This is a genomic window from Paraburkholderia sp. EG286B, from assembly GCF_040965655.1.
In the GTDB taxonomy this organism is placed as follows: domain Bacteria; phylum Pseudomonadota; class Gammaproteobacteria; order Burkholderiales; family Burkholderiaceae; genus Paraburkholderia.
The window spans coordinates 286,816-342,658 of sequence record NZ_JBFRCF010000009.1 but is presented as its reverse complement, the minus strand read 5'-3'; the positions used below and the strand labels follow the sequence as shown (position 1 = coordinate 342,658).

Genomic DNA, 55,843 nt, shown 5'->3' with positions numbered 1-55,843 from the left:
TGGTAGTGATGGGTGTCGCCATGACGCACCTTGCCTCTAAAGACCCAGTAGCTGAGCATCGTGTACGCGAGGATGATCGGCAGAATGAACGCTGCGCCCGCGAGCGTGAACATCTGGCTCTCGCGCGGCGCCGCCGCTTCCCACAGCGTGAGGCCCTGCGGAATCGCGTACGGCCACAGGCTCACGAGCAGGCCCGCGTAGCCGAGCAGCACGAGTCCGATGGCCGCGATGAAGGGCGTCTTGTGATGGCGTGCATGCACGGCCCAGCGCATCCACGCGGCGCAGGCGAGCACGAGCAGCGGCACCGGCGCGAGACGCCAGAAGAGGCCCGAACGGAACCAGCGTTCGGCGATGGCCGGGTCCTGCAGCGGCGTCCACAGGCTCACGAGCGCGATGAAGCCGAGCAGCATGACCGTGAGCGGCCAGACGAGCTTGCGCAGGCGGCGCTGCAGGTCGCCCTCGGTCTTCGCGACGAGCCAGCAGCAGCCGAGCAGCGCATAGGTCGCGACGAGCCCGAAACCCGAGAGCAGGCTGAAGGGCGTGAGCCAGCCGAAGGCGTCGCCAGCGAACTGGCCGCCGTCCATCGGAATGCCTTGCAGGAACGCGCCGAGCGCGATGCCCTGGAAAAACGCGGCGCCGGTCGAGCCGCCGATGAACGCGAGGTCCCACAAATGCTTCGTGCGATTGGACTTGGCGCGAATCTCGAACGACACGCCGCGGAAGATCAGGCACGCGAGCATGAACACGAGCGGCAGGTAGAGCGCGGAAAGCACGGTCGAGTACACCACGGGGAATACGGCGAAGAGCCCCGCGCCGCCGAGCACGAGCCAGGTCTCGTTGCCGTCCCACACGGGGGCGACCGTGTTCATCATGAGATCGCGCTCATCCTCGTCGGGAAAGAGCGGAAACACGATGCCGATGCCGAGATCGAAGCCGTCCAGCACCACGTAGAGAAGAACGCCGAGCGCGATGATCGCGGCCCAGATGACGGTGACATCCATTTGCTTGCTAGCCTCGTAACGATGAATGCGGGGAGCCTCAGGCGTCGATCAGCTGATCGGCGGCGGACATGGGGCGGCGCGCGGTCTGGCTCGCAGCGAGCGCAGGGTGCGCCACGCGCGGCTCACGTGGTTCATGCGGCGCATGTGGCCTCGAGTCGGGCAGCGCGGGACCTTTGCGCAGAAGCTTGAGCAGGTAGTAAATGCCCGTGCCGAACACGAGGAAGTACACCGCCACGAACGCCATCAGCGAAATGCCCACCTGTTGCGCCGTGAGCGGCGACACCGCCTGTGCCGTGCGCATCACGCCATAGACCACCCAGGGCTGACGGCCGGCTTCCGTCGTCACCCAGCCCGCGAGCAGCGTGATGAAGCCCGTCGGTCCCATGGCGAGCACGAAGCGCTGGAAACCGCGCGATTCGTAGAGCGTGCCGCGGCGGCGCAGCACCCAGCCGGTCACGCCGAGCACGATCATCAGGATGCCTAAGCCGACCATGACGCGGAAGCTCCAGAACAGCAGCGGCGAATTGGGTCGCTCGTCTGCGGGGAAGGACCTGAGTCCCTTGATCTCGCCGTCCCAGCTATGCGTGAGGATCAGGCTGCCCAGGTGCGGAATGGAAACGGCGTAGCGCGTCGTCTCGGCCTGCATGTCGGGAATGCCGAACAGATTGAGTGCGGTGCCGCCTTGTTCGGTGTCCCAGATGCCTTCGATCGCGGCGATCTTGGCGGGCTGATATTCGCGCGTGTTCAGGCCGTGTGCGTCGCCGACGAAGGCCTGCACCGGCGCGAGCACGAGCAGCAGGCCGAGCGCCATCGAGAACATCTTCTTGATGGCGGGGTCGCGCCGCCCCTTGAGCAGATGCCATGCGCCGCTCGCGGCCACCACGAGCGCGGCCACGATGAACGCGGCGATCGCCATGTGCGCGAGACGGTACGGGAAGGACGGATTGAAGATGATCTTGAACCAGTCCACCGGCACGACGTGGCCATCGACGATCTTGAAGCCTTGCGGCGTCTGCATCCAGCTATTCGAGGCGAGGATCCAGAACGTGGAGATGAGCGTGCCGATGGCGACCATCAGCGTCGCGCCGAAGTGGGCGCGCGGGCTCACGCGGTTCCAGCCGAACAGCATGATGCCGAGGAAGCCCGCTTCGAGAAAGAACGCGGTCATGACTTCGTACATCAGCAGCGGTCCGGTGATGGGACCCGCGAACGACGAGAAGCCGGACCAGTTGGTGCCGAACTCGTAGCTCATGACGACGCCGGACACGACGCCCATGCCGAAGGCCACGGCGAAGACCTTCGACCAGAACAGGCAGAGGTCCTTGTAGAACGGTTGACGCGTTTTGAGCCAGCAGGCTTCGAGCACGGCGATGAAGCTCGCGAGGCCGATGGAGAGCGCCGGAAAGACGATGTGAAACGAGACGGTGAAGGCGAACTGCAGCCGGGCCAGGTCGAAGGCGGATAGTGACGTGTGCATGTACGTGCCTGTTGCTTGCTTACCGGGAAAAGCGCGGAAGAAACGTCGCACGGAGAGGCAGTGGGGGCGCTGCGCTTCTCGTGCAATGGACGTAAGCGTAGGGGAACGGCGAAGGTTTTGCTGCGCTGCGACGTGCGCCAGCGTGTCGCAGTCGTCAATATCAATGAGACGAAAACATGCGCTAACGCATTGATACAGATCAATTTAGATTAAACACTCGTTGCGCAGTAGGGATGTGCGAAGAGCGTCTCGCTGCGTCAATACACCGCGCTGCCGCATGGGGTGCGGCAATGTGTCTCCGCGTGCGGGGTCAGGAATCGTGCGGGGGAGAATTCAGGCGCGCCTGGCGGCGCGAGCGGGTGTGCGACGCCAGGCGGAAAAGATCAGGAATGCGATGAAAATGGCAGCTTTAGCGCGGATCGCTCCACAGCTTGCCGGCCGTCGCCCAGTTCTCCGGCTTCACGTCGTGAAAGATGATGTCGACGGATTGCGGCTCGACGCCGAGCACCTTGCACGTGGTCTCGGTCAGGGCGGCGGCGAGCTGGCGTTTTTGTTCGACGCTGCGGCCTTCGAACATTTCGATGTGGAATGTCGGCATGCGGGTCTCCTTGAAAAGTGAGCGAAACGATGGATTGGGCGCGATCAGTCTCGGTATGACGAATCGATGCGATCGAGCTTGCGCAGCAGCGCGGGCCATTCGAGCACGCCTTCGATCGCGCCGCCGTCGCGCAACTGCTCGGCCGTGCGTTCGGCCACCCCGGGCGGCGGCACGACGAGCGGTACGCCGCCGGCCTGAGCCTGCAGCTGGATTTCGCAGGCCTTGATGAGCGTCGCCATCAGCACGTAGGCTTCGGCTACCGTGCGGCCGGTGGTGAGCGTGCCGTGATTGCGCAGCAGCATGGCCGGGTGCGCGCCGAGATTGGCCGTGAGGCGCGTGCCTTCGGCGGGCGTGAAGGCGAGGCCTTCGTAGTCGTGCCAGGCGAGCTGGCCGTAAAAGCGCAGCGCGTGCTGCGAGGCGGGCAGGAGGCCGTCGCGCTGGATCGACACGGCAATGCCCGCCGTATTGTGCAGATGCATCACGCACACGGCGTCGGGCCGCGCGAGATGCACGGCCGCGTGCAGCGCGAAGCCGGTGGCGTTCACGGGATGCTCGCTTGCGCCGACGATGCGGCCTTCGGTGTCGATCTTCACGAGGTTCGAGGCGCGCACCTCGTCGAAGGCGAGGCCGAACGGATTGATGAGGAAGCGGCCCGCCTCGCCCGGTACGGCGGCGGAGATGTGCGTGTAGATGAGGTCGTCCCAGCCGTTGAGTGCGATGAGGCGGTAAGCGGCGGCGAGATCGACGCGCAGTTGCTGCTCGGCGGGGGAGCGCGCCGCGGTCTCGGCGCAGGTGCTCGTCGGGCGATGGGCGAAAGACATGGCGATTCCTTCAGCGGACGATGGACTCTTCAGGCGGCGTGGACGACGCAGGGCGCAGGCGTCGCGCCGCCGCGTGCACGCTCCAGCTTGCCAGCACGAACGGCGCGGTCAGCGCGGGCAGTCCACAGCGCACGGCGGCCAGATGCAGGGCCGCGGCGAGCATGGTCGCACAGATCGCGGCGCGTGTGCCGAGCGCGCAGACCGCGAGCGCGGCGAGCGCGCCGTTGAAGCCCGCGAGGCCCGCGCCGAGGGCGGCCGGGCTCGCGCCGCACGCGAGTTCGAGCGCGCTCGCGAGCGCCGCGCCGCCGAGCGCATAGGCCGCTGCGCGCCGCGACGACCAGGCGAGGCCCGCGAGCACGCACAGTCCCGCCGCTGCGCCCGAGGCAAAAGTGGTTTGCGCGAGGCCGCTCAACACGCCGGCGGAGGCGTGTGCGGCGGCCGCTAGCGGCGCGCCGTGCAGGGCCGGCGGGGCTGCGGCGATTGCGCTGGCGACGGGGGCGCTGCCGGGGTGCAGCGGCAGCCAGATCCAGGTCGCGATGAGGCAGGGCACGGAATACAAGCCGAGCCGGGCGCGCGCGAGGCGGCGGTCCAGCGGCCCGGCGAGCCACCCGCTCGCGCCGCCCGCGATGAGCGCAAGCGCGGCCGCCGTGCCCGCATCGCCGACGAAGGTGAACGCCGCGAGCGCGGCGAGCGCGCCGTTGTAGCCTGCAACGCCGTCTCGGATCGCCGCTTCTGCATGGCCTGCCACGACCGCGCAGACATTGGCCGCCGCGGCGCCGAGCAGGGCGGCGAAAGCGAGCCGCCAGTCGGTGAGCGCGAGCGCCGCGAGCAGGCACGCGCCCGTTCCCGCGTGCGGCTGCAGCACGATCTGGCCGAGGCTGCGCAAAAGCGCGCCGGCGGCGGCGGTGTCGGTGGACCGCGCAGTGGCGCCGGCAGCGGCGGAAAATCGGGCGGACATGGCGAAGACGTGGCGTGCGGGTGCGGGCGGCGAGGCCCCGGTGCGAGGCGCACGGCCGGCCAGATTGCGAGCATAGGCGATGCAGACCGCCTCGCGCATGCGCGTGCGTTGATAGTCGCTATTCGTCGCCGCGTTACGATATGCGCAAGGCGGTTATCGAGGTCATCCAGAGACAGGTCTGCACGGGACCAGAGTAAGTGCTAAAGCACTAACTCTGGTCGACAGCGTTACATGGGAGGCGAACGATGCGTGAAGTGCGTTGGGCATCCGAGACGGGCGAGGGTATCGAGCATCTGGCGTTCGATGCGCATTGCGGCCCGAAATTCGGCGAAACAGGCGACACGATCCGCGCGGAAAGCGTGGTCATCGGCGAGCGCTACGGCAAGTCCTATGGCCTGTGCTACGCCATCGAGTGCGATGCGCGCTGGCGCGTGCGCTGGGCGGCGTTTCGCGTGATGGGTGGCGGCTCGCTCGTGCTCCAGAGCGACGGCAAGGGCCACTGGACCGACGGCGAGGGGCGCGCACTGGAGGCGCTCGACGGCTGCATCGACATCGACATCGCCGCGACGCCGTACACGAACACGCTGCCGATCCGGCGTCTGGGCCTCGCGCGCGGCGAGCGGCAGCCGATCCGCGTGGTGTACATCGCCGCGCCCGAGCTGGATCCCAAGCCCGTCGAGCAGGCCTACGTGTGCATCGAGCGCGATCGCGAGTATCGCTACGAGGGCATCTTTCGCGACTTCACGGCGAACCTGCGCGTGGACGAAGACGGGCTCGTGATCGACTATCCCACGCTGTTCCGGCGCCTGCCGCCGCCGGACTGATGGCACGCGGCGACAAGGCGCTTACGCCGCGCCGCCCGCGCTCTTGCCGAACAGCAGCTGCTCGACCAGCGTGTTGTCGATGGTTTCGTTGTTGAGCGTGCGTGCGAGCAGCTCGCCCGCGAGCAGTTGCGGCGAAAACACCATGTCCGGCTGCAGCAGGCGCAGCCGCCGCAGGTTGCGGCTGTCGTTGACGAGCGCCACGGTGCGCACCTTCGGCGCGATTTCCTTGATCGCGAGAATCACGAAGGCGTTCTCGGCGTCGTCCGAGCGCAGCGCGAGCGCGGCGAGCGCGGTTTCGGCGCCCGCATTGCGCAGCGTCGCGGTGTCGCTCGCATCGCCGATGATGAGATCGGCCTCCGGTGGATAGTTGTGCGGAATATTCGGCGCGACGATCACGGTCGCCGCGTAGCCGCGCTTGAGGAGCCCCGCGTACACGCTATGCGCGAGCGGCGACGCGCCGACGATCAGATAGTGGTTCTTGCGGGTCACGTTGGAAATGCCTCCCTTCACGATGCGTTTCAAATGGCCGCCGATCACGGGCCCGATCACGGCGCTGATCGACGTCGCGAACACGGTGATGCCGAGCACGATGATCGAGGCCGTGAACAGCCGCGCAGTGTCCGAGCGCGGCACGATATCGCCGTAGCCGACCGTGGACATCGACACGATCGAGAAGTAGAACGCCGTGACGAGGTTGCGGATAGGCGGGTCGAAGTCGTCGCCGAGATACAGCGAGCCGAACACCGCGTAGACGACCAACGAGCCAATGCTCAGGAATGCGAACAACGATCCCGCGGCGACGCTCGCGCGATCGAAGTGGCGCCAGTAGTAGATCAGCGCGCAGGCGAGGGCGAGCGAGAAGCCGGCGAGCGCGTGACTGCGATAGTCGCCCCACAGGCAGATGCTGGCCGCGCCGGTGAGCAGCACCAGAGAAAGCACCCACGCCACGCGGGCGCGCAGCGCGATGCCGAACGACATCATCGTGAGGCCGGTCGCAACGAGCGCCTGAGGCAGCGCGAGCACGCCGAACGCATTGATGAGCGTGATCCAGTCGTCGAACCAGTTGCCGCCCGCGTGTTCGAGCGCCTTCTGTGCGACCGGGCGCACCAGCAGCAGGCCGTCGAGCACCAGCAGCACGGCCAGGTAGCCGTGCGGCACGAGCCCTCGGGCGTAGCCGCGCAGGCGGCGCGCGTACGCGCTCATTGCTGCGCGTGTTGCGTCGGTTGCGTCGGTTGTGTCGGTTGTGTCGGTTGTGTCGGTTGTGTCGGTTGCTCAGGTTCCGCCGGTTGCGTCTGCACGATGTGCAACTCGCGCGTGCGCAGGGGCAGCGAGCAGTGCGCGTCATTGAGCGTCTGGCGCACCTTGCGCGACAGCTCCCAGCGCATCTCCCAGAATGTGTCGATATTCGACCACACGCGCACGTTGAGCACGGCGGTGCTGTCGTCGAAACGCGTCACCATCACTTGCGGCGCGGGCGAGGCCAGCACGCGCGGGTCGGCGGCGGCGAGCGTGCGCAAGGCGTCGATCGCGCGGTTCACGTCGTCGCGCACCGACACTTCCACTTCGAGATCGAGCCGGCGCGTGGGATTGCGGCTGTAGTTGCGGATCGAATTGCTCCACAGCGCGCTGTTCGGCACGTATTCGCAGATGCCGTCCGGTTTCGTGAGGCGCGTGGTGAAGAGGTTCACTTCCTCGACGGTGCCCGCGACGCTGGCGCCGGCGCTGCCGTCGATATAGTCGCCCACCTTGAACGGCCGCAGCAGCAACAGCATGATGCCGGCCGCGATGTTCTGCAGCGTGCCTTGCAGCGCGAGACCGATGGCGAGACCGGCGGCGCCGAGCACCGCGACGATGCTGGCGGTCTGGATGCCGATTTGCGAGAGCGCGCCGATCACGGCGACGAGGCGCACGCCCCACACGGCGGTGTCGCGCACGATGGGGCGCAGCGTGGGATCGATGCCGCTGCCCCGCCGCTTGATCCAGTTGCCCACGCGCCGGGAGAGCCACCAGCCGAACCAGAGGATCGCGAAGGCCGCGCACAGGCGCAGCGCGAGCGCGGAGAGCGCGTCCCACAGGAAGCCCCAGTTGGACGGGTGCAGGTGTTCGAGGAGGGGTTGCATGGTGAATCAGTCCTTGTCTGCGGAGCCCTGAGTCCGGCTCCGTTGCGAAAGGACGTATTGTACGAGCGGCGTTTCGCTTGCGGCGCGCGTGTGGCGTGCCGCCATGCAGTTGAGGCTCGCGCGTCAGCCCTTGGGCGGCGTATCCGCGCCCGGCCCGAGCGTGCGCTGCATGAGCGCGGTGTCGCGCCACTCGCCGTGCTTGAAGCCCACGCCGCGCAGCGTCCCGGTCAGCGTGAAGCCCAGGCGCTCGTGCAGTTTGAGCGAGCCGCCGCGCGGGTCGGCGACCACGGCGATCATCTGCCGCCACGGGCCGGCCTCGCAGCGCTCGATCAGCGCGTCGAGCAGCGTGTGGCCGAGTCCGCGGCCGCGAAACGCCTCGTCGATATAGATCGAGTCTTCGACCGTGAAGCGGTACGCCGGACGCGGCCGGTAGGGCGTGGCGTAGCAGTAGCCCGCCACCTGGCCGTCGATCTCGGCGACGAGCCAGGGCAGGCCGTGTTCGCGCACGGCGGCGTGGCGGCGCAGGAGTTCTTCGCGCGAGGGCGGCGTCTCCTCGAACGACGCCGTGCCGTGCAGCACGTGGTGCGCGTAGATCGCGGCGATGGCGGGAAAGTCGTCGGCGGTGGCGTCGCGCACGTGCGCGTCGGAGTGTGGGTTCATCGGTTGGAGCGAGCGCGAAGGCAAAGGAGAAGGAGGTTTGCGTTCCTCACTATGCCTTGCGCGGGCGCGCTTTTGAAGCGCGCCAAAAAAGCCCGTCTAGACGCGCTGCGTGCCCGCGCGATTCGCGACAGCGGAAGCGCCGCCCGCGCGCCCGAAGCGCCGTGCGCCGGCCACGCACGCGATCACCAGGGCGGTGACGGCGATCATCGCGGGCGGCACGGATTCGTGCAGCAGCAGTGCCGCGAGCACGAAGCCGAAGAACGGCTGCAGCAACTGCAACTGCCCGACGCCCGCAATGCCGCCGAGCGCGAGCCCGCGATACCAGAACACAAAGCCGATCAGCATGCTGAAGAGCGACACATAGGCGAACCCCCACCACGAGGCCGCGCCCACCGCGGCGAACGAGGCGGGCCGCAGCCACCACGCGAGCGGCGCCATCACGGGCAGCGAGATCACGAGCGCCCAGCAGATCACCTGCCAGCCGCCCAGGCGCCGCGACAGCCGCGCGCCTTCCGCATAGCCGAGCCCGCACACGACGATCGCGCCGAGCATGAGCGCGTCGCCGAGCGGCGAGGCGTCGATGCCGTGGCGCAGCGCGAACGCCACCACGGCGGCGCTGCCCACCGCGGAAAAGAGCCAGAAGGCCGGCTGCGGACGCTCGCCCGCACGCAGCACGCCGAACACGGCCGTGGCGAGCGGCAGCAGGCCGACGAACACGATGGCGTGCGCCGAACTCACGTGCTGGAGCGCGAGCGCCGTGAGGAGCGGGAAGCCCACCACCACGCCGAGTGCCACGATGACGAGCGGCCAGACCTCGGCGCGCGCGGGTCGCGCCGCGCGCAGCCCAAGCAGCAGCAGCACGCTGAGCCCGCCCGCAATGCTCGCCCGCGCGACGGTGAGGAACACGGGGTCGAGGCCGAGCACGGCGAGCCGCGTGGCGGGCAGCGAGCCGCTGAAGATGAGCACGCCTGCGAGGCCGCAGAGCCAGCCGTCGGTGGTGGGGTCGAGCGTTTTGCGCATGGGCTTGTGGGCAAGAGGAAACAGCGGTGATCGATCCGCCGATGATGCGCGCCGCGCCGCGCGAAGGTAAGCTACAGATCAGTACAATTTGTTCAAACTGTATTGAACACGGAGCAGTACAGATGAAAGACAGAGCGAGGACGCAAGCCTTGCCCATGACGCGCGTCGAGCAGGTGATGCAGGCGCTGCGCGAGCGCATCGCCGCGCGGGCCCTGGACGCGGGCGCGCGCGTGCCGTCCATCCGGGCGATGAGCGGGCAGCTTGGCGTCTCGAATTCGACGGTGGTGGAGGCCTACGAGCGCCTCGTCGCCGAAGGCGTGCTCGTCGCGCGGCGCGGCGCCGGATTCTTCGTGGCCGGGCACGCGCCGCCGCTCGCGCTCGCCGCGCTCGGGCCGCAGCTCGACCGCGAGATCGATCCGCTCTGGCTCACGCGCCAGTCGCTGCAGACCGAGGCCGACGCGCTGCGGCCCGGCTGCGGCTGGCTGCCCGCCTCGTGGCTGCCGCAGGACGCCGTGCGGCGCGCGCTGCGCGCCCTCGCACGCGACCCGCGCGCGCCGCTCACCGATTACGCGTCGCCGCTCGGCCTGCCGGCGCTGCGCCAGCAGCTGGCGTGGCGGCTCGGCCAGCACGGCGTGGAGGCCGCGCCCGGGCAGATCGTGCTGACCGACGGCGGCACCCAGGCGCTCGACCTGCTGTGCCGCTTCCTGCTGGAGCCGGGCGATACCGTGCTCGTGGACGACCCGTGCTACTTCAATTTCCAGGCGCTGCTGCGCGCGCACCGGGTGCGCGTGGTCGGCGTGCCGTACACGCCGACGGGCCCGGATCTCGCCGCGTTCGAGCGCGCGCTGGCCGAATCGCGTCCGCGCCTCTATGTGACGAACTCGGCGGTCCACAACCCCACGGGCGCGACGCTCGCGCCCGCCGTCGCGCATCGCCTGCTCAAGCTCGCGGAGGAACACGACCTCCTGATCGTCGAGGACGACATCTTTGCCGACTTCGAGATCGAGCCCGCGCCTCGCCTCGCGGCCTTCGACGGGCTCGCGCGTGTCGTGACGATCGGCAGCTTTTCGAAGACGATGTCGGCGGCGGCGCGCTGCGGTTTCATCGCGGCACGCGCCGACTGGATCGAGCCGCTCGTGGATCTCAAGCTCGCGGTTTCGTTCGGCAATGGGGAGATGGTGGCGGAACTCGTGCACCGCCTGCTCGTGGACGGCACCTATCGGCGGCATCTGGACGGCTTGCGTGCGAAGCTCGCCGACGCCATGGGCGAGACGCTGCAGCGGCTCGCGGCGCTGGGCCTGACCGCATGGACGCGGCCGCAGGCGGGACTATTCGTATGGGCGCAGTTGCCGGATGGACTCGACGCCGCGCAGATCGCGCGCGAGGCGCTGGTGGAAGGCGTGGTGCTCGCGCCGGGCAACGTGTTCAGCGTGTCGCGCAGCGCGGGCGATTTTCTGCGCTTCAATGTTTCGCAGTGCAATCGTCCGAAGGTCTACGAAACATTGCAGCGTGCGATGGAGCGGGTGGCGCAGCCCGCATGAAGGGGCCGCGCCCATGCATCACGGTTCGTGACGCAGATAGCCTTCCTTCGACGGATCGCGCATACGCCACGAGACGATCAGCGAAATCGCGCACAGCGCGGTCACGTACCAGTAGAACGTGGACTCGCTGCCGGCCGCCTTGAACCACAGCGCGACGTATTCGGCCGAGCCGCCGAACAGCGCGTTGGCCACCGCGTACGAGAGGCCCACACCCATCGCGCGCACTTCGGGCGGGAACATCTCGGCCTTGATGAGGCCGCTGATCGACGTGTAGAAGCTGACGATCGCGAGCGCCACCGTGATCAGCGCGAACGCGGCCACCGGGCTCGACACGTCCTTGAGCGCATGCATGAGCGGCACCGTGCCGATCACCGCGAACGTGCCGAACAGGATCATCGACGTGCGCCGGCCGATCTTGTCGGACAGCGCGCCGAACACCGGCTGCATCAGCATGTAGACGAACAGCGCGCAGGTCATCACGTTGCTGGCGGTTTTCGCGTGCATGCCGGCCGTGTTCACGAGGTACTTCTGCATGTAGGTCGTGAACGTGTAGAAGATCAGCGAGCCGCCTGCCGTGAAGCCCACCACTGTGAGGAACGCGCCCTTGTGCTGCCACACGCCGCGAATCGTGCCCGCGTCGCGTTTGTGGCGCGACTCGCTCGTCGAGGTTTCGTCGAGCGATTTGCGCAGATAGAGCGAGATCAGCGCGGCGAATGCGCCGACCACGAACGGAATGCGCCAGCCCCAGGCCTTCAGTTCTTCGGTGGAAAGCGTCTGCTGCAGGATCACGAGCACGAGCAGCGCGCAGAGCTGGCCGCCGATCAGCGTGACGTACTGGAACGACGCGAAGAAGCCGCGCCGGCCCTTGAGTGCGACCTCGCTCATGTAGGTCGCGCTCGTGCCGTACTCGCCGCCCACCGAAAGTCCCTGGAAGAGCCGCGCGAGCAGCAGCAGGAACGGGGCGAACGCGCCGATCTGCGCGTAGGTGGGCAGCATGGCGATCACGAGCGAGCCGCCGCACATCATGAGCACCGAGATCATCATCGCGGTGCGGCGGCCGTGGCGGTCGGCGATGCGGCCGAACAGCCAGCCGCCGATGGGGCGCATGAGGAAGCCTGCGGCGAACACGCCGGCGGTGTTGAGCAGCTGCGTGGTGGTGTTGCCGCTCGGGAAGAACGCGGGCGCGAAATACAGCGCGCAGAACGAGTAGATATAGAAGTCGAACCACTCGACGAGATTGCCCGACGAGGCGCCGACGATGGCGAATACGCGTCGCCTCGTGTCTTGCGCGGATAGCGTGGTTGGGTCGGTCTGGACGTCCATGGGCGGGTCTTCTCCTGGTTTGTGTATTTTGGTGGCGAGCGGCCGTCATGCGGCCGTCGCAAGAGTTGAAACGCGCGCCGCCGGGTCCCGGCGCGCGATGCCCGCGATTTTAGCTAACTGTAATTAAATGTGTGGAAAATGTAATGACTGCGAGAACGGGCCCTAATAGGTCCACGTAATGCCGGTTCGCGAGGCACAAAAAAGCCAGCGGGGAGCCGCTGGCTGGAGGGGGAAAGCGGGGGAAAGTCGCTCAATGCTGCTTGCGCAGCGGCACGTCGCGCAGCAGCCACGACAGCGCGAACGAGAACACCACCACGACCGCAGCCGAGAGATAAACCGTGTGCAGCGCGCCGGCGAACGCGTCGAGGTACTGCGCATGCAGCGTGGGCGGCAGATGGTGGATCACGTCGGGCGTGAGCGGCTGCGGCAGTTCCACATCGGCCGTGAGCACCTTTTCGAGCCGCGCGTGCAGCCCATGGGAGAACACGGCGCCGAACGCGGCCACCCCGACCGAGCCGCCAATCGAGCGGAACAGTGTCGCACCCGATGTGGCCACGCCCATGTGGCGAAATTCCACGGCGTTCTGCACGGCGAGGATCAGCACCTGCATCACCATGCCGAGGCCGCAGCCGAGCAGGCCCATGTAGAGATACATGAGGTGAATCGGCGTATCGATCTGCAGGCGCGCGAGCAGCATCATCGCCACGGCCACGAGCGCCGTGCCCACGATCGGGAATATGCGGTACTTGCCGATCTTGCTGATGATGCGGCCCGTGATGATCGACATCACGAGCACGCCGCCCATCATCGGCAGCATCTGCATGCCGGCCTGCGAAGGCGTCGAGCCCTTCACCACCTGCAGATACAGCGGCAGGAAGGTGACCGAGCCGAACAGCGAGACGCCCACGATGAAGCCGATCAGGCTTGCGAGCACGAAGGTGCGCTCGCGAAACAGTTCGAGCGGCATGATGGGTTCGGCGGCGTGCTTTTCCTCGTGGATGAAGCCTGCCACGGCGACGATGCCGAGCAGCAGCGTGAGCCAGAGCGTGGGCGACGTCCACGGCAGCAGCGAGCCGCCCTCGCTCGTGAAGAGGATCAGGCAGGTGAGGGCGGCGGCGAGCCAGCCCGCGCCCATGTAGTCGATCACGTGCTTCACGTGCGCGGCGCGTGGCTTGAACACCGCGCCGATCACCACGAGCGCGATCGCGCCGAGCGGCAGGTTGATGTAGAAAATCCAGCGCCACGACAGATGCTCGACGAGAAAGCCGCCGAGCAGCGGCCCGATCACCGTGGCGATACCGAACACGCCGCCGAACATGCCCTGATACTTGCCGCGCTGCGCCGGCGGGATCACGTCGCCGATGGCGGCCATCGTCACGACCATCAGGCCGCCGCCGCCGATGCCCTGCAGGGCGCGCAGCACGATGAGCTGTTCCATGTTCTGCGCCACGCCGCAAAGCGCCGAACCGATCAGGAAGATCACGATGGCCGCCTGCAGCACGATCTTGCGCCCGAACAGGTCGCCGAACTTGCCGTAGAGCGGCACGACGATCGTCGAGGTGAGCAGGTAGGCCGTGACGACCCATGAGAGCCGGTCGAGCCCGCCCAGCTCGCCGACGATGGTGGGCAGCGCCGTCGAGACGATGGTCTGGTCGAGCGCGGCCAGCAGCATGACGAGCAGGAGCGCCGGAAACAGCAGCCGGATCGGCGGATGGCCGCCCCGCGGATGGCCGCCGGCATCGGCAGACGCCGGGCCCGACGCCAGCACCGCTGCATTCGCGTGAGCGCCGACCCCCGCCGTAGCGGGCACAGGGTGTTTCATGCTGGGTTTCATCGTGTGCGTCTGTCTTGAAATTAATTAATTCGGAGGTTAATATTAGGACAATTATTCCAGTTGGTCAAAATTCATTTCGTTACCCGATAAAACGCCTATGAAAGTGCCAGAACCCATCCTCGACAGCGCAGGCGGCACGCCAGGCCGGCCCGCCGCGCGCCGTCCCGGCCGGCCGAGCGGCGGCGTGGCCGGGGCGGAGCAGCGCGCGCGTCTGATCGACGCGGCGCTTGCGTTGTTCGCGCGCCAGGGCATCCTCGACACGTCGCTTGCCGCCATCGCCCGCGAGGCGGGCGTGACGCCCGCGATGGTCCACTACTACTTCAAGACGCGCGATCAACTGATCGATGTGCTGATCGACGAGCGCTTCGTGCCGCTGCGCGAGTCGCTCGGCGACATCTTCGCGGAGCATCCCGACGATCCCGTGGCGGCGCTCACCGCGCTGGTGCAGCGCTTCGTGGCGTTGGGGCAGCGCAATCCGTGGTTTCCGCCGCTGTGGGTGCGCGACGTCATCAGCGAGGGGGGCGTGCTGCGCCAGCGCATGCTCGAGCGCCTCGGCCGCGACCACCAGGAAAAGGCCCACACGGCCATTGCGCGCTGGCAGCGCGAGGGCCGGCTCAACGCGGCGCTGGAGCCTGCGTTGCTGTTCCAGTCGCTGATGGGCCTCACGCTGCTGCCACTCGCCACCAGCCAGATGTGGCGCGGCGACGCGCAGCGGCCACACGTGGGCGTCGAGGCGATCGCGCGCCATGCGGTCGCGCTCATCACCGAGGGCGTGGGGCCTGGGCGCATCGACGCACACGCCGATACGGGCATTGATACGGATTAGTCGCCAGCGCGCGCCGTGGTACGCTCCGTGGCCTTTGCGGCATGGCCCGTGCGCAGTGCCGCGCGAATGTTCCCGGTCGAGGTCCGGTCTGCCTTATTCTTCCGCTTCTTCCCGCACTTCTGCGCACCAAGCCCCCGCCATCGTCTGGTTTCGCGACGATCTCCGGCTCGCCGACCAGCCCGCGCTCGCGCAGGCCGCGGCGAGCGGCGTGCCGCTGATCTGTATCTGGATCCACGATCTGCACGCGTCGGGCGAGCGCCCGGAGGGCGGGGCGGCGCGCTGGTGGCGCCATGAATCGCTGCGCGCGCTCGAAGCGGCGCTGGCTGCGCGCGGCGGCCGCCTGCTGCTGTTGCAGGGCGACGAAGCGGCGACACTGGACGCCCTCGTCACCGAAACCGGCGCGCAAGCCGTGTACTGGAACCGCCGCTACGGCGCGGCGCAACGCGAGGTCGATCGCGCCCTCAAAGCCTCGCTGCGCGAGCGCGGCGTCAGTGCGGAGAGCTTCAGCGCTCAGCTCCTCAATGAGCCATGGACGGTGCTCAATCAGTCCGGCGAGCCGTTCCAGGTTTTCAGCGCCTACTGGCGCGCCTGCCTGCGCATGGGCGACCCGCCGCCGCCGGCAGGCGAGCCCGAACGGATGATTTTTCAATCGCTGCCAGCACGTCTTACCCAGCGTGCATCGACGCTCGACGCGCTCGGCCTGGCTCCTCGCGCGCCCGACTGGTCGGGCGGTGTGCGCGCAGCCTGGACAGCGGGCGAGGAAGCCGCGCTGGAGCGTCTGCGCGCGTTCCTCGCCACCGACCTCGACGCCTACGCCGGCGAGCGCGACGAGCCCGGCGACGCGGCCACGAGCCGCCTCTCCCCGTATCTCGCCGTCGGCGCGATTTCGCCGCGCCAGGTCTGGGCGGCGCTCAGGGCGGCGCAGCACGCGCACGGACGCGGCTCGGCGCGCCGCGCCGCGAGTGCCGAAAAATTCGCGAGCGAACTGGGCTGGCGGGAGTTCTGTCATTACCAGCGCTTTCACTACGCCGATCTGGCGACGCGCAACCTGCGTCCCGCTTTCGACGCCATGCCGTGGCGCAAGGACGCCGCCGGCCTGAAAGCGTGGCAGCGTGGGCTGACCGGCTATCCGCTCGTCGATGCCGGTATGCGCGAGCTTTGGCACACGGGCTGGATGCACAACCGCGTGCGCATGGTCGTGGCGTCGTTCCTGAGCAAGCATCTGCTGATCGACTGGCGCGCGGGCGAATCCTGGTTCTGGGACACGCTCGTCGACGCCGACCCGGCCAGCAATCCGGCCAACTGGCAGTGGGTGGCGGGCTCGGGCGTGGATGCCGCGCCGTATTTCCGCATCTTCAATCCGGTGCTGCAGGGCCAGAAGTTCGACCCGCGCGGCGCCTATGTGCGGCACTGGGTGCCGGAGCTGGCGGGCCTGCCCGATGCGCTCGTGCACCAGCCGTGGAAGGCCGGCGCGCAGCAACTCGAAGCGGCGGGCGTGCGCCTCGGCAAAACTTATCCGGAACCTGTCGTCGAGCATGAACTGGCACGCCAGCGTGCACTCGAAGCCTATGCACAAACCGGCAGGGCCAAGGGCCTCGGCGCTTCGCGACAGGGGCCAAAGCAGGACGTAAAAAAGGGCGGCAAAGCATGAGCGCCGCCGTCATCGGGCTGTCTTGTGATGCGGCTATCGTGCGCGGCGCGGATGGGCGCACGCGCGGCACGCAGGAACCGGACGGCATCAAGATTGCTCTATCAGGACGGCCCGCGTTGCCGTGCGCCCGGCGTGATTCCGGGCTCGTAGCCTTGCGGCACTCGGCCTGACAGACAGAAAGGCATGTAAGCAAACACAATGAACGCAGTACACAAGCTCGACCGGACGACCATCGTCCTGGTCGAAGACGATCCGCACAGCCGGGCGTCACTGACTTCGCTGCTTGAGGCGGAGGGTGCGCATGTGGTGGCGGTCGAAGACGCCGAAACCGGCGTCGAAGCGGCCCTGAGCCTGCACCCCGACGCCGTGGTCTGCGATCTCGACCTGCCGGCCATGGACGGCTTCTACCTGATCCAGCGCCTGCGCGACTACGAAATCCGCGGCGATCACGCACCGACCGTCGCGGTCGCGCTCACGGGCCATACAGACGAAAGCTGGCGTTTGCGCAGCATCGGCGAGGGCTTCCAGCACTTCATGACCAAGCCGGCCCGGCCGGACGAACTGGTGACGCTGCTGAGCGACGCGATCGACGCGCGCCAGTCGCTGTGACGCCGCGCGCGTAGCGCGGCGGCAAAGATGCGGGTGCGGATGGACTGAAGCGCCGCGACATGCGGCGCGGCTGAGCTGTTGCCCGCGCTCAAGGGCGGGCAAGATCGGTTAGCTAACGGACGAGGACTGCGCGGCGGCTTCGGGCGCCGCATCGGCGCCCGGCTGTGCGGCCTTGTCGGCCGAATTGGCCTGACTCTCCTGGCATTGCGCGCACAGACCCTTGAGCTCGATGCCGTCGCCGGCGAGCCGGTAGCCCGCGGCCTCGATCTGCGCAACCAACGCCTGGCGCAGCTTGGGCTCGTGCAGCTCGGTGACGTTGCCGCACTGCTGGCACACCACGAGAATGCCGTGCTGACACTGCGTGAGGTCGTGGCACACGGCGAACGCGTTGATCGATTCGATGCGGTGGATGAGCCCCGCCGACAACAGGAAGTCGAGCGCCCGGTAGACCGTGGGCGGCGCCGAACCCGGATGGATCTGGCGCATTTCGTCGAGCAGCGAATACGCCTTGGTTGCGCGTCCCGAGGCGAGCAGCAGCTCCAGCACCTTGCGGCGGATCGGCGTGAGCTTTTCGCCGCGCTCGCGGCAATAGGCTTCGGCCATCGCGAGCGCGGACTCGACCGAAGCGCCCTCTACACCGTCGTGCGAGTGGGCGTGGCCGTGATCGTGCGCGTGGTCGTGCGCCTCGGTGTCGCTGTGCAAGGCCAAGGCGTCCGGGGACGGTTTTGCTGTCTTCATGCTTGCGATTATACGGGGCGCGCCGCCGGCCCGCCCGCGCCGCCATTGAGCGACGGCTCAGGTGAGCGGCAGATCGATGTACTTGCGGAAGCCCTGGCGCTGAGCGATGCGCTGATACCAGCGCTCGACATTCGGCAGCGGCTCGCGCTCCACGCCTTCGAGTCCGAACCAGCGCCGCGCGTACGCGCCGAGCACGATGTCGGCGAGCGAGAAGCGCTCGTTTTCCATGAAGAAGCGGCCTTGCAGATGGTGGTCGAGCAGCCGCCAAAGCGGGGTCAGCTGATCGAAGTCGGCCGCGAGCTTCGCCGTGTCGCGCTTTTCGGGCGGCGTGCGCACGAGCGCGAGGAACACGGGGCGCTCGACGGGCGCGAGGGTGCCGATCGACCAGTCGAGCCAGCGCTCGATCGAGGCGCGCACCTTCGGGTCGGTCGGGTAGAGCAGGCTCGAAGGGCCGTATTCCATCGCCAGATAGCGCAGGATCGCGTTCGATTCCCACAGCACGAAGGTGCCGTCGGTGATCGTCGGGACCTTGCCGTTCGGATTCATGGCGAGATAGGATGGCTCGTTGAGATGGCCGAACGAGCCGCCCGCGTCGATGCGCTGGAACGGCAGCACGAGTTCATCGCAACACCACAGGACTTTCTGGACATTCACCGAATTGGCGCGTCCCCAGATCGTGATCATCTGGCGCGTACTCCTTGCAAGAGGAAAAAGGGTCAACCTGGCGCTGGCCGCCACGATACACGATTCTCGCGCGGTTTATTTGTGCAGCCAGGCATTTCGTAGAATAGGCGCTGCGCGGCGCCCGGAGTTCCGCCGCCGCGCCCGCTTCGTGCGGCAGCGCTCCCTCGCTTGCCTGCGCGGCCGCCACGAACCTCAACATCCGTCCGAGACCCGCCCATGGCCCGCATTGTCCCCGACGACTGGCAGCATCTCGAAGCCACCGGCGCCGCCGCGCGCGAGCGCGAAACGCTCGCCGCGCTCGCCCGCGGCTTGCCGAACGGCTACACCGTCTATCACGGCGTGCACTGGACGCGGCTCTCCGAGGGCTTTTCGGTGTTCGGCGAGGCCGATTTCGTGATCGTCAGCCCGGCCGGGCGCGTGATGCTCGTCGAGCAGAAAACGGGTTTTTTGCGCGAAACGCCGGGCGGCCTCGTCAAGGCGTACATGCAGACCGAGCGCAACGTGGCGATCGCGCTGGCGCGCACGGTCGAAGGGCTGCATCGGCGCTTTACGGCGTCGTTCGGCGCGGGCACCTACGTGCTCGAAGAGCTGTTCTACTGCCCCGACCACGTGGTGCGCGAGCCCGCCATCGCGGGCGTGAACCCGGCGCGCATCGTCGACGCCACGCGCAAGGCGCAGCTCGCCGCCATCGTGCTCGAAGCCATGCCCGCCGACGAGCCGCGCCTGCCGTGCGCCGCCAGGATCCATCACTTTCTCGCCGACGAACTTTCGCTCACGCCCGACACCAGCGCGCTGCTCGGCGCGGCCGGCACGCTCGTCACGCGGCTCGCGGGCGGCCTCGCCACGTGGGCGCGGCGGCTCGAATTTGCCCCGTTCCGGTTGCGCGTGATCGGCACGGCGGGCTCGGGCAAGACGCAACTGGCCGTGCAGGTCATGAAAGACGCGCTGGCGCGCGGCGCGCGCACGCTCTACGTGTGCTTCAACCGGCCGCTCGCGGATTACATCGCGCAGCTCGCGCCGCCCGGGGCGAAGGTGGCGACCTATCACCAGCTGTGCGACTGGGTCGCGCGCGACGGCGGCCACGTGCCCGACTTCGGGAGCCCCGGCGCGTTCGACGACCTCGTGCGGCGCTTCGGCGAGATGCCGGTTGCCGAGCGCTGGCAGTTCGACGTGCTGATCGTCGACGAAGGGCAGGATTTCCAGGAGGCGTGGGTCGGCGCGCTCGGGCGTCTGCTGCGGCGGGACGCGGCATGGTGGTGGCTCGAAGATCCGCTGCAGAACCTGTACGTGCGCGAGCCGCTCGCGCTGGCGGGCTGGACCGTGCTGCGCGAGACCACCAATTACCGCAGCCCGCGCGACATCCTCGCGTTCCTGCGCGACGTGGCCGGACCGACCGTGCCCGCCATCGCGCAGCTCGCGGCGGGGAGTCCGTTCGACGGCTCCGACGTGACGGTGGCGAGCTGGGACGAGCACGAAACCGGACCCGGCGCGGAGCCCGGGGTGGTTCTGGCCACGAAACGCGCGATTACGCAGGCGCTTTCGCTCGGCTTTCGCAAGCAGGACATCGTCGTGCTTTCCTGGCGCGGACGCGAGCATGCGCTGTTCGCGACGCCCGATCAGCTCGGCCCGCACCGGCTGCGCAGCTTCACGGGCCAATACGACCTGTTCGGCAATCCGCAGTACCGCGAGGGCGACCTGCTGCTCGAATCGATCTACCGCTTCAAGGGCCAGTCCGCGCCGTGCGTGATCCTGACCGAGGTGGACTTCGAGTCATTCGACGAGCGCGCTGCGCGCAAACTCTTCGTCGGCGCGACCCGCGCGGCCATGAAGCTCATCGTGGTGGCGTCGCCGCGCGCCGCGCGGTTCATCGAGGGCCGGCGCGGCGGCGCCTGAACGCCGGCTCGCTCAGCTCCAGGCCGAGGCGCCGATCAGCGTGCCCGTGCGCGCCTGGGCGTTCCACCAGATCACGCGTAGGAGCGGCGCGGTCTGGGCAATCAGGATGGCCTGCACCGGATCGCTCTCGATGAAGTGCGTGACGCCGCTGCGGATGGCCGCCGCGGCCTTGTGCGCCGCCACGGCCGCGGCCGTGTCGTCGTGTTCGTCCGGCGTGCGCATGATCAGTTCCAGGTGCCCGAAACCGTGGCGTTCGAGCCAGGCGAGCGTGCGCTCGCGGTCGATCTCCGGACGCCCCGTGATGATCGCGCGCGTGCGTTTCATGTCGATGCCGGGCAGACGCTCGAACGGCACCAGCTCATCGCGCTCGGCGAGCGCGGCGACGAGGTCTTCGTCGTAGCGCGCAATCGGGAGGTCGGGGAGCAGGACGCCGTCGAGATCGATGGCGTAGACCGCATACTCGTGGTCGTCGGCCATGCGCGTACCGTCGCCTTCGCCGTCGCGGATCCAGTCGGCGCGATAGCGGTCGGTGTAGGCCTGGCGCTCCCACGGGAACAGCGCGAAATAGCCGCTCGCGTCGATCGAATAATCGGGGCGCAAACGGCTGAGGTCGTCGTAGGCGCCGGTGAGCGTGCGCACGACGAGCCCGTGCTCGCTCAGGAACGCGATGCAGTCCACGAGCGTATGGCCGCGCCCCGCGATGTCCTCGCAGAGCAGCACTTTCGAGCCCGGTTCGGGCAGCGGCAGCGTGGAATCCCAGCGCACTTCACGCGTGATGCGGTCATAGCGCAGGAATGCGACAGCCGCCCCCGTTGCGTGCGAAACCATCAGCGCGAGCGGCGCGCCGCCGCGCAGGATGCCGACCACGAGGTCGAATTCCTCCGCGATCAGCGCCGGCTGAAGCGACTCGACCCAGTGATCGAGCTGTTCGTAGGTGAGCGGAACGACAGGTTTATCCATGGGTTGAATTGGGTGTCGAAGCGCGTGATCGGTAACTGCGCGGTAACTGCGCGGTAGCTGCGCGGCAACTGCGCGGCAACTGCGCAACGCGCGTTTCCGATAGCGGTGTACGAGAAAAAGACGGCTATTGTCAGCACAATGTTTGACGATATTATGCCTATGCTCACCAGCGCCTGCTGGCACGGCGGGTGGAGGTTGCAGGAAAACGAGGGTAAAGCAGCAGGAAAAAGCGGCGCATTACCGCAAAATGTAGCGTAGCGCCGCGCAAAGACACACGAAAACGACGCGAATCATCGCGCGAAAGGGCTCGGGCAAGATGTGGCATGGGATGGGATGGCCAGGCTGGCGGCGCTGGGCCGCCGTGGTGGCGCTCGCGAGTGCGGCGCCGTTTTTTGCACCTTCTGCGCAGGCGGCGGGTTCGACCGGTGCGCTCTCGCTCGACGTCGATGGCGAGGTGCGCGTGACCAACAACGCGTCCCACACGGCGTATCACTTCAGCGAGGCGGAACTGCTCGCGCTGCCCGCGCATTCGATCACGACGGCCACGACCTGGACGCCGCGCTCGACCTTCACGGGCCCGCTGCTTTCGGACGTGCTCAAGGCCGTGGGCGCCTACGGCAGCCAGATCGAGATCCATACGCTCGACGACTACACCTGCGTCGTGCCCGTGGCCGACGCCGCGCGCTACGGCGTGGTGGTCGCCTATGAGATGAACGGCCAGCGGCTCAAGGTGAGCAATTTCGGCCCGTTGTTCCTGATCTATCCACGCGACCAGCATCCGCTCGAGCTCGACGGCGCGGCAGGCGACTCGAAATTCGCGTGGCAGATCAAGTCGATGACGATCAAGCGGTGAGTAGCGGGTGATACAACGTCCCTTGCGACGCCTGCTGCAGGCGATCATCTGGATGGCGGCGCTCGCGCCGCCCGTGGTGGCGGTCGGCTATCTGCTCTATGCGAACCTGCTCAATCCGCAGGTCGTGCAGCGCATCACGGGCAATTACGACGGCCTGTACTGGGACGCCGCGCAGCTCCAGATCGCCTACGCGCGCTTCGAGAGCCAGTTGCTGATGTTCGCGGACGGCATCGACCGCGATCTCGACAAGGTGCGGCTGCGCTACGAGGTGCTGCAGTCGAAGCTCAACGTGATGAAGGGCTCGACGCTCTCGCTCGACTCGACGCCGGGCCTCAAGCGCCGCCAGGACGCCGATCTCGCCATTCTGGCCGCGACGATCTCGCCGTTCGAGGCCGAAATCGCCACGCTCGCGGACAACCCCGAACGCGCAGTGCCGATGCTCATGGCGCTCGACCTGCACTGGACCCAGGTGACCGACCTCGCGCTGAACCGGCGTTTCGCCGACGTGACCGAGCGCGAGGCGATCCGGCACGACTTCATCGCCAAGCGCCGCGAACTGTTCGCTTCGGGGCTCGTGCTGCTCGTGCTGTCGGCGGCGGCGGGCGTGCTGCTCGTGATGAACGGCTACCGGCGCACGCGCCTGCTGCACCAGCAGCGCGCGGCGCTCGAAGCCGAGCACCAGGCGAGCCGCGCCGCGCGCGAGGCGAGCATGGCGAAGGACGCCTTCCTCGGCATGATCAGCCACGAACTGCGCACGCCGCTGCACGCGATCGTCTCGTCGATCGAGCTGCTCGGCTTCAACTCGCATTCGGAAGCCGACCGCAAGGTGATCCAGCGCCTCGAAACCGCCGCGCGCCAGCTCGAAGCGCAGATGAAGGACCTCACCGACTACGCGCGTCTCGGCGCGGGCAAGCTCGAATTGCGCCAGGAAGAGTTCGAGCCGCGCGAACTGCTGCAGTCGATCGTCGACGAGAACGAGCAGGCGGCGCGCTCGCGCGGGCTCGTGTTCGAGCATGCGTGGGTGGGCCCGCAGCGGCGCGTGGTGGCCGACCCGCATCGGATTCGCCAGATCGCCGGCAACCTCGTCACGAACGCGATCCGCTACACGGAGCGCGGCAAGGTGCGACTCGAATTCTGGCTGCAGGCGCCCGCGCGGGTCCCGCGGCCATCGCAGGATGAGGAGGGCGCGCCGAAGGCCGCTGGCGGCGACACGCTCGTGATCGTCGTCGGCGACACGGGGCCCGGCGTGGCGCCGGACCAGATTCCGCTCATCTTCAAGGAGTTTACGCAGCTCGACACGTCGCGCTCGCGGCGCTATGAAGGCGCGGGGATGGGGCTCGCGATCGTGCGCGGCCTCGTCGAGCTGTTCGGCGGCACGATCGAGACGCAAAGCCGAGTGGGTAAAGGCACGACCTTCACCGTGCGCATTCCCGTTACGCCGGTCGAGCCGCCGGCGCCCGCGGCCGTGGCCGAAGCGGCGCAGCCCGCGCGGACAGCGCCGCAGGTGCTCGTCGTCGACGACAACCCGCTCGTGCGCGATTCGCTCTGCGAGATGGTCGCGCACATGGGCTATCGCGCGCTCGCGGCCGGCGACGCCGACAGTGCGCTCGCGCTGCTCGCGCACGTGGCATGCGACGTGGTGCTGCTCGACCTGCATATGCCGGGCCGCGACGGCTACGACTTCGTGGCGGGGCTCGAAACCGCGCAGGACGTGCTCGCGCAGCCGCGCGTGATCGCGGTGAGCGCCGACGTGGCGGGGCTGGCGGCGCTTCCGGACCACGCGGGCAAGACGCCGGGCGGCGAGGGCGCGCCGTTCTTCGACCGGCTCACGAAGCCGGTGCATTACGAGGTGCTGCGGGCGGCGTTGCAGCGCGCGCTGAGCGCGCCGCGCGCGGCCGCCTGAAAGGCTTGGGAGCGGGCGGAGCGGACGATGCGCGGCGTCAGCCGCGGTTGAGCCGCTTTGAAAGATCGGCGACGAGAATCGCCATGCGCGCCGGCTTTTCGTAGCAGGCCACGTTGTAGTGGCGCACGACCTGGCTGATCTCCGATTCGCTGGCCTTGCCGGTCAGCAGTTCGCCGGTGAGCACGAAGATGGGCGCGTCGGGGTTCTCGGAGGCGCGCACGCTGCGGATCGCCTCGGCGGCGGTCTGGCTGCCGAACAGCCAGTCGATCACCACGCCGTCGAACACGTTGTTTTCGAGCGCTTCGTTGAATGCCGCGAGGCCGTAGAGCGCGAGTGCCGTGTAGCCGCTGTGCTCGAGGTAGTCGCGCAGGTTGTCGGCGGAGGAGCGGTCGTCGTCGACGACGGCGATGAGCGGCTTGTCGGACTCGGCGCGGCGCGGGTAGATCTCGATCTTGTGGACTTCGCGCGCGTTCTGGTAGAGCGCGCCGTCCGGGCGCACCACGCGCCACTGGCCCTGCTTTTCGTAGGCGACGAAGTCGGGGCGGCTGCCCGCCTCGACCGGCGCGCCGATCCACGCGGTACAGGGCAGCTCGGCGGCGCTCACGCAGAGCATCGCTTCTTGAGCGCTGGCCCCGACCATGCCGGGGTCGAGCAACTGCGCGCCGAACAGCTGGCCCGCGGGTTCGCCGAACGCTTCGGCCACTTTCTTGATCTGCGCGAGCGTCCACGGGCTGTTGCCGCGCAGCTTGCGGTGCCCCTGTGAAAAGCTCAGTTCAAGAATCCGGCACAGCTCGGTCGTTTGTTGACGCTTGCCGATGCCGTGACGGCTCATCAGCTCGCGTACGCGCTCCGCCACCGAGGCCGAGTCGGTTGTGTAGGCAACGTTCGACATACTGCTCAAAGGGGGATTCGTGGATTCAGTTTCTGATTGATCATGCCGTGGCGCCGTGAGGCCGGTCTGACCGGACCTCGCGCGGCCTGCGCACGGGAGCACGATATTCTAAACGCATAAAATGCCAAACGACGGCGCTATTTTAGCTAAATGTAATGCGGCGCCGAAAAACGAGAATGTAAGCGTATATTCGGCTTCGTTTACATCCGGCTTGCGATATTCGCGGCATTGCGGGGACGGCGCGCGGCTGCGAAGATGCACGATTTTGAACGCCGTGCGCTCGCGCGCGGAAGATCAACCTTACTGCGGCGAGGGGTATCGTTTGGACGACGGGCGCAACGGCGGGACATGGCGACATGAAGGCGTGCCGTACTACAGCCAGTGGGGCAGCGCCGACTGGGTGGCGCCCATCGTCGAGCGCGGCGCCGACCCGTGCGAGGACCCGCACTGGCGGGCGAGCGGCTTCCCGGAGGCCGACGCCTACCGCTTCTGGGCCAAGCGCCTGTGCGGCCTGACCTGCCTCGAATCGGCGCTCGACTATTGGGGCGTCGCGCATGCGCCGCGCGCGCAGATGCTCGAGGAGGCGTTGCGGCATGGGGTATATCGCGTGCGCGAAGATGGCGGTGTGGACGGTTTGATTTACCGGCCGTTCGCCGCATGGGTGGAAGGCGCGTTCGGCGTGCGCGTGGAGGTGATGACCGACGAGGGCATCGCGGCGAGTGCCGCGCGCATCGATGCCGACACGCTTGCCATCGTCTCCGTGAGCCCGGAGATCCGCTATCCCGAGCGGATGGATCCCGGCCAGGGCGGTCATCTGATCCTGCTGCACGGCCGCGGCGATGGCGGCGTCTGGTTCCACAATCCTTCGGGCATTGCGCCGTATCAGGCGGATGCTTGGCTGCCTTATGAGACGGTTGCGCGGTTTCACGCGCGGCGTGGGATGGCGCTTAGGCGGCCGCGCTGAATGCGCGTGGGCTCAGACCGGCGCCAACTGCAGCCCCTCCAACAACTGCCGCACCCGCGAGAGATCGCGATTCACCGCGCCAGCATCCTCAAACAACTCCGCGAGCCAGTCGACGAACACGCGCACGCGCGGCGACAGCTGCCGCGACTTCACGAACGCCACCGAAACGGGCGTAGGCAGCGGCTTCCACTGCGGCAGCACCTCGACCAACGCACCGCTGTCCAGGTACGGCTGCGCCGCGAGCAGCGGCGGCTGGATCAGCCCATAGCCCTGCAGACCGCACGTGAGGTAGGCGAACTCGTCGGAGACATGCACGAACCCGTCCACCTTCACCTTGGTCGGACTGCCGTCCACCTCGAAGTCGAACTCGAACGGGCGGCCCGTGAGCGGCGAGAGGAAGTTGACGACCGGATGCTGCGCGAGATCGTCGAGCGTTTGCGGCGCGCCATGCCGCTCGAGGTAAGCGGGGCTCGCGCAGGTCACGTGCTCCAGCACGCCAAGGCGTCGCGCAGCGAGTCCCGAATCGGGCAGCTCGCCGAGCTGGATGCTGCAATCCACGCCCTCGCCGACGAGATCGACGTTGCGCAGGCTCACGCCGATCACGAGGTCGATCTGCGGATAGCGCGCGTGAAATTCATCGAGCGCGGGCAGCACGATCGCGTTGGCGATGAGGCCCGGCATTTCCACGCGCAAGCGGCCGCCGATCGCGCCGGGCGACTGGCGCACGCTCGCTTCGGCATCGTCGATGTCGGCGAGGATCTGCGAGGCGCGCTCGTAGTACGCGGCGCCTTCGGGCGTGAGCGAAAGGCGCCGCGTGGTGCGCACGAGCAATTGCGTGCCGAGCAGCGATTCGAGGTTCTGCATCAGCGTGGTGGCGCTGGCGCGCGGCATATCGAGTGACTGCGCGGCTTTGGTGAAACTATTGGTGTCGACGATGCGTACGAACGTGCGCATCGCCTGGATGCGGTCGATCACGGGCGAGCTCCTGACAATGGGCTTGAGGCTTGAACGAAATCCGCGCTGCTGCAGAAAAAGAGTGAGCCGCGTAGCGACGAATGCGCTTCGCGGCGCCGGCGTCTCGCGGAAAGCGACGCTCAGCGGTTAAACAGCCATGACGATTGGATGGCGGCGCATGTGACGCCGGCTCGACTACGGGAGGCCAAAAAAGTAGGCCTCGAAGGGGAAGGGCTGGCGGGCCATCCGGAACGGATGGCCCGGCGGGGCAGGGTGTTACGTCGGGATGCGCGGGTCTTGTTGCCTGCGCGACGTGCGCGTTACTTGCGCAGCGAATCGAGGTCGATCACGAAGCGGTACTTCACATCGCTCTTGAGCATGCGCTCATAGGCGTTGTTGATGTCCTGCATCTTGATCATTTCGATATCCGACGTAATGCCATGCTTGCCGCAGAAGTCCAGCATTTCCTGGGTTTCTGCAATGCCGCCGATCAGCGAGCCCGCCAGACGGCGGCGCTTCATGATCAGGTTGAAAACTTGCGGCGACGGGTGATCGTGCTCGGGCGCGCCCACCAGCGTCATCGTGCCGTCACGGCGCAGCAGTTCGATGAACGGGTTGAGGTCGTGCTGCGCGGCCACGGTGTTCACGATCAGGTCGAAGCTGTTGGCGTGCGCCTGCATCTGCTCCGGGTCCTTCGAGATCACCACTTCATCCGCGCCAAGGCGCTTGCCGTCTTCGATCTTCGACGGCGACGTGGTGAACAGCACCACGTGCGCGCCCATGGCATGCGCGAGCTTCACGCCCATGTGACCGAGGCCGCCGAGCCCCACGATGCCGACCTTCTTGCCGGGGCCTGCGCCCCACGTGCGCAGCGGCGAATACGTGGTGATGCCCGCGCACAGCAGCGGCGCCGCAGCGGCGGCATCGAGGTTCTCGGGCACGCGCAGCACGAACGCTTCGTCCACCACCAACTGCGTGGAGTAGCCGCCGTAGGTGATGTCGCCGCTCACGCGGTCGGCGCCGTTATAGGTGCCGACCCAGCCGTTCTCGCAATACTGTTCGAGGCCTTCGGCGCAACTCGGGCAGGTGCGGCACGAGTCGACGAGACAGCCCACGCCGACGAGTTCGCCCACCTTGTACTGCGTGACGCCGTTGCCGACTTCGGCCACGCGGCCGACGATCTCGTGGCCCGGCACGACCGGGTAAATCGTGTTGCGCCATTCGTCGCGCGCCTGGTGCAGGTCGGAGTGGCACACGCCGCAGAACAGCACGTCGATACGGACGTCGAGTTCGCGCAGGTCGCGGCGCTGGAATTCGAACGCGGCGAGCGGCGAGGCGGCGTCGCGGGCGGCGTATCCGTAAGTTGGGTACATGGGTTGGCTCCTTTGGTGCATGGGTGTTGCGGCAGGGTTCCCATCGTAAGGACCGGGACCCACCCAGGGAATACCTGAAGCTATCGAAGACTTGCCTGATTCTCCTGGTGCTCAGCACATCCACAGGTTCGGTGATAGATTGGCAAGCCTGTTTCTCTGCCTGACTTCATCTTTTGGGGCACAACCGATATGGGCTACGTCAAAACCCTCGCCGCGGCGGCCATCGCGCCGGCGGCCGCCACGCAGGCGCGCACGGTCGACCTGCTCATGCAAATCACGCAGCGCGACGGCGTGCACGCCACGGCGGTCGAAGGCGTGCGGCTCTACCGCGGCAGCCAAAGCCATCCGCGCCAGCCGGTCATGTACGAACCGAGCATTTTCATCGTCTGCCAGGGGCGCAAGCGCGGCTTTCTCGGCGACCAGGTGTTCATCTACGACGCCCAGCAATACCTGGTCCTCTCGGTGCCGATGCCGTTCGAGTGCGAGACCGAGGCGAGCCCCGAGAAGCCGATTCTCGCCATCTCGATTCGCGTCGATCTCACGACCGTCGCCGAACTGCTCATGGCGCTCGACGACCCGCGCCGCGCCGTGTCCGAACCCTCGGGCATCTACGCCACGCCGCTCGACGCCACGCTCTCGAATGCCGTGCTGCGCCTGCTCGAAGCGCTCGCGCAACCGTACGAAGCGCGCATTCTCGGTCCTTCGATCGTGCGTGAGATCTGCTACCGCGTGCTCATGGGCGAGCAGGGCGACGCGATTCGCGCGGCGCTCACGCATCAGCATCACTTCGGGCGGATCGCGAAGGCGCTGCGGCGCATTCACACCGACTACCGTGGCGACCTCGACGTCGAAACGCTCGCCTCCGAGGCGGGCATGAGCCTTGCCGTTTTTCATGCGCATTTCAAGGCCGTCACCTCGACATCGCCGATGCAGTACGTGAAGACCACGCGCCTGCATCATGCGCGCCTCCTGATCACGCACGACGGCCTGACCGTGAGCGCGGCGGCCACGCGCGTCGGCTATGAAAGCGCGTCGCAGTTCAGCCGCGAATTCAAGCGCCTGTTCGGCATGAGCCCGGCCGACCAGATGCGCCAGGCGCGCGACGCCGCAGCCGCCGCGGCCGCGCCGCGCGTCGAGGTGCTGCCGCCGCGCTATGTGACGGCCGTGTGAAGTCCACGCGCGGGGGCACTCCGGTATTCGATTCGCATATCGAAACAATGACGGAAGGGTGACACGACGATGAAGCCATGCCTGCTGGTCCTGATACTGCTTCCCGCTGAAGACCTCGCCGGGTTTGGCGAACAGTTCGACGTGATCTACGCGCCCGATGCGGATGCGCGCGCCAAAGCGGTCGCGGAACGCGGCAAGGACGTGCGCGTGGTGCTCACCAACGGCACGACGGGCCTCACCGCCGACGAAATCGACCGCATGCCCGCGCTCGAACTGGCGGGCGCGCTCGGCGCGGGCTACGAGAACATCGCACTCGATCACGCCCGCGAGCGTGGCATCGCGCTGTGCAATGGCGCGGGCGTCAATGCCGACTGCGTCGCCGACCACGCGCTCGCGCTCCTGCTCGCGGCCGTGCGCGCCGTGCCGCAGTTCGACGCCGCCTGTCGCACCGGCGTCTGGCGCGACGCGCTGCCCATGCGCCCCACGGTCACGGGGCGGCGGCTCGGCATCGTCGGCTACGGGCATATCGGCGAGAAGGTCGCGCGGCGCGCGGCGGGCTTCGGCATGGAGCTCGGCTATCACAACCGCAAGCCGCGCGAGGGCGCTCAGGCGCGCTATTTCGAGAGCGTGATGGCGCTCGCGCAATGGAGCGACTTTCTCGTGATCGCGACGCCGGGCGGCGCGCAATCGAAGCATCTGATCGACCGCGACGTGATCGACGCGCTGGGGCCGCACGGCTTTCTCGTCAACGTGTCGCGCGGCAGCGTGGTCGATACGGCCGCGCTCGCCCTCGCGCTGAAGGCGGGGACGCTGGGCGGCGCGGGGCTCGACGTCTACGAGGGCGAGCCGCAGCCGCCCGCCGCGCTCATCGGGTTGGACAACATCGTGCTCACGCCGCACGTGGCTGGCGCGTCGCCCGACGTGCGCACCGCCACGGTGCGCCACTTCGCCGAAAACGCGGCGCGGCACTTCGCGGGCGAGGCGCTGCTCACGCCGCTTTGAAGGCCGGCGTTGGGCGCTTTTAGCGCCCACGTGCGCCGCCCCGTGTATGCCACCGTGCACCGACGCCCGCAGCGCATGACGTATCATCCCTCCTGTGCGAGCCAGAATCGCTGTTCGAGCGGCCGCTAGTGACCACCACGGCCATGAACCCGGCGCGACACCCTGCCCGTTTTGCAGATCCGGGCCGTGACGCCAGGGCGGTGATATCGAAGGCTCAAAAATGAAAACGCTGATTGGCGCGCTACACGAGCACGCGGCCCACGTGGTGAACCGCTTCTACGAGGAGCTGGGCCGCTTGCCCAAATCCCGCCGCATCCTCGAAATGCTCTCGGCTGCGGAACTCGCGCACCTCAAGGCGCGGCAGATCCAGAATCTCCTTGCCCTCGCCAGCCTCGGTCTGACCGCGCGCGAGCACGAGGACATGGCGCAGCGCATCGGCCGCATTCATGCCATCGTCGGGCTCGACAAGGAAGAACTCGTGCGCAGCCGCGGCATTCTTCAGGAGCTGCTCTACGCGGACGTCGGCCGAACCGTGAGCACGCAACAACTCTCGCTCTACGCGCGCCGCCTGACCACGGACCTCGCGTGGCAACTCAAGGCGTACCAGGCGGTCCAGGACTCGCAGCAGGAGGCGCTGTTGCGCATCACGCGTCTTGTGTGGGAGGCGGGTAGCTACACGAATTTCATCGACCAGGTGATCGCCGCGCTGGCGGCGCACGACGAAGTGAGCGCCTGCACCATCGGCCGTCCCGACGCAGCGGGCATTTTCCATTTCGAGGCCGGCGCGGGCGGCAAGACCGAAGGCGGCATGCTCAACGTGCTCGCCGCGCACGATCGGGAAATCAGCGTGCGCGCCGATCATCCGCAAGGGCAGGGCGCCATCGGGCGCGCGTGGCGCAACGGCAAGCCCGAGCGCGTCGTGAACTATCAGACCGATCCGCTCGTCGCGCCGTGGCGCGATCTCGCGGCGCGCGAGGGCGTGCGCTCTTCGGTGGCGATTCCGCTGGCCGCGCCCGGACAGCCGCCGCTCGCCGTGTTGAGTCTGTATAGCGCGTTGCCGGGCGGCTTCGTCGGGCCCGATCAGGTGGCCTTCGTCGATTTGCTGCAAACGTTGCTCGGCTGCGCCGCGATGCGTATCGCCGGCAACGACGGCCTGAGCGCCGCCGTGCCGGTGAGCGTGCGCCAGCATTGGGCGGCGCTCGTGCGCACCGGCGCGCTGGAAATGCACTATCAGCCGCTGCTCAGCCTCGCAACGGGCAGGGCGACCAAGGTCGAAGCGCTGGCGCGTCTGCGCGATGGCGAGCGCCTGCTCGTGCCCGACATGTTCCTCTCGGCGCTCTCCTCCGACGATCTGCTCGCGCTCTTCGCACGCGGCATCGAGCAGGCGCTTGCCGACCGCGAACGCTGGTACGCCCAGGGCCGCGACCTCGACGTCTCGATCAACCTGCCGCCGGCGGCGCTCAACGACATCCGCTATTTCGAGGCCACCCGCACCGCGCTGGCCGCGCACCGTTGCCCGGCTGCGCGGCTCACGCTGGAAGTTCTGGAGAACGAAGCACTGTCGCTGAGCCAGGGGCAGCGCGCCATTCTCGCGAAGTTCCGCGAGTTGGGTGTGCTGCTCGCGCAGGACGATCTCGGCGCCGGGCATAGCGGCCTCACGCGCCTGCGTGAATTGCCGTTCGACTGGATCAAGCTCGACCGCGAGATGGTGAAGGTGAGCGGCGGCGACGCGCTCAGTACGCTGCGCGTGATCTATCAGTTGACGCGCCTCGGCCATTCGCTGGGCAGGCGCGTGCTTGCGGAAGGCGTCGATACGCTCGACCTCCTTCGCGCGCTCGCCATTCTCGGCGTGGACGGCGCGCAGGGCTATGGCATCGCGAAGCCGATGGAAGGCACACGTCTCATCGAATGGCTCGACACGACGCCGGCCTTCGCCGCGACCGCGAACGTCGAAAGCGGCGCCGGAACGGAAGGCCTCCTGGCGCGGCTCGCCCGCTTCGTGAACTGGGAAGAGCGCATGCTCATGATCGCGGCGGTGCCCGAAGCGGCGCAACACCTCTTGCGCGCCTTGACGCGCGAAGAGGGCGAGGGCAGCAGCACGCCGCTCGCGCAGTCGCTGGCGGGCTTCGGCGATATTCTGCCGGCCGGCGCGCAACGCGATGCGCTGCACCGGGAGGTGGTCGGCGCGCTGCTGACCGAAGGCCCGAACAGCGAAGCCTGGCGCGTTGCGCTGAACGGGCTGATAGCGGCGGTAGCGGCGGCCGTGTAGCAGAGCGTTAGTCCTGCAACGCCAGCGCCACGTCGCTTTGGGTGGCCGACGACTGCTTGCGCTGCAGCACCGCGATGCACACGAGCGAAATGGCCGCGAGCGCGCTATAGAACAGCGCCAGCGGCCACCACTGACCCGGATAGTCATGCGCGAGCAGCGTGCCGACGAGGGGAGTGAGGCCGCCCGCGAGCGCCGCGCAACACTGGTAGGAGATCGAAATCGCCGAGTAGCGCACGCGCACCGGGAACGCATTCGTCATGAAGCCCGCCATCACCGCGTACGAGCTGCACATGCACATCACCGCAATCGCAATGCCGACCACGATGGCGATCGGCCGGCCGGTTGAGACGAGCACGAACATCGGGTAAGGCGAAATCATGGCCAGCGCGGCGGCCAGCACGAGGAAGCGACCGGCGCCCACGCGCTGGGCAAACCAGCCGGAAAAGAGCTGCGTAAAAAGCTGGATGAACGCGACGATGAACAGGCAATCCAGAATCAGCCCGCGGTCGAGCCCGAGCGTTTGGGTCGTGTAGTTGAGCATGAAGGTGTTGACGAACCACGCGCCCGCCACGCCGATCACATTCGCGCCGAGACACAGCAGCACGGCGCGCCACGAATCGCGCAGCACTTCGACGATCGGCGTCGCGGCGGTGCGGCGCTGCGTCCGGATCGCCTCGAATTCCGGCGACTCGCCCACGCCCGAGCGGATCAGCAGGCCCACCACGAGCAGCACCGCGCTCGCGATGAACGGCAAGCGCCAGCCCCAGGCAAAGAGTGCGTCCCGGCCGAGATGCGCGACGCTGCGAAACGCCAGCAGCGCGAGAATGAGGCCGGCCGGGCTGCCGAGTTGCGCAAACGAGGCGAGAAACGTGCGCTTTTCCTTGGGCGCATGCTCGCCGGCCATGAGCACTGCGCCGCCCCATTCGCCGCCGATCGCAATGCCTTGCGCCACGCGCAGCAGCACGAGGAGCGCTGGGGCGAGCGCGCCGGCGCTCGCATAGGTCGGCAAAAAGCCGATGCCCACGGTGCCGACGCCCATGATCGACAGCGTCGCGACGAGCGCCTTCTTGCGGCCGATACGGTCGCCCAGATGCCCGAACACGAGCCCGCCGAAGGGGCGCGCGAAGAAGCCCACGGCGAAGGTGCCGAACGAGGCGAGCGTGCTGTAGAACGGCTCGTGGGAGGGGAAGAAGAGCTTGCCGAAGATGAGCGCCGAAGCGGTGGCGTAGATATAAAAGTCGTACCACTCGATGGTGGTGCCGACAAAGGCGGCGAGCGAAGCGCGCGCGGGCTGGCGCGCAGGGGTAGTGCCGGGGCGGGTCATGCTTGTCTCCTGGATCGGGGTGAGCCGGCTTGGGCCGGTCTGTATTCCGTTGGGGTGGGATGGAACGCTAGGCGCTTGGCGTCGTTTCGGGATCCTTGACAATGCCGGCTTCGAAGAGCCGTTGCTGCATATCGGCGTCGATGCCTAGCGCATCCATCACGGCACGCGTGTCGGCGCCGAGCGCGGGCGGGCGCGTGCGATAGGTCGGCGGCGTGCGCGAGAGCTTCACGGGCGCGCCGGTGCCGCGATAGCCGTCCATCTCGACGATCATGCGGCGGTGCTGCGTGTGCGGATGCGCAGCCACGGCGTCGACGGTCTGCACGGGGCCGCACGGCACGCCGGCCCGGATCAGGTCGCGCGCGAGCGGCTCGCAGTCGTGCGCGGCAAGCCGCGCTTCGAGCGCGGCCTTGAGTTCCGGCCGATGCGCGCAGCGGCTGCGGTTGTCGGCGAAACGCGGGTCGTCGGCGAGGCCGGGCACGCCCAGGTGCGCACAGAGCTTCGCGAACTGGCGGTCGTTGCCCACCGCGAGGAAGATGGGCGCGCTACCCGTCGCGTAGCTGTCGTACGGCGCGATGTTCGGGTGCGCGTTGCCGCTGCGCTGCGGCGTGCGGCCATTGCCGAAATAGTTCGGCAGATGCGGATGCAGGAGCGACACGCCGCAATCGTAAAGCGCGATATCCACCGACTGCCCGAGGCCGCTATTTTCACGCTCGGCCAGCGCGAGCAGGATGCCGGCGAGCGCGTTTAGCCCCGTGACCATGTCCACGATCGGCAGGCCGATGCGCAGCGCGGGGCCGTCGTGCTCGCCGTTCACGCTCATCAGGCCCGCCATCGCTTGAATCGCGGCGTCGTAGCCGGGCAGGCCGCCGAGCGGGCCGTCCGGACCGAAGCCCGAAATTGCGCAGTGAATCAGGCGGGGAAAACGGGGACGCAGATCGCGCTCGTAGTCCATGCCCCAGCGCGCGAGCGTGCCCGGCTTGAAGTTTTCGACCAGCGCGTCCGCGCCTTCGAGCAGCCGCCACAGAATCGCGCGACCCTCTTCGCGCGAGAGGTCGACGGCGATGCCCTGCTTGTTGCGGTTCACGCCAACGTAGTACGACGCCGTATCGCCGACGAAGGGTGGGCCCCAGCCGCGCGTTTCGTCGCCGTCGGGCGGTTCGAGCTTGATGACTTCGGCGCCGTGATCGGCGAGCGCCTGGGTGCAGTACGGACCGCCCAGCACGCGGCTCAGATCGATCACGCGCAGGCCATGCAGCGCGCCGTTCACCGGGGTTGCTGCGGATCCCTGAGTTGTATTCATCGCGCGTCGCCTCGATGTGCCGGAATCAGTTGCATGGCTTGCTCGAGCGTCAACGCTCGTTCGTCCACGAGCGCACGCAGCGTCGCGGCGTTTTCGTCGCGTTCGTCGAGCGCGAGCGGGTCGCGCGGCAGCAGCTTGTGGCGCAAGAGCAGATGCGCGAAGGCGAGGCGCCGGTAATCCGCGGCGTCGTGCGAAATCTGCGCGGCTTCGCAGGCCATCAGGGCCGCCGTCGTGGCGTGATAGAGCGCGCTCGCGGCCTGGCGCACCGATTCGTCGCGGCCGCATTCGGCCACGCTCACGAGCGCAGCGCCCGCGCGGTCGAACACGTCGCGCAGGAGCGCGGTACTTGCTTCGGGCAGGCCGCTTTGCGCAAGCTCCGCGTGCACGTGCTGCGTGAGCGCCTCGAGCGCGCCTTCGCGCTTCGCCGCACGCGCGACGTCGAGCGCGACGATATTGCTCGTGCCTTCCCAGATCGAGCCGAGATGCGCGTCGCGCACGAGGCGCGGGTCGCTCCACTCCTCGATATAGCCCACGCCGCCGCGCACTTCCATGGCGTCGCCGGTGACGCGGCGCGCGTCGCGGCAGGCGCGGAACTTGATGAGCGGCGTGAGAACGCGCACGCACTTCGCCGCGAGCGCGTCGCCGGCATCGGCGCTCGCGAGCAGCGTGGCGATGCGCATGAACATCGAGCGCGCCTGTTCGGCGGGCAGCATCATCTTGAGCAATTGACGCTGCATCAGCGGCATTTCGATGAGCTTGCGGCCGAACGCTTCGCGGTTGCGCGCGACGTGCAGCGCCTCGGTCACGGCGCGGCGCATGAGGCCCGCCGCGCGCACGCCGTTCGACAGCCGCGACATGTTGATCATGTCCGCCATCTGATGAAAGCCGCGGCCCACCTCGCCGATCAGGTACGCCTGCGCGCCTTCGAGCACGATCTCGCCGCTCGCCATCGAGCGGCTGCCGAGCTTGTCCTTCAGGCGCACGATGCGATAGGCGTTGCGCGTGCCATCGGGGAGCGTCTTCGGCAGCAGGAACAGTGCGAGGCCCTTGATGCCGGGCGGCGCGTCGTCGGGGCGCGCCAGCACCATCGCGAGATCGGCGTCGGCGTTCGAGCAGAACCACTTGTCGCCGTAAAGACGCCACACGTCCTCGCCATTCGCGTCGCGCTCACGCGTGGCGCGCGTGGCGATGCGCGCCACGTCCGAACCCGCTGCCTGCTCGGTCATGAACATCGCGCCCTGGTAGAGCGTGTCGAAGTCCTGCGAGGCGAGCATCGGCAAGTAGCGCGCAACGAGGTCGGGCGAGCCGAAGCGGCGCAGCGTGCGCGTGAGCGAGTCGGTCATGCTCACCGGGCAGCACAGGCCGAATTCGGCCTGCACGAACAAAAACGTGAGCGCGTATTTGACGAGCGGCGCGGGCGCGTTCTCGCGATGGCTCATGGCCGCGAGGCCGAGCTCCGCGTAGGCGACACGTTCGAGCGCCACGTAGTCGGGATGCTTGTCGATGCGCTGGATCGCTTCGCCGCTGCGTGTGCGCGCCTCGAGCGCGGGCGGGTGCTTGTCGGCGACGAGCGCGAACGCGTCGAGTTCGTCGGAGGCGCGCTGGCCGAGTGCGACGAGCCGCGTTTCGAGCGCGCCGAATGCGGCATCGCCCAGATAGCTGCGCAAAAGGGGCGCGAAACCGGGGTCGCTTGTGTAGAAGTTGATGCCGCGGCTATCGGGGATGTTGGCCGAACCGCTTGCCGGGGCGGTCTGCGGGGCCTGTGCGGACTGGGTGGCGAAGGCGGGGCGATCGCTCATCGTGTGCTGTCTCCATGCTGTTTTGCTCTGCGATTCGGCGTAGCTTAGGCGCGGCTTCGATAACGGTCCAATACAACCGATGTCATGTACGATAAACGCCATCTATCGATAACACGCCGAAGGAGGCCGCCATGGAACTCAAGCAACTGCGCTATTTCGTGGCGGTAGCCGAAGAGCTGCACTTCGGGCGCGCGGCGCGCCGGCTCTTCATTTCGCAGCCGGCGCTGAGCTTCGACATCCGCAAGTTCGAGGAGCAGCTAGGCGTGCAACTGCTCGAACGCACCAACAAGGCCGTCGCGCTGACCAACGCGGGCAACGTGCTGCTCGAAGAGGCGCGGCGGCTGCTGGAGCAGGCCGACGAAGTGCGGCGCATCGCGGCGCGCTCCGCGCACGGGCTGGCGGGGCGGCTGCGCATCGGTTTCGTCAATTCGATGCTGTATCGCGGGCTGCCGGAGGCGGTGCGGCGTTTCGAGGCCGATCATCGCGCCGTGGAAGTGGTGCTGCGCGAGATGAACACGGCCGAGCAGGTGCAGGCGCTGCAGCGCCTGCAGATCGATCTCGGCTTTGCGCATTGGGGGCGCTTCCCGGCCGAGGTGCAATCGGAGCGGCTGTTTGCCGAGCCGTTTCTCTGCTGTCTGCCGGAAGGGCATAAGCTCGCGCGCAGGCGCCGTATCGAACTGGGCACGCTCGCGCGCGAACCGTTCATCCTGTTCCCGCGCTCGGTGTCGCCGCATTATCACGACCAGATCATCGCGACCTGCGTGGAGGCCGGATTCAGCCCGCAGATTCGCCATGAAGCGCGGCTCTGGCAGACCGTCGTGACGATGGTGGAGTTCGGCATGGGCGTCGCGCTCGTCCCCGCCGCGCTCGGGGCGGCGGGCGGCGGGCGCGTGGTATTCCGCCCATTGACCAGCAATCCTTATGAATCGCAGGTGCTAAGACTCGTGCGCAGTGGCGAGGCGAATGCGTTGGCGCAGGGGTTTGCGGACTACCTTGGGGATGGGAGGAAAGTTCTGCCCCTGACAAAGCCGTAAGCCAGGCAACGACTTTGCTGGGCAAATCTCATGCCTTCGTTGCGCTTTTCGCGGGCCTCGACAGCAGGAATCTTGCTGGCCCAGACCGGCAGCGGCCGTCCGTAAAGACAGATTTACGAACATGTGGCCGTTGTGTACTTTTCGGTCATCCGGGGCCTATGCTCATACACGCCTCATTCAAGCGTTTCTCGGCCAGGCCTCATCAAAATTCCAGGAGACATCAGTGCTGAGCCCTCACGAATTTGCGACGCTCATGTTGGTCAAGTCATCGCCTGACCAGATCGACATGGACCGCGAGGACCTCGACACGCTGCTCGAGCAACAGCTCGTGGCACTCGAGCGCCTGGCCACGGGTGGGCCCCGTCCGCGTGTGACGGAGGAAGGCGAATCCCTGCTGCAGGCCATGACGCGAAAACGTTGACCGGCACACGGTCGACGCGCCTTGTCGTGCCGCTTCCGGCATGACGTTCCAACAACGCGATGCTGCCAGCCGATGACCCGGCGGAAAGGCGCTCGCTCACGCCAATTCAATTCATTCAGGAGACGACCGATCATGCAAGTCCAGGAGATGGCTGCAAGCGCACAGCGTGTCAATCTCGATGTCGCCTATGGTCTGGCCGCCGCGATGGTCGAGGGCATCGGCAAGCTCGTCGAACTCAACGCGCAGTTCACGCGAGCGACGCTGAAAGAAGCGTTGGCGTTCGCGCAGAGCACGGTGGACAATCCGCAGGACTGGGTGACCCTTCAGGGCGCGCTCGGCGCCCCGCTGGCCGAGAGGGTCCAGTCTTATAACCGCGAGTTTCTCGGCATCATGTCGTCGGCGCAGGCCGAAGTGCTCAGAGCGGCTCAGGTGGAAGGGCAAGAATGTATGCAGCGGGCCCAGACGTTCTTCGACGAAGCGACCCGCAACGCGCCGGCTGGCTCCGACGCGGCGGTGGCGGCATTCAATTCCGCGATGACGGCGGCCAATACGCTGTACCAGACGCTAGGGAACACGGGGCAGCAGGCCGTCGAAGTCGCGCAAAGCAACTTCAACGTGGTGGTCGATGCGGCGTCGAAGAACGCGAGGCGTGCGCTTGCACCGGAACAGCAGGCGGCCAGGCGATAGCTGGCATGCGCGGTCGGCCGCGTAAGTCGGCTGCAATCTTGACTAGAATGGGAATAGCCGTCCGTGATGAAACGGTCGCGGGAGATGACATGGCAGGTTCCCAGCTCAATGGTGGCGCGCTCGAGAGGGAATTCGATCTTGCCCTGGAATTGCTCGAGGCAAGATCCGCCGTGCTCGAACGCGTCATACTCCGCTATTCGGCCGACTCTCCTCAGGCCAACGAGGCGCGCAAAGCCTGTGATCTCGCCAGGGTGGTCCTGCGTTCGTGTGAACTTCGGCTGCGAAGCCAGGGGATTGCACGGCAATTGACGCGTCGCCGTCTTGTCACCGTCGTGGTTTTCAGCAACTCCGATCTGTTCAGGAAATCGCTGACCGTATTGCTTCGCGCGGAAGGCTATCACGCGAACTCCGTAAGTACGCTCCAGGAGCTGGAGCGCGCCATCGAGGATCAGCAGCCCGCCGCGGTGATCATCTACCCGGAGCAGATGGCGTGGCGCGCCCCATTGTTCGTCGAGGAAGTGGTCAGCGTCGCGCCGCTGGTGCCGATCCTCATGCTGGCATGCGGCAGGCCGGCATCGATCACAGGGCCGTCTGCCTGCCCGGGTGTCCACAATATCGATACGGTCCACGAGTTGGTCGCGAGGCTGGACCAGGTGACGGCAAGCGGGCGCATTACCGAAAGCCTGCAGTCATAGGGCTTCCTCAACGCTTTCTCGAGCGCGTCGCCGTGTTCAACCACACGTCCCGATCTCACCGCACGCCGTGCAGAAGTCGCAGCCGTCCTTGCGGATCACCGCGTTCGCCCCGCACGACCCGCACTTGCGGCCGAGCATCGCGTGGGCAAACGCGTGCTGGGTATCGGCGGGCAGCGCGTTGTCGCCGTCGAGCACCTGGTCGCCGGGCTGATCCGCGCCGGCCCGCGCGTTGCCGGTGAATTGCGCGGCCAGTGCACCGTCACGCCGCTGCGCGAGCAGCCGCGACGGCACCTGCCGCCCCTCGGCATCGAGAAAGCCGCGCCGGTGCAGGATCTGCTGGATCGCGTAGGCGATGGCCGCGACCTCGGAGTCGTGCCACAGCGGAATGCGCCGGCCGTCCAGACGCTGCGTCTCGCCGTAGCGCACCTGGCCGCGATCCCACGACACCTTGCGCAAGTCCTGCAGATTGCGCGCGACGAAGCCGCCGCGCGCCGCGAGCGAGAGCGAACGCATGGTCGCCGTGATCCATTGCTGCTGCTCGTCGCGCTGGCCCACGGGGATGAAGAATTCGATGGGCCGCTCGATCGTCACCGCTTCGCCGCCCACCTGGCCCGTCACTTCGAGAAACGACACCGCCACGTAGAGCGAGACCTTGCCCGTCTGCGTGATGTATTCGATCTTCTCGATCACGGCCGGCAGCTCGCCCTTGGGCCGATGGTCGATCGCCACGCGCAGCGGGTCGAGCAGGGCGTCGCCGAGCGCATCGTCGGCCGTTGCCGCCGCTTCGGGAGGCAGCGTTTGCAGCACCGCGCCGAGCGTCTCGTTCGGGCGGTAGGTCGCGAGTCCCTTGAGGCCGCGCCGCCATGCGTCGAGATAGAGGTTTTCGAAGTCCTCGAACGGATAGTCGGCGGGCACGTTGACGGTCTTCGAGATCGACGTGTCGACGTACGGCTGCACGGCCGCCATCATCGCCACGTGTTCCTGTGCGCTCATTTCCAGCGCGCTCACGAAGTACGCGGGCAGTGCGCTCACGTCGCCGCCCAGTTCGCGGAACACACGCCACGCGTGGTCTTCGACGTTGAACGTTTCGCGGCTGCCGTCGGCCATGCGGCGCGTGCGCTGGTAGGTCCACGAGAACGCGGGCTCGATGCCGTTCGAGACGTTGTCGGCGAACGCGAGGCTCACCGTGCCCGTGGGCGCGATGGACAGCAGATGGCTGTTGCGGATGCCGTGCGCGCGGATCTCGCCCTTGAGGTCATCGGGCAGGCGCGAGGCGAAGGTGCCTTCTTCGAGGTACGTCCTCGCGTCGAAAAGCGGAAACGCGCCGCGCTCGCGCGCGAGTTCGACGGAGGCGCGATAGGCGGCGTCGCGCATCGTGCGCCCCACGCGCGCGCCGAATTCGCAGCCTTCGGGCGAGTTGTAGCGGATGCCGAGCATCACGAGCGTGTCGCCGAGTCCCGTGAAGCCCACGCCGATACGCCGCTTGGCCGCCGCCTCCGCCTGCTGCTCGGGCAGCGGCCAGAGCGTCGCGTCGAGCACGTCGTCGAGAAAGCGCACCTGGGTGCCCGTGCGAACGGCGAGTTGATTCCAGTCGAAATCTGCCTTGCCGCCGCGCATCTGCGCGAACGGGTCGATCACGAAGCGGGTGAGGTCGAGCGGTCCGAGGTTGCAGCAACCGTACGCGGGCAGCGGCTGCTCGCCGCACGGGTTGGTCGCGCGGATCGATTCGAGCGCGCGCAGGTTGTTGTCCTCGTTCATGCGCGAGATGAACACCACGCCCGGCTCGGCCACGTCGTAGGTCGAGCGCATGATCGCGTCCCACAGCGCGCGGGCGCGCGTCTCGGCGTAGACCCACAGGCCGTCGTCGCGGCGCCGCAGGTCGCCCGAGGCGCGCAGCGCGGGCGAGGGCTCGGCGCGATGCACGAGCTGCCAGGGCGCGTCGTTTTCCACGGCGCGCATGAATTCGTCGGTCACCGCGACCGAGACGTTGAAGTTGTTCCAGCGCCCCTTCGAATGCTTGGCCTCGATGAATTCGGGCAGGTCGGGGTGATCGCAGTCGAGCACGGCCATCTGCGCGCCGCGCCGGGCGCCCGCGCTTTCCACGGTGCGGCACGAGGCGTCGAACACGTCGATGTAGCTGCACGGCCCCGATGCGCTCGATCCCGTCGAATGCACGAACGCGCCGCGCGGCCGGATCGCCGAGAAGTTGTAGCCCACGCCGCCGCCGCGCCGCATGGTCTCGGCGGCCTGCAGCAGCGCGACGTAGATGCCGGGGCGGCCTTCGGCGTCCATGCCCTGGATGCTGTCGCCGACCGGCTGCACGAAGCAGTTGATCAGCGTGGCTTCGATGCCGGCGCCCGCCGCGCTCATGATCCGCCCCGCGCCCAGCGCGCCGTTGCGCAGATTGTCGACGAAACGCGCCTCGACCTCGGCGCGCAGCGCGGGCGGCTCGACCTGCGCGACGCCGCGCGCGACGCGGCGGTAGACGTCGTCGGCGGTTTGCTCGTCGCCTTTGGCGTACTTCTCGAGCATCACGTCGAGCGAGAACTGCTGCGGGGGAAACGGGAGCGGGGGCGTGTTTTCTGCCATGGCCGGGCCTCGCGAAGCGCCGCGCGGGAGGCGGCGGTTGAAGGGCGTTGGAAGGGCGGCGGCTGCGCCGCGACCGTTCAACCTTACCCCAGCGGCGCGCGGCGTGCACGGCGACGCGAGCACGCATGCGGCGGCGCCGGAGCCTGCCGGCGTCGCGGCGCACGAGGCGGGTCTGCGGTTACACTGCTCCCGCTTGCATGCGGGCACCGAATGTGGAGACGCGAGGGGAGACTGGATGACGAACGAAACGGCGCCCGTGGTCTACCGCGACACGGTGCGCGCGGAGTGGGTCGATTACAACGGCCATCTGCGCGACGCGTTCTACATGCTGATCTACAGCTACGCGACCGACGCGCTCCTCGACGCCATCGGGCTCGACGCGGCGGCGCGCGAGGCGCGCGGGCGGTCGATGTACACGCTGGAGGCGCACCTGAACTATCTCCGCGAGATCAAGGAGGGTGCGCCGGTGCGCGTCGACGTCCGGGTGATCGAGCACGACGCGAAACGCGTGCGCCTGTATCTGGAGATGTTCGCGGGCGATTTTGACGAAGCGGGCGGCTCGCCCGTCTCGGCGAGCGAGCAGTTGCTCTTGCACGTGGACCGCTCGGGCCCGCACGCGGCGGCCTTCGACGCCGATGTGCTCGGGCGCGTGGCGGCGTTGTGCGCCGCCTCGGCGGGCTTCGCGCCGCGGCATGCCGCGCGGGCTATCTCGCTCGCGCCTCGTTGAGGCCGCGGGCGACGTCGCCGCGCTTACTTCGGCAGTTCTGCGCCGATGAGGGCGCCGAACACTTCGGCGGCGATCATGACGGAGGCGTTGAGCGGTGCGGGACGTTCGGCCGGCTTGAACACGGCGTCACCGCGGCGGATCTTGCGGCGCGACACGGCGCAGGTGCCCGAAGAATGCGCCGAGCGGCGGCGCCAGCGCTGTTCGCCATAATGGCAGCGACCGGGTTCGACCCAGCGGATCACCAGCGCCGTATCCGTCTGCTCGAGTATTTCGATGCGCTCACCGTTGGCTCCGTCAAGCGAGAGGCACGCTTTTTTCTTCATTGTCGGCTCCGTAAGTGTGGTGCCGCGAATGTAGTCCCGCGCGCTGACAAGTGCCATTCTGTCGCCGTTGAAACACTATTCCATTATCAGCAACAATCATCCTGCGACACGTTGCGATTCACGAAGGAATGGGGGTTTGCGGCGGATTGGGGGTCGACATCTCGAATTTGTGCAACGCACTGTTGTACGTGGCGCGACATCGAGTGGCCCGAAAACGGGCGCCTGAATGGCGTTCCAGGGTGGGGACGGAACGGTTGGCGCGGATCGGGATCTGAGGAAAGACTGGCCCGGCCGGATTGATTGCTGCACCGCGCTGGCTGGTGGCACCGCACCTGCGCAGCCACGAAACCGGGCCCCTGTTTTTGAATTTTCACGAGGTTACATGATTCATCGTCCGCCTGCTCCGAACTCCGCAAACGAGCAGAAAATCCAGCGCGCCGCCTCCGCGGTGCTGTACGCCACGCTCGTCCTGCTGGCACTGTGGATCGTGCGCGAGTTCGTGCCCGCCGTGGCCTGGGCGAGCGTCTTTGCCATCGTCCTGTGGCCCGCCTATCAGGCGATCGAGCGCCGCGCCCCGTTCAAGGGCCGCAAGACGCTGATCGCCACGCTGCTCACGGCCGCGATCGGCCTGCTCGTGCTCCTGCCGATCGCCGTCACGGCCATTCAGGCCGGCGGCGAGGCTCACGAGCTTTACCTCTGGCTGCGCGACGCCCAGGAGAACGGCGTGCCGGTGCCCGACTTCGTCGCGCATCTGCCGGTCGGCAGCCGCCAGGTGAGCGACTGGTGGCAGGCCAATCTCGCCCAGCCGCTCAAGGCGTCCCCGGCGATGAAGAACCTGCACGGCGACACCATCGCCACGTTCGGCCGCCACTTCGGTGCGCGCGCCGCCCACGCCACGATGACGTTCGGCTTCATGCTCGTCACGCTGTTCGTGATCTTCCGGGCGGGTCCGCGACTCTCGGCGACGGTGATGCGCGGTGCGCGCCGTGCCTTCGGCGCCGACGGCGCGCAACTCCTGCAGCGCATGGCTGCCGCCGTGCGCGCCACGGTCACGGGGCTCGTGGTCGTGGGGCTGGGCGAGGGCGTGCTGCTGACCGCCGCCTATATCGCGACCGGCGTGCCGCATGCAGCGCTGCTGGGCACGGTCACCGCCATCGCGGCTATGCTGCCGTTTTGCGCACCGATCGTGTTCGGCGGCGCGGCGCTGTGGCTCGTCATCCAGGGTTCGCTGATCGCGGCGGCTGCGCTCGCGGTATGGGGCTTCGTGGTGGTGTTCGTCGCCGAGCATTTCGTGCGGCCGGTGCTGATCGGCAATTCCACGCGTCTGCCGTTTCTGCTCGTGCTGTTCGGCATTCTGGGCGGGGCGACGACCTTCGGGCTGATCGGCATCTTCATCGGCCCGGCGCTCATGACCGTGCTGATGGTGCTTTGGGTGAACTGGGCGGAGTAACGCTCGGTTACGCTCATGGCGCGGCGAGGTCCGCCGCGCGCCTCGCTCAGCGGAAGCACCCGAGCGTGTACTTGAGCGCCGCCGGCAGCAGTTCGCGCCACACGGGCCACACGTGGCCGCCATCGACGATGCGCAGTGCCGCCGTATTGCCCGCCTCGCGCAGCCGCGTATAGAGCAGCGACGACTCGGCCTGGATCACGAGGTCGTCGTCGCCGGCGGCGATGAAGAACGGCACGCGCCGGGGTTGCGCGAAATACGGCTTCCAGAGCGCCGGATAGTTGAGCGTGCGCCAGATCTGCGCATCGAACTGATGATCGCCGAACACGCCCACGTGACGCGCCGCCGAACTGGGCGGCGGGTCGCCCGCATAGACCGCCGGGGAAAGCAGCAGCGCGCCGCAGAACATGTCGGGGTGCTCCAGCGTATAGCGCAGCGCGCCGAACCCGCCCATCGAAACGCCGCCGATCGCGCGGCCGTCGCGCGCGTCGTCCACCGCGAAGTGCGACTCGATCTCGGGCAGCAGATCCTGGAAGAACGCCGTCTCCATCCGCTCCTTGCGGTCGACGTACCAGTCGGTGCCGCCCTGCGGCATCACGATCACTACGGGCGGGATTTCGTGACGGGCGATCAGCGTGTCGGCGGTGGTCTGGAGCTGGCCATGCGTGACCCAGTCCATGGGCTCGCCGTTGTTGCCATGCAGAAGATAGAGCACCGGGTAGCGGCCCTGGTCGGCGCGATAGCCGTTCGGCAGGTATACCACGTAGGCCCACTCGCGGTTGAGCGCCTCGGCGTGGAACGTGCGGACCACGATCGTGCTCGCCGCGGCAGGCGCCGCTGGCGTGACGAACGCCGCGCAGGAGAGGGCGAGCGGGAGCAGCGCGGTGCGAAGGAGTCTGCGCATGGCAGGGACATCGAGGGCGGTGGCGCGCCGGCGGCGCGGGGTCATCATGCTAGCAGCCGCTCGTGCGCGCCGGAAGCGTGATCGGTGTGCGGGCGCGCAGTGCATGGCCTGCGCGCCGCGTCGTTTCAGGCGGAAGCTTTGGCGCGCGAAGGCAGCAGCCGCTTGAGCGGGTCGGACGCACGTGCGACGAGCAGCAGCGCGGTGATCGCCACGGCGTCGGCGCAGAGGCCGAGCGGCACGTTCAGGTAGCCGTCGGTGTACCAGTAGAGCACCGAGTCGACCGTGAGCGAAATCACGGCGCCGGCCACGAACGAGAGCATGCCCTTGCGGCCGACGAGGCCCACCCAGGGCAGCGCATGCGCCACGCGCTTCGCCCAGCCGAGGCGGATGACATGCGCCGTGAGCCACGCGATGCCAAGGAAGTTGAGCACGCGAAACCAGGCGAGGTTGCGCTTGAAGTCGCCGTCGAGCGCGACGTTGCCGAGTTGCAGGCGATAGATCGCGGCGCCCGCCACGACAGCGAGTGCGGCGAGGGTCACGAGCGTGCCGAGACGGTGCGCGCTCACGCGCTGGAACACGGGTTGCGCCTGCGCGATCACGCCGAGCACGAACATCAGCTGCCAGCCGAACGGGTTGAAGTCCCATTGCACGTCTTCGACGTGCGGCAGCCACGGCGCCAGGTGCGGCGCGACGCCCCACAGCGCAAGGCTCACGGCCAGCAGCAGCCACGGCCGCGTGCGCGCGAGCGGCAAGGCGAGCGGGGCGGCGAGGGCGAACCAGGCGTACATCGGCAGCACGCCGGCCAGATACGGCTGGCGGCGCAGCAGCACGATGTCGCGCAGTGCTGCGGCAGGCGCGAGCGTGAGATCGTCGAGATCGGTGGTGGCGAGGTTGGGCGCGTCGACGTTGCAGGCCACGAGAATCGCGGTGACGAGCAGCATCAACAGCGCCGTCACGACGAACGCGCGGTAGATCTCGAACGCGCGTTTGATGAAGCGCTGTCGCGCCGCGGCCTCGGTGCGGCGTGCGCACAGCGTGGCCCACGCGGTGGCCGTGGCGAAGCCGCCGAGGAAGACGAACACCTCGGCCGCGTCGCACAGCGCGTAGGCGTGCAGCGTGACGCGCGAGACGATGCTGCCGCCAATGTGATCGACGACGATGATGAGCAGGACGAGGCCGCGGAAGAAATCGAGTTCGACTAGACGGTTGGATGACTTTGGCATGTTGGGGCAGCGGGCCGGGCCGGTATGGGGCGCTTGAAGCAGCCGGTGATGCGAAACGGGCCGGGCGGGCAGAGGCTGGGAGTACCTGGCTGGAAAAATCGGGAAATCGGGAATTCGGGCGAAGTTCGCGGGGCGCCTGGCGCCGGGAACCGTGACGTGGCCACCGCGGCGGCCGCACGACAAACGCAGGAAAAGACCTGAAGAATACGCGAGGGTTCCCGCCGCATGCGGGTTTACGTTGACGCCGCCGATATTAGCGCAATTTCAAATGCCTTTCAGTGGGCGCCGCCAGTGCGCCCTTCAAGTTTCCGGTACGTGTGCCGATAAGTCAGGGGAAAGGGCACGATCATGCCGGCGCGGCGAACGCCGCCCTGACGCGGGTTTGGGCAGTTTCTTCTGGCCCCTTGCCGATGTTTTTATCGAGCAAGAATTCGGCTAATTAACATTTGTTTCAAAGTGTTCTCCCTGGGCTGATTTCGTGGAGTTGCGCTTTACAATGCCGGATCGAATTTGAGATGGCACGCTCGTTCGTTAATGGAGCGATCGCGTGCGTTGAATGTTTATGGTTCGAGATGCAGTCGGTTTGGATGCAGATCGAAGCAGCCCGGCGCAGGCGAGCCGGAGCGCCACGGGGGCGGGAGCGCGGCATACGCAGCAGACCGTCCCGGGCATCCACTCGCTGCATCGCACGGCTGCAAGCACCGCAGGAGAGAGCAATGATGAAAGACGATCGTATCGGCCAGCGCGGTCTCAAGGGGTTCTGGGCCGTGTTGGGGCTGGCAGCCCTGCTGGGCGGCTGCGCCGACATGAACCAGCAGCAACCGCAACAACAACCGCAGCCCGACCCGGCGGCGGCGGCCCCGGCCTCCGACGCAGCGAGCGCCGACGCCAGCGCCGCACAACAGGCGGCGAGTGCGCCCGTCACGCGCGTCGTGACGAAAACGACTTACGTGCGCGTGCGCCGCGGCGACACGCTGCAGCGCATCGCGCAAAAGCACAGTGTGTCGGTCAAGGATCTGGCCGCCTGGAATCACCTGAAGCCGAACGGTCACCTGCGCGCAGGCCAGTCGATCAAGCTGGTTTCGAAGCAGACGATCACCGTCCAGGTGGCCGCGCCGCAAGCTGGCGGCGCAACGGCGAACGCCAACGCGAACGCCGCGGGAAACCGCCAGGTCGCCGCCGAAGTGGCGCGCCACGCGAACAGCGTCGCGCTCGTGTGGCCGGCGCATGGCCGTGTGATCGAACCGTTCGCGCCGGGCACGACGCGCGGCATCGAGATCGCGGGCAAGGCCGGCGATCCCGTGATCGCTGCCGCCGACGGCAAGGTCATGTACGCGGGCACGGGCCTGAACGAATACGGCAGCCTGATCATCGTCCAGCACAACAAGGACTTCCTCACGGCTTACTCGCACAACCGCCGTCTGCTCGTGAAGACCGGCGACACGGTGCACCAGGGCCAGCAGATCGCCGAGATGGGCAGCGAGAACAACGACCGCGTGGCGGTGCTGTTCGAGGTACGCCGCGATGGCAAGCCGGTGGACCCGATGCCGTATTTGCCTTCTTCTCCGCAGGGCTGAGCGCGGCAAGAACAACAAAACCGCCCTGACACATTGCAACGTCAGGGCGGTTTTTTCATTACCGCAAACCGCGTACTTCTTGAAACCGCGCCTTAAAACGCGTCGCCCGGCACCCGCACCCAGCCTTCCATCAGCACGCGTGCGCTGCGGCTCATGATGGCCTTCGTGACCGTCCATTCGCCGTTTTCCTGACGCGCCTCGGCGCCCACGCGCAGCGTGCCCGACGGATGCCCGAAGCGCACCGCGCTGCGCTCGCCGCCGCCCGCCGCGAGATTCACGAGCGTGCCCGGAATGGCCGCCGCGGTGCCGATCGCCACGGCCGCCGTGCCCATCATCGCGTGGTGGAGCTTGCCCATCGACATGGCGCGCACCAGCAGATCCACGTCGCCGGCTTCCACCCGCTTGCCGCTCGACGCCGTATAGCCCACCGGCTTCGCCACGAAGGCGATTTTCGGCGTGTGCTGGCGCGTGGCGATCTCGTCGAGATGCTTGATGAGTCCCATGCGCAGCGCACCGTGCGCGCGGATCGTCTCGAACTTCTCGAGCGCCTGCGCGTCGCCGTTGATCGCGTCCTGCAATTCCGTGCCCGTGTAGCCGATGGCCTCGGCGTTCACGAAGATCGTCGGAATGCCCGCATTGATCATCGTGGCCTTGAGCGTGCCCACGCCCGGCACTTCGAGGTCGTCCACGAGATTGCCGGTGGGGAACATCGCGCCGCCCGCGCCTTCTTCCTCGGCGGCCGGGTCGAGGAATTCGAGCTGCACTTCGGCGGCGGGGAAGGTCACGCCGTCCAGTTCGAAGTCGCCCGTCTCCTGCACGTGGCCGTTCGTCATCGGCACGTGCGCGATGATGGTCTTGCCGATGTTGGCCTGCCAGATGCGCACGGTCGCCACGCCGTTGTCGGGCACGCGGCTCGGGTCGACGAGGCCGCCGCTGATCGCGAACGGGCCCACGGCGGCGGAGAGATTGCCGCAGTTGCCGCTCCAGTCCACGAAGGCCTTGTCGATGGCGACCTGGCCGAACAGGTAGTCGACGTCGTGATCGGGCTTGCTGCTTTTGGCCAGGATCACGGTCTTGCTCGTGCTCGACGTCGCGCCGCCCATGCCGTCGATCTGCTTGCCGTACGGGTCGGGGCTGCCGATCACGCGCATGAGCAGCTTGTCGCGCGCCACGCCCGGCTGCTGCGCCGAAGCGGGCAGATCCTGGAGGCGGAAGAACACGCCTTTGCTGGTGCCGCCGCGAATGTAAGTGGCGGGAATCTTGATCTGAGGTACGTGTGCCATGTGTTGTCCTGAAACGAAGGGCGGCGCGCGCGTGAGCGCTGCGCCGCCCGTCTCCCGTTTATGCCGCTGCCTGTGACGATTCGAGGAAGTCCTGCGCGAAACGCTGCAGCACGCCGCCTGCTTCGTAGATCGACACTTCTTCGGCCGTATCGAGCCGGCAGGTGACCGGCACTTCCACGCGCTCGCCGTTGCGGCGTTCGATCACGAGCGTGAGGTCGGCGCGCGGCGTGCGCTCGCCGATCACATCATAGGTTTCGGTACCGTCAATGCCGAGCGTCGTGCGATTCGTGCCCGCCTTGAACTCCAGCGGCAGCACGCCCATGCCGATCAGGTTCGTGCGGTGAATGCGCTCGAAGCCTTCCGCCACGATCACTTCCACACCCGCGAGACGCACGCCCTTGGCCGCCCAGTCGCGCGACGAGCCCTGGCCGTAATCCGCACCCGCAACGATGATGAGCGGCTGCTTGCGTTCCATGTAGGTTTCGATGGCTTCCCACATGCGCGTGACCTTGCCTTCCGGCTCGACGCGCGCGAGCGACCCCTTCTTCACGGCGCCGTCCACCACGGCCATCTCGTTGATGAGCGTGGGGTTCGCGAAGGTTGCGCGCTGCGCCGTGAGGTGGTCGCCGCGGTGCGTCGCGTACGAGTTGAAGTCCTCTTCGGGCAGGCCCATTTTCGCGAGGTACTCGCCCGCTGCGCTGTCCAGCAGGATCGCGTTGGAAGGCGAGAGGTGGTCGGTCGTGATGTTGTCGCCGAGCACGGCGAGCGGGCGCAGGCCCTTGAGCGTGCGCTCGCCGGCCAGCGCGCCTTCCCAGTACGGCGGGCGGCGGATGTAGGTGCTTTGCGCGCGCCAGTCGTAGAGCGGGTCGGTCGTTTCACCTGTTACCGCGGTGGCCGCGAACATCGGTTCGTACACCTTGCGGAACTGCTCGGGCTTCACGCTCTTCGCGACGATGGCGTCGATCTCTTCGTCGCTCGGCCAGAGGTCCTTGAGGTACACGGGCTTGCCGTCCTTGTCCGTGCCGAGCGAGTCCTGTTCGATGTCGAAGCGGATCGTGCCCGCAATCGCGTAGGCGACGACGAGCGGCGGCGAGGCGAGGAACGCCTGCTTTGCATACGGGTGAATGCGGCCGTCGAAGTTGCGGTTGCCCGAGAGCACAGCGGTTGCGTACAGGTCGCGGTCGATGATTTCCTGCTGGATCTTCGGGTCGAGCGCGCCCGACATGCCGTTACACGTGGTGCATGCAAACGCGACGATGCCGAAGCCGAGCTTTTCCAGATCGGGCAGCAGGTTGGCTGCTTCGAGGTAAAGCTCGACGGCCTTCGATCCCGGCGCGAGCGAACTCTTCACCCACGGCTTGCGCGTGAGACCGCGCGCGTTCGCGTTGCGCGCGAGCAGCGCGGCGGCGATCACGTTGCGCGGGTTGCTCGTGTTCGTGCAGCTCGTGATGGCGGCGATGATGACCGCGCCATCGGGCATCTGGCCCGGCGTTTCTTCCCACTTGCCCGCGATGCCGCGCTCGGCGAGAGCGGAGGTGGGCAGACGCTTGTGCGGATTCGACGGGCCGGCCATGTTGCGCACGACGCTCGAAAGATCGAACGTCAGCGTGCGCTCGTATTGCGCGTTAGCGAGCGTGTCGGCCCACAGGCCAGCGGTCTTCGCGTAGGTTTCGACGAGCTTGACCTGCTCTTCCTCGCGGCCCGTGAGGCGCAGATAGTCGAGCGTCTGATCGTCGATGAAGAACATCGCGGCCGTGGCGCCATACTCGGGCGCCATGTTCGAAATCGTGGCGCGGTCGCCGAGCGTGAGGCTCGATGCGCCAACGCCGCGGAACTCCAGGTACGCGCCCACCACCTTTTCCTTGCGCAGGAACTCGGTGAGGGCGAGCACGATGTCGGTAGCGGTAATGCCGGGCTGGCGCTTGCCCGTGAGTTCCACGCCGACGATATCGGGCAGGCGCATCCACGAGGCGCGGCCGAGCATGACGTTCTCGGCTTCGAGGCCGCCCACGCCGATGGCGATCACGCCGAGCGCGTCGACGTGCGGCGTGTGGCTGTCGGTGCCGACGCAGGTGTCGGGGAACGCCACGCCGTCACGCGCCTGGATCACGGGCGACATTTTCTCCAGATTGATCTGGTGCATGATGCCGTTGCCCGGAGGAATCACGTCGACGTTCTTGAACGCCTTCTTCGTCCAGTTGATGAAGTCGAAGCGGTCTTCGTTACGGCGATCTTCGATCGCGCGGTTCTTGTTGAACGCGTCCGGGTCGAAGCCGCCGCATTCCACGGCGAGCGAGTGGTCGACGATCAACTGCACCGGCACGACCGGATTCACCTTGGCGGGGTCGCCGCCCTGGTCGGCAATGGCGTCGCGCAGGCCGGCGAGATCGACGAGCGCGGTCTGCCCGAGGATGTCGTGGCAGACCACGCGCGCGGGGAACCACGGAAAATCGAGGTCGCGCTTGCGTTCGATCAGCTGCGTCAGCGAGGCGGCGAGCGTGGCCGGGGCGCAGCGGCGCACGAGGTTTTCGGCGAGCACGCGCGAGGTGTACGGCAGCGTGGCGTAGGCGCCGGGCTGGATGGCCTCGACGGCTTCGCGCGCGTCGAAGTAATCGAGCCGGGTGCCCGGGAGGGACTTGCGGTAGGCGGTATTCACGGCTTGGGGACCAAATGTGTTGTGAGCGGCGGTGCGCGGGATCGAAGGCGATGTCGTCACGCTACGACGCATCGCCTCCGGCGATCAGCGCTTGCTGATCGGCGTGAACTTCAGATTCTCCGGACCCGTGTAATTCGCGCTCGGGCGGATGATCTTGTTGTCGATGCGCTGCTCGATGATGTGCGCGCTCCAGCCGGCCGTGCGCGCGATCACGAAGATCGGCGTGAACATGGCGGTCGGCACGCCCATCATGTGATACGACACGGCGCTGAACCAGTCGAGGTTCGGGAACATCTTCTTGACTTCCCACATCGTCGATTCGAGGCGCTCGGCGATGTCGAACAGCTTCATGTTCGACTGCTCCTTCGAGAGCTTCTTCGCGATTTCCTTGATGACCTTGTTGCGCGGGTCCGAGATCGTGTACACCGGGTGGCCGAAGCCGATCACGACTTCCTTTTTCTCCACGCGCGCGCGGATATCGGCTTCTGCATCGTCGGCGTTTTCGTAGCGCGACTGGATCTCGAAAGCGACTTCATTCGCGCCGCCGTGCTTCGGACCGCGCAGCGCGCCGATCGCGCCCGTGATGGCCGAGTAGATGTCCGAGCCCGTGCCAGCGATCACGCGGCCCGTGAACGTCGAGGCATTGAACTCGTGCTCGGCGTACAGGTTGAGCGACACGTGCATCGCGTCGACCCACGACTTCGACGGCGCGCGGCCGTGCAGCAGGTGCAGGAAGTGGCCGCCGATCGAGTCGTCGTCGGTTTCCACTTCGATGCGCTTGCCGTTGTGCGAAAAGTGATACCAGTACAGCAGCATCGAGCCGAGCGAGGCCATCAGGCGGTCGGCAATATCGCGCGCGCCCGGCAGGTTGTGGTCGTCTTTCTCGGGCAGCACGGTGCCGAGAATCGAGACGCCGGTGCGCATCACGTCCATCGGGTGCGCCGAGGCGGGCACGGCTTCGAGGGCGGTCTTCACGTTGGCGGGCAGGCCGCGCAGCGCCTTGAGCTTCGCCTTGTAGCCGGCCAGTTCGGCCGTGTTCGGCAGCTTGCCGTGCACGAGCAGGTACGCGACTTCTTCGAACTCGCACGCGGTGGCGAGGTCGAGAATGTCGTAGCCGCGGTAGTGCAGGTCATTGCCGGTGCGGCCCACGGTGCACAGTGCCGTGTTGCCCGCCGCCACGCCCGACAGCGCAACGGACTTCTTCGGCTTGAAACCGCCTGCGGCTTGCGTGGTGTTTTCTGCTTCGCTCATGGTGTCTTCCTCTCTCCAGGTATCTGTGAACTATATGGTGGGCGGATTTACTTCTTCGCGGCGAAGAGCGCGTCGAGCTTGTCTTCGTACGCGTGATAGCCGAGGTAGCGGTAGAGGTCTTCGCGCGACTGCATCGTCGAGACGGCGGCTTTTTGCGTGCCGTCGCGCTTGACGGTCTCGTAGAAGTTCAGCGCGGCAGCGTTCATCGCACGATACGCGCCGCAGCAGTAGAGCGCGATATCGACATTCGCGCTCTTCAGTTCTTCGGTCGTGAAGAACGGCGTCGAGCCGAATTCCGTGAGGTTGGCGAGAATCGGCACGTTCACGGCGGCACGGAAACGGCGGTAGTCGTCGAGCGTCTTCATCGCTTCGGGGAAGATCATGTCCGCGCCCGCTTCCACGTAGGCCACGGCGCGCTCGATCGCGGCGTCGATGCCTTCCACGGCTGCCGCGTCGGTGCGGGCCATGATGACGAAGCCGTCGTCGGTGCGAGCGTCCACGGCGGCCTTGACGCGGTCCACCATTTCGCCGGTCGCCACGACTTCCTTGTTCGGGCGATGGCCGCAGCGCTTCTGGCCCACCTGGTCTTCCAGGTGCACGGCCGCCACGCCCGCCTTGATGAACGACTTGATCGTGCGCGCGATGTTGAAGGCGCCGCCCCAGCCGGTGTCGATGTCGACCATCAGCGGAATGTCGACGGCGTCGGTGATGCGGCGGGCGTCGATCAGCACGTCGTCCATGGTGCTGATGCCGAGGTCCGGCACGCCGAGCGAGTTGGCGGCCACGCCGCCGCCCGAAAGATAAACGGCCTTGAAGCCGGTCGCCTGCGCGAGCTTGGCCGCATACGCGGTGATGGCGCCGACGACCTGCAGCGGTTGTTCGGCGGCCACGGCTGCGCGGAATTTCGCGCCGGCGCTGGCGGGGGATTTGTTGTTCATGCGGGATGTCTCCAATTGAATCGCCGCCTCATACTGCAGATAGCGTGCCAGCTCCGCGCAAGGAGGCTAACGCGTTGATTTTGCGCCGGAATCGCGCGTGCCGGCAACGCGCCCCGATTTCCATAGTGAAATCGCAATTTCAAAAATGAAATCGACGCGCGATAATGCGAAATCTGGCTGACGGCCGGCTTTCGGCTGCGCCGGCCCTCGACGTCACGACCGTATCGTTGGACATCATGAACCGCTTTCCCGCTCCCGCTTCCTCCGCCATTCGCCCGCGTGTGTGGGCCATGGGCATCAGCCGCTTGCGCGACCTGTTTCGCGACATCGCCCGCGAATACGACGAGCTCGCGGACCTGCGCGTGGTGCCGCGCGGCTTCGAGGAAGCGGTGGCCGAAATCGCCGCGGCGGGGCCGAACCAGCGGCCCGATGTGGTGGTGGCGGCGGGCTCGAACGGCACCTACCTGAAGGCGCGCATCGACCTGCCCGTGGTGCTCGTGCAGCCCACCGGCTTCGACGTGATGCAGGCGCTCGCTCGCGCGCGGCGCGAGGCCGAACTCGTCGCGCTCGTGACCTACGGGGAGTCGCCCGTGGAAGTGCAGCGCTTCGCGAGCGCGTATGGCATCAACGTGGTTTTCGGCCATTACCGCACCGTGCAGGACGCCGAAGCCTGCGTGCTCGACCTGCGCGACCGCGGCGTGGGCGCGGTCGTGGGGCCGGGCCTCGTCAACGATCTCGCGGCCCGGC

Annotated in this window: 49 protein-coding genes (3 of these 49 only partly in view); 20 read left to right on the top strand and 29 right to left on the bottom strand. The window is 67.5% G+C overall.

Annotated elements, in window-relative coordinates:
• Positions 1–22 carry the 5' portion of a hypothetical protein gene (locus AB4Y42_RS21735; protein WP_342922500.1) on the bottom strand. 134 nt of this gene lie to the left of the window's left edge, so the window shows 22 of its 156 coding nt (coding positions 1–22); it begins with the start codon at positions 20–22; its stop codon lies off the left edge, out of view.
• Positions 1–1,001: the 5' portion of a cytochrome d ubiquinol oxidase subunit II gene (cydB, locus tag AB4Y42_RS21730; RefSeq protein WP_368695298.1), read on the bottom strand. The gene continues 4 nt to the left of window position 1, outside the view; 1,001 of the gene's 1,005 nt are visible here — the first part of the coding sequence; its start codon is at positions 999–1,001; the stop codon falls past the left edge of the window. The genes AB4Y42_RS21735 and cydB overlap by 26 nt, the downstream gene beginning before the upstream one ends.
• Positions 1,002–1,038: 37 nt before the next feature.
• Positions 1,039–2,478, bottom strand: a complete 1,440-nt coding sequence (locus tag AB4Y42_RS21725; RefSeq protein WP_368695297.1) for a cytochrome ubiquinol oxidase subunit I — start codon at positions 2,476–2,478, stop codon at positions 1,039–1,041.
• Positions 2,479–2,887: 409 nt separating this feature from the next.
• A complete protein-coding gene (locus AB4Y42_RS21720; RefSeq protein ID WP_028205614.1) occupies positions 2,888–3,076 on the bottom strand; it encodes a 4-oxalocrotonate tautomerase in 189 nt (62 codons plus the stop codon).
• Positions 3,077–3,120: 44 nt separating this feature from the next.
• Positions 3,121–3,897: a class II aldolase/adducin family protein gene (locus tag AB4Y42_RS21715; protein ID WP_368695296.1), complete on the bottom strand. Its 777-nt coding sequence runs from the start codon at positions 3,895–3,897 to the stop codon at positions 3,121–3,123.
• 10 nt (positions 3,898–3,907) lie between these two features.
• Positions 3,908–4,855 (bottom strand): urea transporter, encoded by a 948-nt coding sequence (locus AB4Y42_RS21710; RefSeq protein ID WP_368695295.1) that lies wholly within the window; start codon positions 4,853–4,855, stop codon positions 3,908–3,910.
• A 245-nt stretch (positions 4,856–5,100) separates the two neighbouring features.
• On the opposite strand from AB4Y42_RS21710, the gene AB4Y42_RS21705 reads away from it, so the two are divergent.
• Positions 5,101–5,679 (top strand): putative glycolipid-binding domain-containing protein, encoded by a 579-nt coding sequence (locus AB4Y42_RS21705; RefSeq protein WP_368689616.1) that lies wholly within the window; start codon positions 5,101–5,103, stop codon positions 5,677–5,679.
• Positions 5,680–5,700: 21 nt separating this feature from the next.
• Here the strand turns inward: AB4Y42_RS21705 and kch are convergent, their stop codons facing one another.
• From kch to AB4Y42_RS21685, 4 genes are all read right to left on the bottom strand, one after another.
• Positions 5,701–6,882: a voltage-gated potassium channel protein gene (gene kch / locus AB4Y42_RS21700; RefSeq protein WP_368695294.1), complete on the bottom strand. Its 1,182-nt coding sequence runs from the start codon at positions 6,880–6,882 to the stop codon at positions 5,701–5,703.
• Positions 6,879–7,799: a mechanosensitive ion channel family protein gene (locus tag AB4Y42_RS21695; RefSeq protein WP_368695293.1), complete on the bottom strand. Its 921-nt coding sequence runs from the start codon at positions 7,797–7,799 to the stop codon at positions 6,879–6,881. The genes kch and AB4Y42_RS21695 overlap by 4 nt, the downstream gene beginning before the upstream one ends.
• Before the next feature lie 123 nt (positions 7,800–7,922).
• The gene (locus AB4Y42_RS21690; RefSeq protein WP_368689619.1) at positions 7,923–8,459 is read right to left on the bottom strand and encodes an N-acetyltransferase family protein; all 537 of its coding nucleotides are present in this window, start codon (positions 8,457–8,459) and stop codon (positions 7,923–7,925) included.
• 96 nt (positions 8,460–8,555) lie between these two features.
• Positions 8,556–9,479: a DMT family transporter gene (locus tag AB4Y42_RS21685; RefSeq protein ID WP_368695292.1), complete on the bottom strand. Its 924-nt coding sequence runs from the start codon at positions 9,477–9,479 to the stop codon at positions 8,556–8,558.
• Positions 9,480–9,601: 122 nt separating this feature from the next.
• On the opposite strand from AB4Y42_RS21685, the gene AB4Y42_RS21680 reads away from it, so the two are divergent.
• Positions 9,602–11,020 carry a PLP-dependent aminotransferase family protein gene (locus AB4Y42_RS21680; RefSeq protein WP_368695291.1) on the top strand — a complete coding sequence of 473 codons (1,419 nt, stop codon included), beginning with the start codon at positions 9,602–9,604 and terminating at the stop codon, positions 11,018–11,020.
• Between the two features lie 18 nt (positions 11,021–11,038).
• On the opposite strand, the gene AB4Y42_RS21675 is transcribed toward AB4Y42_RS21680, so the two are convergent.
• Together AB4Y42_RS21675 and AB4Y42_RS21670 are read right to left on the bottom strand one after the other, a co-directional pair.
• Positions 11,039–12,343, bottom strand: coding sequence for an MFS family transporter (locus AB4Y42_RS21675; RefSeq protein ID WP_368689622.1), 1,305 nt, complete (start codon positions 12,341–12,343; stop codon positions 11,039–11,041).
• Between the two features lie 250 nt (positions 12,344–12,593).
• On the bottom strand, positions 12,594–14,165 hold the full coding sequence (locus tag AB4Y42_RS21670; protein WP_368695290.1) for an MDR family MFS transporter: 1,572 nt from the start codon (positions 14,163–14,165) through the stop codon (positions 12,594–12,596).
• Positions 14,166–14,274: 109 nt separating this feature from the next.
• Between AB4Y42_RS21670 and AB4Y42_RS21665 the strand changes: the two genes are divergently transcribed.
• From AB4Y42_RS21665 to AB4Y42_RS21655, 3 genes are all read left to right on the top strand, one after another.
• Positions 14,275–15,003, top strand: coding sequence for a TetR/AcrR family transcriptional regulator (locus AB4Y42_RS21665; protein ID WP_368695289.1), 729 nt, complete (start codon positions 14,275–14,277; stop codon positions 15,001–15,003).
• A gap of 88 nt (positions 15,004–15,091) precedes the next feature.
• Entirely contained in the window at positions 15,092–16,654 is a 1,563-nt protein-coding gene (locus AB4Y42_RS21660; RefSeq protein ID WP_368695327.1) for a deoxyribodipyrimidine photo-lyase, read from the top strand.
• A 198-nt stretch (positions 16,655–16,852) separates the two neighbouring features.
• Positions 16,853–17,263 carry a response regulator gene (locus AB4Y42_RS21655; protein WP_069268743.1) on the top strand — a complete coding sequence of 137 codons (411 nt, stop codon included), beginning with the start codon at positions 16,853–16,855 and terminating at the stop codon, positions 17,261–17,263.
• A 108-nt stretch (positions 17,264–17,371) separates the two neighbouring features.
• Here the strand turns inward: AB4Y42_RS21655 and AB4Y42_RS21650 are convergent, their stop codons facing one another.
• Both AB4Y42_RS21650 and AB4Y42_RS21645 read right to left on the bottom strand, forming a co-directional pair.
• Complete coding sequence (locus AB4Y42_RS21650) at positions 17,372–18,001, bottom strand: Fur family transcriptional regulator (protein ID WP_368695288.1); 630 nt, start codon at positions 17,999–18,001, stop codon at positions 17,372–17,374.
• Between the two features lie 57 nt (positions 18,002–18,058).
• Positions 18,059–18,685 carry a glutathione S-transferase family protein gene (locus AB4Y42_RS21645; protein WP_368689626.1) on the bottom strand — a complete coding sequence of 209 codons (627 nt, stop codon included), beginning with the start codon at positions 18,683–18,685 and terminating at the stop codon, positions 18,059–18,061.
• A 216-nt stretch (positions 18,686–18,901) separates the two neighbouring features.
• On the opposite strand from AB4Y42_RS21645, the gene AB4Y42_RS21640 reads away from it, so the two are divergent.
• Positions 18,902–20,578, top strand: a complete 1,677-nt coding sequence (locus AB4Y42_RS21640; protein ID WP_368695287.1) for an ATP-binding domain-containing protein — start codon at positions 18,902–18,904, stop codon at positions 20,576–20,578.
• A gap of 12 nt (positions 20,579–20,590) precedes the next feature.
• On the opposite strand, the gene AB4Y42_RS21635 is transcribed toward AB4Y42_RS21640, so the two are convergent.
• The gene (locus tag AB4Y42_RS21635) at positions 20,591–21,538 is read right to left on the bottom strand and encodes a phosphoribosyltransferase family protein (RefSeq protein ID WP_368689628.1); all 948 of its coding nucleotides are present in this window, start codon (positions 21,536–21,538) and stop codon (positions 20,591–20,593) included.
• Positions 21,539–21,866: 328 nt separating this feature from the next.
• Between AB4Y42_RS21635 and AB4Y42_RS21630 the strand changes: the two genes are divergently transcribed.
• On the top strand, positions 21,867–22,391 hold the full coding sequence (locus AB4Y42_RS21630) for a molybdopterin-dependent oxidoreductase (protein ID WP_368695286.1): 525 nt from the start codon (positions 21,867–21,869) through the stop codon (positions 22,389–22,391).
• Positions 22,392–22,443: 52 nt separating this feature from the next.
• Positions 22,444–24,294 carry a hybrid sensor histidine kinase/response regulator gene (locus tag AB4Y42_RS21625; RefSeq protein ID WP_368695326.1) on the top strand — a complete coding sequence of 617 codons (1,851 nt, stop codon included), beginning with the start codon at positions 22,444–22,446 and terminating at the stop codon, positions 24,292–24,294.
• A 37-nt stretch (positions 24,295–24,331) separates the two neighbouring features.
• Here AB4Y42_RS21625 and AB4Y42_RS21620 read toward each other — a convergent pair whose 3' ends face one another.
• Positions 24,332–25,186 (bottom strand): helix-turn-helix domain-containing protein, encoded by an 855-nt coding sequence (locus AB4Y42_RS21620; RefSeq protein WP_254319511.1) that lies wholly within the window; start codon positions 25,184–25,186, stop codon positions 24,332–24,334.
• Positions 25,187–25,508: 322 nt separating this feature from the next.
• Between AB4Y42_RS21620 and AB4Y42_RS21615 the strand changes: the two genes are divergently transcribed.
• A complete protein-coding gene (locus tag AB4Y42_RS21615; protein WP_368695285.1) occupies positions 25,509–26,150 on the top strand; it encodes a C39 family peptidase in 642 nt (213 codons plus the stop codon).
• 12 nt (positions 26,151–26,162) lie between these two features.
• On the opposite strand, the gene AB4Y42_RS21610 is transcribed toward AB4Y42_RS21615, so the two are convergent.
• Both AB4Y42_RS21610 and AB4Y42_RS21605 read right to left on the bottom strand, forming a co-directional pair.
• Complete coding sequence (locus tag AB4Y42_RS21610) at positions 26,163–27,125, bottom strand: LysR family transcriptional regulator (protein WP_368689631.1); 963 nt, start codon at positions 27,123–27,125, stop codon at positions 26,163–26,165.
• Between the two features lie 299 nt (positions 27,126–27,424).
• Positions 27,425–28,477, bottom strand: coding sequence for an NAD(P)-dependent alcohol dehydrogenase (locus AB4Y42_RS21605; protein WP_368695284.1), 1,053 nt, complete (start codon positions 28,475–28,477; stop codon positions 27,425–27,427).
• A 189-nt stretch (positions 28,478–28,666) separates the two neighbouring features.
• On the opposite strand from AB4Y42_RS21605, the gene AB4Y42_RS21600 reads away from it, so the two are divergent.
• The 3 genes from AB4Y42_RS21600 to AB4Y42_RS21590 all read left to right on the top strand — a co-directional run bounded on the left by AB4Y42_RS21600 (position 28,667) and on the right by AB4Y42_RS21590 (position 32,918).
• On the top strand, positions 28,667–29,647 hold the full coding sequence (locus AB4Y42_RS21600) for an AraC family transcriptional regulator N-terminal domain-containing protein (RefSeq protein ID WP_368689633.1): 981 nt from the start codon (positions 28,667–28,669) through the stop codon (positions 29,645–29,647).
• 69 nt (positions 29,648–29,716) lie between these two features.
• A complete protein-coding gene (locus tag AB4Y42_RS21595) occupies positions 29,717–30,649 on the top strand; it encodes a 2-hydroxyacid dehydrogenase (RefSeq protein ID WP_368695283.1) in 933 nt (310 codons plus the stop codon).
• A gap of 220 nt (positions 30,650–30,869) precedes the next feature.
• Entirely contained in the window at positions 30,870–32,918 is a 2,049-nt protein-coding gene (locus tag AB4Y42_RS21590) for an EAL domain-containing protein (RefSeq protein WP_368695282.1), read from the top strand.
• A gap of 7 nt (positions 32,919–32,925) precedes the next feature.
• On the opposite strand, the gene AB4Y42_RS21585 is transcribed toward AB4Y42_RS21590, so the two are convergent.
• From AB4Y42_RS21585 to AB4Y42_RS21575, 3 genes are all read right to left on the bottom strand, one after another.
• Complete coding sequence (locus AB4Y42_RS21585) at positions 32,926–34,242, bottom strand: MFS transporter (RefSeq protein WP_368695281.1); 1,317 nt, start codon at positions 34,240–34,242, stop codon at positions 32,926–32,928.
• Positions 34,243–34,309: 67 nt separating this feature from the next.
• Positions 34,310–35,542, bottom strand: coding sequence for a CaiB/BaiF CoA transferase family protein (locus AB4Y42_RS21580; protein ID WP_368695280.1), 1,233 nt, complete (start codon positions 35,540–35,542; stop codon positions 34,310–34,312).
• Positions 35,539–37,341 (bottom strand): acyl-CoA dehydrogenase family protein, encoded by a 1,803-nt coding sequence (locus tag AB4Y42_RS21575; protein WP_368695279.1) that lies wholly within the window; start codon positions 37,339–37,341, stop codon positions 35,539–35,541. Before AB4Y42_RS21575 ends, AB4Y42_RS21580 begins: the two co-directional genes overlap by 4 nt.
• A gap of 131 nt (positions 37,342–37,472) precedes the next feature.
• Between AB4Y42_RS21575 and AB4Y42_RS21570 the strand changes: the two genes are divergently transcribed.
• The 4 genes from AB4Y42_RS21570 (at position 37,473) to AB4Y42_RS21555 (ending at position 40,178) form a co-directional block, all read left to right on the top strand.
• Positions 37,473–38,375: a LysR family transcriptional regulator gene (locus AB4Y42_RS21570; RefSeq protein ID WP_368689639.1), complete on the top strand. Its 903-nt coding sequence runs from the start codon at positions 37,473–37,475 to the stop codon at positions 38,373–38,375.
• A 223-nt stretch (positions 38,376–38,598) separates the two neighbouring features.
• Complete coding sequence (locus AB4Y42_RS21565) at positions 38,599–38,796, top strand: hypothetical protein (protein WP_368695278.1); 198 nt, start codon at positions 38,599–38,601, stop codon at positions 38,794–38,796.
• A gap of 132 nt (positions 38,797–38,928) precedes the next feature.
• Positions 38,929–39,483 (top strand): TIGR01841 family phasin, encoded by a 555-nt coding sequence (phaP, locus tag AB4Y42_RS21560; protein ID WP_368695277.1) that lies wholly within the window; start codon positions 38,929–38,931, stop codon positions 39,481–39,483.
• 89 nt (positions 39,484–39,572) lie between these two features.
• The gene (locus AB4Y42_RS21555; protein WP_368695276.1) at positions 39,573–40,178 is read left to right on the top strand and encodes a hypothetical protein; all 606 of its coding nucleotides are present in this window, start codon (positions 39,573–39,575) and stop codon (positions 40,176–40,178) included.
• Positions 40,179–40,214: 36 nt separating this feature from the next.
• Here AB4Y42_RS21555 and AB4Y42_RS21550 read toward each other — a convergent pair whose 3' ends face one another.
• The gene (locus tag AB4Y42_RS21550) at positions 40,215–42,767 is read right to left on the bottom strand and encodes an adenosylcobalamin-dependent ribonucleoside-diphosphate reductase (RefSeq protein ID WP_368695275.1); all 2,553 of its coding nucleotides are present in this window, start codon (positions 42,765–42,767) and stop codon (positions 40,215–40,217) included.
• A gap of 235 nt (positions 42,768–43,002) precedes the next feature.
• On the opposite strand from AB4Y42_RS21550, the gene AB4Y42_RS21545 reads away from it, so the two are divergent.
• Positions 43,003–43,494, top strand: a complete 492-nt coding sequence (locus tag AB4Y42_RS21545; protein ID WP_368695274.1) for a thioesterase family protein — start codon at positions 43,003–43,005, stop codon at positions 43,492–43,494.
• A gap of 23 nt (positions 43,495–43,517) precedes the next feature.
• On the opposite strand, the gene AB4Y42_RS21540 is transcribed toward AB4Y42_RS21545, so the two are convergent.
• Positions 43,518–43,817, bottom strand: a complete 300-nt coding sequence (locus tag AB4Y42_RS21540) for a DUF3331 domain-containing protein (RefSeq protein ID WP_069266348.1) — start codon at positions 43,815–43,817, stop codon at positions 43,518–43,520.
• A gap of 382 nt (positions 43,818–44,199) precedes the next feature.
• Between AB4Y42_RS21540 and AB4Y42_RS21535 the strand changes: the two genes are divergently transcribed.
• Positions 44,200–45,267, top strand: a complete 1,068-nt coding sequence (locus AB4Y42_RS21535; protein ID WP_368695273.1) for an AI-2E family transporter — start codon at positions 44,200–44,202, stop codon at positions 45,265–45,267.
• 46 nt (positions 45,268–45,313) lie between these two features.
• On the opposite strand, the gene AB4Y42_RS21530 is transcribed toward AB4Y42_RS21535, so the two are convergent.
• Both AB4Y42_RS21530 and AB4Y42_RS21525 read right to left on the bottom strand, forming a co-directional pair.
• Entirely contained in the window at positions 45,314–46,168 is an 855-nt protein-coding gene (locus AB4Y42_RS21530; protein ID WP_368695272.1) for an alpha/beta hydrolase, read from the bottom strand.
• Positions 46,169–46,293: 125 nt separating this feature from the next.
• A complete protein-coding gene (locus AB4Y42_RS21525) occupies positions 46,294–47,391 on the bottom strand; it encodes an OpgC domain-containing protein (RefSeq protein WP_324148630.1) in 1,098 nt (365 codons plus the stop codon).
• A gap of 716 nt (positions 47,392–48,107) precedes the next feature.
• On the opposite strand from AB4Y42_RS21525, the gene AB4Y42_RS21520 reads away from it, so the two are divergent.
• Complete coding sequence (locus AB4Y42_RS21520) at positions 48,108–48,968, top strand: peptidoglycan DD-metalloendopeptidase family protein (protein WP_368695271.1); 861 nt, start codon at positions 48,108–48,110, stop codon at positions 48,966–48,968.
• A 92-nt stretch (positions 48,969–49,060) separates the two neighbouring features.
• On the opposite strand, the gene prpF is transcribed toward AB4Y42_RS21520, so the two are convergent.
• The 4 genes from prpF to prpB form a co-directional block, all read right to left on the bottom strand.
• Positions 49,061–50,251, bottom strand: coding sequence for a 2-methylaconitate cis-trans isomerase PrpF (gene prpF, locus AB4Y42_RS21515; RefSeq protein WP_368695270.1), 1,191 nt, complete (start codon positions 50,249–50,251; stop codon positions 49,061–49,063).
• A gap of 58 nt (positions 50,252–50,309) precedes the next feature.
• Positions 50,310–52,907: a Fe/S-dependent 2-methylisocitrate dehydratase AcnD gene (acnD, locus tag AB4Y42_RS21510; RefSeq protein ID WP_368695269.1), complete on the bottom strand. Its 2,598-nt coding sequence runs from the start codon at positions 52,905–52,907 to the stop codon at positions 50,310–50,312.
• A gap of 84 nt (positions 52,908–52,991) precedes the next feature.
• Complete coding sequence (gene prpC / locus AB4Y42_RS21505; RefSeq protein ID WP_158759499.1) at positions 52,992–54,158, bottom strand: 2-methylcitrate synthase; 1,167 nt, start codon at positions 54,156–54,158, stop codon at positions 52,992–52,994.
• 47 nt (positions 54,159–54,205) lie between these two features.
• Positions 54,206–55,096 carry a methylisocitrate lyase gene (gene prpB / locus AB4Y42_RS21500; RefSeq protein ID WP_324148638.1) on the bottom strand — a complete coding sequence of 297 codons (891 nt, stop codon included), beginning with the start codon at positions 55,094–55,096 and terminating at the stop codon, positions 54,206–54,208.
• A gap of 236 nt (positions 55,097–55,332) precedes the next feature.
• On the opposite strand from prpB, the gene prpR reads away from it, so the two are divergent.
• Positions 55,333–55,843, top strand: partial view of a propionate catabolism operon regulatory protein PrpR gene (gene prpR / locus AB4Y42_RS21495; RefSeq protein WP_368695325.1) — the 5' portion only. The gene runs 1,526 nt beyond the window's last position; the window shows 511 of its 2,037 coding nt (coding positions 1–511); it begins with the start codon at positions 55,333–55,335; the stop codon falls past the right edge of the window.

Coding starts and splice junctions, on each gene's coding strand:
- AB4Y42_RS21725 (WP_368695297.1), bottom strand. CDS start 2,478: ATGCACACGTCACTATCCGCCTTCGACCTGGCCCGGCTGCAGTTCGCC.
- AB4Y42_RS21720 (WP_028205614.1), bottom strand. CDS start 3,076: ATGCCGACATTCCACATCGAAATGTTCGAAGGCCGCAGCGTCGAACAA.
- AB4Y42_RS21715 (WP_368695296.1), bottom strand. CDS start 3,897: ATGTCTTTCGCCCATCGCCCGACGAGCACCTGCGCCGAGACCGCGGCG.
- AB4Y42_RS21710 (WP_368695295.1), bottom strand. CDS start 4,855: ATGTCCGCCCGATTTTCCGCCGCTGCCGGCGCCACTGCGCGGTCCACC.
- AB4Y42_RS21705 (WP_368689616.1), top strand. CDS start 5,101: ATGCGTGAAGTGCGTTGGGCATCCGAGACGGGCGAGGGTATCGAGCAT.
- kch (WP_368695294.1), bottom strand. CDS start 6,882: ATGAGCGCGTACGCGCGCCGCCTGCGCGGCTACGCCCGAGGGCTCGTG.
- AB4Y42_RS21695 (WP_368695293.1), bottom strand. CDS start 7,799: ATGCAACCCCTCCTCGAACACCTGCACCCGTCCAACTGGGGCTTCCTG.
- AB4Y42_RS21690 (WP_368689619.1), bottom strand. CDS start 8,459: ATGAACCCACACTCCGACGCGCACGTGCGCGACGCCACCGCCGACGAC.
- AB4Y42_RS21685 (WP_368695292.1), bottom strand. CDS start 9,479: ATGCGCAAAACGCTCGACCCCACCACCGACGGCTGGCTCTGCGGCCTC.
- AB4Y42_RS21680 (WP_368695291.1), top strand. CDS start 9,602: ATGAAAGACAGAGCGAGGACGCAAGCCTTGCCCATGACGCGCGTCGAG.
- AB4Y42_RS21675 (WP_368689622.1), bottom strand. CDS start 12,343: ATGGACGTCCAGACCGACCCAACCACGCTATCCGCGCAAGACACGAGG.
- AB4Y42_RS21670 (WP_368695290.1), bottom strand. CDS start 14,165: ATGAAACACCCTGTGCCCGCTACGGCGGGGGTCGGCGCTCACGCGAAT.
- AB4Y42_RS21665 (WP_368695289.1), top strand. CDS start 14,275: ATGAAAGTGCCAGAACCCATCCTCGACAGCGCAGGCGGCACGCCAGGC.
- AB4Y42_RS21655 (WP_069268743.1), top strand. CDS start 16,853: ATGAACGCAGTACACAAGCTCGACCGGACGACCATCGTCCTGGTCGAA.
- AB4Y42_RS21650 (WP_368695288.1), bottom strand. CDS start 18,001: ATGAAGACAGCAAAACCGTCCCCGGACGCCTTGGCCTTGCACAGCGAC.
- AB4Y42_RS21645 (WP_368689626.1), bottom strand. CDS start 18,685: ATGATCACGATCTGGGGACGCGCCAATTCGGTGAATGTCCAGAAAGTC.
- AB4Y42_RS21640 (WP_368695287.1), top strand. CDS start 18,902: ATGGCCCGCATTGTCCCCGACGACTGGCAGCATCTCGAAGCCACCGGC.
- AB4Y42_RS21635 (WP_368689628.1), bottom strand. CDS start 21,538: ATGGATAAACCTGTCGTTCCGCTCACCTACGAACAGCTCGATCACTGG.
- AB4Y42_RS21630 (WP_368695286.1), top strand. CDS start 21,867: ATGGGATGGCCAGGCTGGCGGCGCTGGGCCGCCGTGGTGGCGCTCGCG.
- AB4Y42_RS21625 (WP_368695326.1), top strand. CDS start 22,444: ATGGCGGCGCTCGCGCCGCCCGTGGTGGCGGTCGGCTATCTGCTCTAT.
- AB4Y42_RS21620 (WP_254319511.1), bottom strand. CDS start 25,186: ATGTCGAACGTTGCCTACACAACCGACTCGGCCTCGGTGGCGGAGCGC.
- AB4Y42_RS21605 (WP_368695284.1), bottom strand. CDS start 28,477: ATGTACCCAACTTACGGATACGCCGCCCGCGACGCCGCCTCGCCGCTC.
- AB4Y42_RS21600 (WP_368689633.1), top strand. CDS start 28,667: ATGGGCTACGTCAAAACCCTCGCCGCGGCGGCCATCGCGCCGGCGGCC.
- AB4Y42_RS21595 (WP_368695283.1), top strand. CDS start 29,717: ATGAAGCCATGCCTGCTGGTCCTGATACTGCTTCCCGCTGAAGACCTC.
- AB4Y42_RS21590 (WP_368695282.1), top strand. CDS start 30,870: ATGAAAACGCTGATTGGCGCGCTACACGAGCACGCGGCCCACGTGGTG.
- AB4Y42_RS21585 (WP_368695281.1), bottom strand. CDS start 34,242: ATGACCCGCCCCGGCACTACCCCTGCGCGCCAGCCCGCGCGCGCTTCG.
- AB4Y42_RS21580 (WP_368695280.1), bottom strand. CDS start 35,542: ATGAATACAACTCAGGGATCCGCAGCAACCCCGGTGAACGGCGCGCTG.
- AB4Y42_RS21575 (WP_368695279.1), bottom strand. CDS start 37,341: ATGAGCGATCGCCCCGCCTTCGCCACCCAGTCCGCACAGGCCCCGCAG.
- AB4Y42_RS21570 (WP_368689639.1), top strand. CDS start 37,473: ATGGAACTCAAGCAACTGCGCTATTTCGTGGCGGTAGCCGAAGAGCTG.
- phaP (WP_368695277.1), top strand. CDS start 38,929: ATGCAAGTCCAGGAGATGGCTGCAAGCGCACAGCGTGTCAATCTCGAT.
- AB4Y42_RS21555 (WP_368695276.1), top strand. CDS start 39,573: ATGGCAGGTTCCCAGCTCAATGGTGGCGCGCTCGAGAGGGAATTCGAT.
- AB4Y42_RS21550 (WP_368695275.1), bottom strand. CDS start 42,767: ATGGCAGAAAACACGCCCCCGCTCCCGTTTCCCCCGCAGCAGTTCTCG.
- AB4Y42_RS21545 (WP_368695274.1), top strand. CDS start 43,003: ATGACGAACGAAACGGCGCCCGTGGTCTACCGCGACACGGTGCGCGCG.
- AB4Y42_RS21540 (WP_069266348.1), bottom strand. CDS start 43,817: ATGAAGAAAAAAGCGTGCCTCTCGCTTGACGGAGCCAACGGTGAGCGC.
- AB4Y42_RS21535 (WP_368695273.1), top strand. CDS start 44,200: ATGATTCATCGTCCGCCTGCTCCGAACTCCGCAAACGAGCAGAAAATC.
- AB4Y42_RS21530 (WP_368695272.1), bottom strand. CDS start 46,168: ATGCGCAGACTCCTTCGCACCGCGCTGCTCCCGCTCGCCCTCTCCTGC.
- AB4Y42_RS21525 (WP_324148630.1), bottom strand. CDS start 47,391: ATGCCAAAGTCATCCAACCGTCTAGTCGAACTCGATTTCTTCCGCGGC.
- AB4Y42_RS21520 (WP_368695271.1), top strand. CDS start 48,108: ATGATGAAAGACGATCGTATCGGCCAGCGCGGTCTCAAGGGGTTCTGG.
- prpF (WP_368695270.1), bottom strand. CDS start 50,251: ATGGCACACGTACCTCAGATCAAGATTCCCGCCACTTACATTCGCGGC.
- prpC (WP_158759499.1), bottom strand. CDS start 54,158: ATGAGCGAAGCAGAAAACACCACGCAAGCCGCAGGCGGTTTCAAGCCG.
- prpB (WP_324148638.1), bottom strand. CDS start 55,096: ATGAACAACAAATCCCCCGCCAGCGCCGGCGCGAAATTCCGCGCAGCC.